At 36.3% G+C, this 57,671-nt stretch carries 48 protein-coding genes and 2 pseudogenes (1 of these 50 only partly in view); 36 read left to right on the plus strand and 14 right to left on the minus strand.

Annotation, left to right across the window (positions count from 1 at the left end; all coding sequences use genetic code 11):
* From HMPREF2846_RS05155 to HMPREF2846_RS05180, 6 genes are all read left to right on the plus strand, one after another.
* Positions 1-476, plus strand: the 3' end of a protein-coding gene (locus HMPREF2846_RS05155) for an ABC-F family ATP-binding cassette domain-containing protein (protein ID WP_070625995.1). 1,396 nt of this gene lie to the left of the window's left edge; only the last 476 of its 1,872 coding nucleotides appear in the window; its start codon lies beyond the left edge, outside the window; its stop codon occupies positions 474-476.
* A 12-nt stretch (positions 477-488) separates the two neighbouring features.
* Positions 489-2,267, plus strand: a complete 1,779-nt coding sequence (gene recQ, locus HMPREF2846_RS05160; protein WP_070625996.1) for a DNA helicase RecQ — start codon at positions 489-491, stop codon at positions 2,265-2,267.
* Between the two features lie 97 nt (positions 2,268-2,364).
* Entirely contained in the window at positions 2,365-3,321 is a 957-nt protein-coding gene (locus HMPREF2846_RS05165; protein WP_002481514.1) for an ABC transporter ATP-binding protein, read from the plus strand.
* Complete coding sequence (locus HMPREF2846_RS05170; RefSeq protein WP_070625997.1) at positions 3,318-4,832, plus strand: ABC transporter permease/substrate-binding protein; 1,515 nt, start codon at positions 3,318-3,320, stop codon at positions 4,830-4,832. The genes HMPREF2846_RS05165 and HMPREF2846_RS05170 overlap by 4 nt, the downstream gene beginning before the upstream one ends.
* A 163-nt stretch (positions 4,833-4,995) precedes the next feature.
* Positions 4,996-6,060 carry a histidinol-phosphate transaminase gene (gene hisC, locus HMPREF2846_RS05175; RefSeq protein WP_070625998.1) on the plus strand — a complete coding sequence of 355 codons (1,065 nt, stop codon included), beginning with the start codon at positions 4,996-4,998 and terminating at the stop codon, positions 6,058-6,060.
* A gap of 142 nt (positions 6,061-6,202) precedes the next feature.
* A complete protein-coding gene (locus HMPREF2846_RS05180; protein WP_002481517.1) occupies positions 6,203-6,739 on the plus strand; it encodes a 5' nucleotidase, NT5C type in 537 nt (178 codons plus the stop codon).
* 124 nt (positions 6,740-6,863) lie between these two features.
* Here the strand turns inward: HMPREF2846_RS05180 and HMPREF2846_RS05185 are convergent, their stop codons facing one another.
* The 4 genes from HMPREF2846_RS05185 to HMPREF2846_RS05200 form a co-directional block, all read right to left on the minus strand.
* On the minus strand, positions 6,864-8,366 hold the full coding sequence (locus HMPREF2846_RS05185; RefSeq protein ID WP_002481518.1) for a peptide MFS transporter: 1,503 nt from the start codon (positions 8,364-8,366) through the stop codon (positions 6,864-6,866).
* A 294-nt stretch (positions 8,367-8,660) separates the two neighbouring features.
* Positions 8,661-10,184, minus strand: coding sequence for a peptide MFS transporter (locus HMPREF2846_RS05190; protein WP_002481519.1), 1,524 nt, complete (start codon positions 10,182-10,184; stop codon positions 8,661-8,663).
* 182 nt (positions 10,185-10,366) lie between these two features.
* Positions 10,367-10,870: a preQ(1) synthase gene (queF, locus tag HMPREF2846_RS05195; RefSeq protein WP_070625999.1), complete on the minus strand. Its 504-nt coding sequence runs from the start codon at positions 10,868-10,870 to the stop codon at positions 10,367-10,369.
* 2 nt (positions 10,871-10,872) lie between these two features.
* A complete protein-coding gene (locus HMPREF2846_RS05200; protein WP_070626000.1) occupies positions 10,873-11,760 on the minus strand; it encodes a DMT family transporter in 888 nt (295 codons plus the stop codon).
* 884 nt (positions 11,761-12,644) lie between these two features.
* Here HMPREF2846_RS05200 and nrdI point away from each other — a divergent pair.
* The 7 genes from nrdI (at position 12,645) to HMPREF2846_RS05235 (ending at position 20,295) form a co-directional block, all read left to right on the plus strand.
* Positions 12,645-13,046: a class Ib ribonucleoside-diphosphate reductase assembly flavoprotein NrdI gene (gene nrdI, locus HMPREF2846_RS05205; RefSeq protein ID WP_023015387.1), complete on the plus strand. Its 402-nt coding sequence runs from the start codon at positions 12,645-12,647 to the stop codon at positions 13,044-13,046.
* Complete coding sequence (nrdE, locus tag HMPREF2846_RS05210; RefSeq protein ID WP_023015386.1) at positions 13,009-15,114, plus strand: class 1b ribonucleoside-diphosphate reductase subunit alpha; 2,106 nt, start codon at positions 13,009-13,011, stop codon at positions 15,112-15,114. The genes nrdI and nrdE overlap by 38 nt, the downstream gene beginning before the upstream one ends.
* 112 nt (positions 15,115-15,226) lie before the next feature.
* The gene (gene nrdF, locus HMPREF2846_RS05215) at positions 15,227-16,201 is read left to right on the plus strand and encodes a class 1b ribonucleoside-diphosphate reductase subunit beta (RefSeq protein WP_002481524.1); all 975 of its coding nucleotides are present in this window, start codon (positions 15,227-15,229) and stop codon (positions 16,199-16,201) included.
* A 316-nt stretch (positions 16,202-16,517) separates the two neighbouring features.
* Positions 16,518-17,474 carry an ABC transporter permease gene (locus HMPREF2846_RS05220; protein WP_176745471.1) on the plus strand — a complete coding sequence of 319 codons (957 nt, stop codon included), beginning with the start codon at positions 16,518-16,520 and terminating at the stop codon, positions 17,472-17,474.
* Positions 17,464-18,423 carry an iron chelate uptake ABC transporter family permease subunit gene (locus tag HMPREF2846_RS05225; protein WP_070626001.1) on the plus strand — a complete coding sequence of 320 codons (960 nt, stop codon included), beginning with the start codon at positions 17,464-17,466 and terminating at the stop codon, positions 18,421-18,423. The genes HMPREF2846_RS05220 and HMPREF2846_RS05225 overlap by 11 nt, the downstream gene beginning before the upstream one ends.
* Positions 18,423-19,181, plus strand: a complete 759-nt coding sequence (locus HMPREF2846_RS05230; protein ID WP_002481527.1) for an iron ABC transporter ATP-binding protein — start codon at positions 18,423-18,425, stop codon at positions 19,179-19,181. Before HMPREF2846_RS05225 ends, HMPREF2846_RS05230 begins: the two co-directional genes overlap by 1 nt.
* Before the next feature lie 85 nt (positions 19,182-19,266).
* Positions 19,267-20,295, plus strand: coding sequence for a ferrated catecholamine ABC transporter substrate-binding lipoprotein SstD (locus tag HMPREF2846_RS05235; RefSeq protein WP_002481528.1), 1,029 nt, complete (start codon positions 19,267-19,269; stop codon positions 20,293-20,295).
* A 116-nt stretch (positions 20,296-20,411) separates the two neighbouring features.
* Here the strand turns inward: HMPREF2846_RS05235 and HMPREF2846_RS05240 are convergent, their stop codons facing one another.
* The 3 genes from HMPREF2846_RS05240 to HMPREF2846_RS05250 form a co-directional block, all read right to left on the minus strand.
* Positions 20,412-20,738 (minus strand): CHY zinc finger protein, encoded by a 327-nt coding sequence (locus tag HMPREF2846_RS05240; protein ID WP_070626002.1) that lies wholly within the window; start codon positions 20,736-20,738, stop codon positions 20,412-20,414.
* The gene (gene murB / locus HMPREF2846_RS05245; RefSeq protein WP_023015383.1) at positions 20,731-21,654 is read right to left on the minus strand and encodes a UDP-N-acetylmuramate dehydrogenase; all 924 of its coding nucleotides are present in this window, start codon (positions 21,652-21,654) and stop codon (positions 20,731-20,733) included. The genes HMPREF2846_RS05240 and murB overlap by 8 nt, the downstream gene beginning before the upstream one ends.
* Positions 21,655-21,730: 76 nt before the next feature.
* Positions 21,731-22,258, minus strand: a complete 528-nt coding sequence (locus tag HMPREF2846_RS05250) for a GrpB family protein (RefSeq protein WP_060804125.1) — start codon at positions 22,256-22,258, stop codon at positions 21,731-21,733.
* Positions 22,259-22,365: 107 nt separating this feature from the next.
* Here HMPREF2846_RS05250 and HMPREF2846_RS05255 point away from each other — a divergent pair, with 107 nt between their 5' ends.
* The 3 genes from HMPREF2846_RS05255 to HMPREF2846_RS05265 all read left to right on the plus strand — a co-directional run bounded on the left by HMPREF2846_RS05255 (position 22,366) and on the right by HMPREF2846_RS05265 (position 25,094).
* Entirely contained in the window at positions 22,366-23,268 is a 903-nt protein-coding gene (locus tag HMPREF2846_RS05255) for an EMYY motif lipoprotein (protein WP_002481531.1), read from the plus strand.
* Between the two features lie 133 nt (positions 23,269-23,401).
* Positions 23,402-23,722 carry a bacillithiol system redox-active protein YtxJ gene (ytxJ, locus tag HMPREF2846_RS05260; protein WP_002481532.1) on the plus strand — a complete coding sequence of 107 codons (321 nt, stop codon included), beginning with the start codon at positions 23,402-23,404 and terminating at the stop codon, positions 23,720-23,722.
* 232 nt (positions 23,723-23,954) lie between these two features.
* A complete protein-coding gene (locus tag HMPREF2846_RS05265; protein ID WP_070626003.1) occupies positions 23,955-25,094 on the plus strand; it encodes a glycerate kinase in 1,140 nt (379 codons plus the stop codon).
* A 117-nt stretch (positions 25,095-25,211) separates the two neighbouring features.
* Here HMPREF2846_RS05265 and pepT read toward each other — a convergent pair whose 3' ends face one another.
* The 4 genes from pepT to HMPREF2846_RS05285 all read right to left on the minus strand — a co-directional run bounded on the left by pepT (position 25,212) and on the right by HMPREF2846_RS05285 (position 28,963).
* On the minus strand, positions 25,212-26,441 hold the full coding sequence (gene pepT / locus HMPREF2846_RS05270) for a peptidase T (RefSeq protein ID WP_070626004.1): 1,230 nt from the start codon (positions 26,439-26,441) through the stop codon (positions 25,212-25,214).
* 14 nt (positions 26,442-26,455) lie between these two features.
* Positions 26,456-26,950 (minus strand): threonine/serine exporter family protein, encoded by a 495-nt coding sequence (locus HMPREF2846_RS05275; protein WP_031262607.1) that lies wholly within the window; start codon positions 26,948-26,950, stop codon positions 26,456-26,458.
* 21 nt (positions 26,951-26,971) lie between these two features.
* Entirely contained in the window at positions 26,972-27,736 is a 765-nt protein-coding gene (locus tag HMPREF2846_RS05280) for a threonine/serine exporter family protein (RefSeq protein WP_002481536.1), read from the minus strand.
* 162 nt (positions 27,737-27,898) lie between these two features.
* Complete coding sequence (locus tag HMPREF2846_RS05285) at positions 27,899-28,963, minus strand: GGDEF domain-containing protein GdpS (RefSeq protein WP_023015380.1); 1,065 nt, start codon at positions 28,961-28,963, stop codon at positions 27,899-27,901.
* 243 nt (positions 28,964-29,206) lie between these two features.
* On the opposite strand from HMPREF2846_RS05285, the gene HMPREF2846_RS05290 reads away from it, so the two are divergent.
* Complete coding sequence (locus HMPREF2846_RS05290) at positions 29,207-30,268, plus strand: glycosyltransferase family 4 protein (RefSeq protein WP_002481538.1); 1,062 nt, start codon at positions 29,207-29,209, stop codon at positions 30,266-30,268.
* A 66-nt stretch (positions 30,269-30,334) separates the two neighbouring features.
* Here HMPREF2846_RS05290 and HMPREF2846_RS05295 read toward each other — a convergent pair whose 3' ends face one another.
* Positions 30,335-30,976, minus strand: a complete 642-nt coding sequence (locus HMPREF2846_RS05295) for a YigZ family protein (RefSeq protein ID WP_070626005.1) — start codon at positions 30,974-30,976, stop codon at positions 30,335-30,337.
* A 157-nt stretch (positions 30,977-31,133) separates the two neighbouring features.
* Between HMPREF2846_RS05295 and fakB1 the strand changes: the two genes are divergently transcribed.
* The 19 genes and pseudogenes from fakB1 (at position 31,134) to whiA (ending at position 54,522) form a co-directional block, all read left to right on the plus strand.
* The gene (fakB1, locus tag HMPREF2846_RS05300; protein ID WP_070626006.1) at positions 31,134-32,030 is read left to right on the plus strand and encodes a fatty acid kinase binding subunit FakB1; all 897 of its coding nucleotides are present in this window, start codon (positions 31,134-31,136) and stop codon (positions 32,028-32,030) included.
* Between the two features lie 88 nt (positions 32,031-32,118).
* Positions 32,119-33,416 (plus strand): annotated as a pseudogene (locus HMPREF2846_RS05305) (DEAD/DEAH box helicase family protein).
* A pseudogene (locus HMPREF2846_RS05310) lies at positions 33,403-34,084 on the plus strand (ComF family protein). Before HMPREF2846_RS05305 ends, HMPREF2846_RS05310 begins: the two co-directional pseudogenes overlap by 14 nt.
* 71 nt (positions 34,085-34,155) lie before the next feature.
* Positions 34,156-34,719 carry a ribosome hibernation-promoting factor, HPF/YfiA family gene (gene hpf, locus HMPREF2846_RS05315; RefSeq protein ID WP_002481543.1) on the plus strand — a complete coding sequence of 188 codons (564 nt, stop codon included), beginning with the start codon at positions 34,156-34,158 and terminating at the stop codon, positions 34,717-34,719.
* A 338-nt stretch (positions 34,720-35,057) separates the two neighbouring features.
* The gene (gene secA / locus HMPREF2846_RS05320; RefSeq protein ID WP_070626007.1) at positions 35,058-37,586 is read left to right on the plus strand and encodes a preprotein translocase subunit SecA; all 2,529 of its coding nucleotides are present in this window, start codon (positions 35,058-35,060) and stop codon (positions 37,584-37,586) included.
* Positions 37,587-37,743: 157 nt separating this feature from the next.
* Positions 37,744-38,860, plus strand: a protein-coding gene (prfB, locus tag HMPREF2846_RS05325; protein WP_141751865.1) for a peptide chain release factor 2 whose coding sequence is annotated in 2 segments (ribosomal slippage) — positions 37,744-37,815 and positions 37,817-38,860 — 1,116 coding nt in all. Because the reading frame shifts where the segments join, the coding sequence is not laid out codon by codon here.
* 328 nt (positions 38,861-39,188) lie between these two features.
* Positions 39,189-40,124, plus strand: coding sequence for a COG3942 and LysM peptidoglycan-binding domain-containing protein (locus HMPREF2846_RS05330; RefSeq protein ID WP_002481546.1), 936 nt, complete (start codon positions 39,189-39,191; stop codon positions 40,122-40,124).
* Positions 40,125-40,452: 328 nt separating this feature from the next.
* Positions 40,453-41,094, plus strand: a complete 642-nt coding sequence (locus tag HMPREF2846_RS05335) for a YfbR-like 5'-deoxynucleotidase (protein ID WP_002481547.1) — start codon at positions 40,453-40,455, stop codon at positions 41,092-41,094.
* Between the two features lie 6 nt (positions 41,095-41,100).
* Entirely contained in the window at positions 41,101-41,343 is a 243-nt protein-coding gene (locus tag HMPREF2846_RS05340) for a CsbA family protein (protein ID WP_023015372.1), read from the plus strand.
* 329 nt (positions 41,344-41,672) lie between these two features.
* A complete protein-coding gene (uvrB, locus tag HMPREF2846_RS05345; RefSeq protein WP_002481549.1) occupies positions 41,673-43,655 on the plus strand; it encodes an excinuclease ABC subunit UvrB in 1,983 nt (660 codons plus the stop codon).
* A 10-nt stretch (positions 43,656-43,665) separates the two neighbouring features.
* Positions 43,666-46,515 carry an excinuclease ABC subunit UvrA gene (uvrA, locus tag HMPREF2846_RS05350; RefSeq protein ID WP_070626028.1) on the plus strand — a complete coding sequence of 950 codons (2,850 nt, stop codon included), beginning with the start codon at positions 43,666-43,668 and terminating at the stop codon, positions 46,513-46,515.
* 187 nt (positions 46,516-46,702) lie between these two features.
* On the plus strand, positions 46,703-47,635 hold the full coding sequence (gene hprK, locus HMPREF2846_RS05355; RefSeq protein ID WP_002481551.1) for an HPr(Ser) kinase/phosphatase: 933 nt from the start codon (positions 46,703-46,705) through the stop codon (positions 47,633-47,635).
* Positions 47,636-47,640: 5 nt separating this feature from the next.
* The gene (gene lgt / locus HMPREF2846_RS05360; RefSeq protein ID WP_023015369.1) at positions 47,641-48,468 is read left to right on the plus strand and encodes a prolipoprotein diacylglyceryl transferase; all 828 of its coding nucleotides are present in this window, start codon (positions 47,641-47,643) and stop codon (positions 48,466-48,468) included.
* 11 nt (positions 48,469-48,479) lie between these two features.
* On the plus strand, positions 48,480-48,962 hold the full coding sequence (locus HMPREF2846_RS05365) for an acyltransferase (protein WP_060804134.1): 483 nt from the start codon (positions 48,480-48,482) through the stop codon (positions 48,960-48,962).
* A gap of 20 nt (positions 48,963-48,982) precedes the next feature.
* Positions 48,983-50,422 (plus strand): tetratricopeptide repeat protein, encoded by a 1,440-nt coding sequence (locus HMPREF2846_RS05370; RefSeq protein WP_070626010.1) that lies wholly within the window; start codon positions 48,983-48,985, stop codon positions 50,420-50,422.
* A 106-nt stretch (positions 50,423-50,528) separates the two neighbouring features.
* Entirely contained in the window at positions 50,529-51,485 is a 957-nt protein-coding gene (gene trxB, locus HMPREF2846_RS05375) for a thioredoxin-disulfide reductase (RefSeq protein ID WP_023015366.1), read from the plus strand.
* Positions 51,486-51,650: 165 nt separating this feature from the next.
* Positions 51,651-52,574, plus strand: coding sequence for an RNase adapter RapZ (gene rapZ / locus HMPREF2846_RS05380; protein ID WP_002481556.1), 924 nt, complete (start codon positions 51,651-51,653; stop codon positions 52,572-52,574).
* Entirely contained in the window at positions 52,561-53,559 is a 999-nt protein-coding gene (gene yvcK, locus HMPREF2846_RS05385) for a gluconeogenesis factor YvcK family protein (protein WP_002481557.1), read from the plus strand. Before rapZ ends, yvcK begins: the two co-directional genes overlap by 14 nt.
* 18 nt (positions 53,560-53,577) lie before the next feature.
* Positions 53,578-54,522 carry a DNA-binding protein WhiA gene (gene whiA, locus HMPREF2846_RS05390; protein ID WP_002481558.1) on the plus strand — a complete coding sequence of 315 codons (945 nt, stop codon included), beginning with the start codon at positions 53,578-53,580 and terminating at the stop codon, positions 54,520-54,522.
* A gap of 54 nt (positions 54,523-54,576) precedes the next feature.
* Here whiA and HMPREF2846_RS05395 read toward each other — a convergent pair whose 3' ends face one another.
* Positions 54,577-55,761 (minus strand): MFS transporter, encoded by a 1,185-nt coding sequence (locus tag HMPREF2846_RS05395; RefSeq protein ID WP_002481559.1) that lies wholly within the window; start codon positions 55,759-55,761, stop codon positions 54,577-54,579.
* A gap of 255 nt (positions 55,762-56,016) precedes the next feature.
* Positions 56,017-57,330 (minus strand): branched-chain amino acid transport system II carrier protein, encoded by a 1,314-nt coding sequence (gene brnQ / locus HMPREF2846_RS05400; protein WP_002481560.1) that lies wholly within the window; start codon positions 57,328-57,330, stop codon positions 56,017-56,019.
* Between the last annotated feature and the right edge of the window lie 341 nt (positions 57,331-57,671).

A 57,671-nucleotide genomic window follows, 5' to 3' on the forward strand; every position in this document is an offset into this window, starting at 1 on the left:
AGCCGACAAATGACTTAGATACTGAAACGCTAACTATTCTTGAGGACTATATCGCAACTTTCGGCGGCACAGTTATTACTGTCAGCCATGATCGCTATTTCTTAAATAAAGTTGCACAAGAATATTGGTATGTGCATGACGGTCAAATTGAGCGTGTTATTGGAAGCTTTGAAGACTATGAAGCTTATAAGCAAGAACAAGAGAAACAACAAGCAGTTGCTAAAGCTCAACCAAAAGTTCAAAAAGAAAGACAACGTAAGGGATTGTCTTATAAAGAAAAACGTGAATACGATACGATTATGGAACGTATTGAAGAGACTGAAGCGCGTCTAGAAGTGATTGAACAAGAGATGGTAGACGCAAGTGATGATTATGCGAAAATTCAAGAACTGAATACTGAAAAAGAAGCATTAGAATCACAATATGAAGAAGATATGACACGATGGAGCGAATTAGAAGAATTAAAAGAACAATAAGGGGTCAATTTTATGGAAACGACATTATCGCATTATTTTGGATATAAAGATTTCCGTCCAGGACAAAGGGAGATTATTTCCAAAATACTAGACAAAAAGAATGTGCTAGGGGTATTACCTACTGGCGGCGGTAAATCATTATGTTATCAAGTGCCTGGACTGATAATGGGCGGCGTGACAATTGTGATCAGCCCATTAATTTCATTAATGAAAGACCAAGTCGATCAATTAAAAGCGATGGGCATTAACGCTGCATTTTTAAACAGCAGCTTATCGCAAAAAGAACAACGAGCGATTGAAGAAGATTTACGTCAAGGTAAGATTCAATTCTTATACGCGGCGCCTGAACGTTTTGAGAATCGTCAATTTATGCAGTTGCTATTCGGATTAGATATTCACTTAGTTGCTTTTGATGAAGCACACTGTATTTCTAAGTGGGGACATGATTTCAGACCAAGTTACCAACAAGTCATTGATAAAGTCCTTTGCTTGCCACAAGAATTTGCGATTGCTGCTTTAACCGCAACAGCTACTGTTGAAGTACAAAAAGATATTATGGAACGCCTGCATATCCCAGGTGCGAACCGAGTAAAAACAAGTATCAAACGTCCTAATTTAGTCTTTAAAGTCAATCCGACATATCAGAGGCAAAAATTTGTGATGGATTATGTAAAGGCACACAAACAACAAGCAGGGATTATTTATTGTTCAACAAGAAAACAAGTTGAAGAGCTTCAACAAGTATTTGAAGATCAAAATATCAGCAGTGCCATTTATCATGCAGGTTTAACGAATAAAGAGCGTGATGAAGCACAAAATGATTTTGTCTTTGATCGCATTAAAGTTGTAATTGCGACAAATGCGTTTGGTATGGGGATTGATAAATCTAACGTGAGATATGTCATTCATTACAATATGCCAGGAGATTTAGAATCTTATTATCAAGAAGCTGGACGTGCAGGACGTGATGGCTTAACAAGTGAATGTATCTTACTGTTTAGTGAACGTGATATTAATCTGCATCAATTCTTTATTTCATCTTCTAAGGGTGATGATGACTATAAAGAAAAAATGGGTGAGAAACTCAATAAAATGATTCAATATACCAAAACGAAGAAGTGTTTAGAAGCTACATTGGTTCATTATTTCGAGCCGAATGAAAAATTAGAAGAATGTGGCCGCTGCAGTAATTGTCGTAATGAAAATAAAACGTATGATATGACGAATGAAGCGAAGAAAATCATCAGTTGTGTGGTGCGTATGGGTCAACAAGAGACTTATGGTGTGATTATTCAAGTGCTGAGAGGCGAGTTGTCTGATTACATCAAGTATAACCGATATGACAAATTATCAACTTTCGGTATTATGAAAGAGTATACGACATCAGAATGTAGTCATTTAATTGATGAATTGCGCTTCAAAGGCTTCTTAAACGAAAATGATGAGGTTTTAACTTGTGATAAAAAGGTTAAGCAAATACTAAGTGAGGATTTAAAAATTTATACTGTACCATTCAAGAAAAAATCTCGTGAAAAAGTCAATATCAATACTATTGAAGGTGTCGATAGAGCATTGTTTGACGCATTAGTACAAGTCAGACAAGAACTCAGCGAGAAATTAAATGTAGCACCGATTAGCATTTTTACTGATTTTACACTTGAAGAATTCGCCAAACGTAAACCTGAATCCAAACAGGAAATGATTGCGATTGACGGTGTCGGTAGTTATAAATTGAAACATTACTGTCCTCAATTTATTGAAACGATTCACAATTATAAAGCGCAAGTTTAATAGATTTAAATACAGAACAGCAAGTTTCACTGTGCTAACGATAGTGTGAGCTTGCTGTTCTTTTTTAAAATAGAAATAGAATGTGGGTGACCTATGCATGATTGAGTTAAAAAACGTTTCGAAGCAATACGGTAATAAAATGGCTGTCGAAGATGTCAGTTTTAACATTGAAGAAGGTGAGTTCTTCGTTTTAATTGGTCCTTCCGGCAGTGGTAAAACAACAACATTAAAGATGATTAACAGATTGATCCCCTTAACGAAAGGCTATATTTATTTCAAAGGTAAACCAATCAGTGATTTTCCTGTTTATGAAATGCGTTGGGATATGGGGTATGTCCTTCAACAAATCGCGTTATTTCCGCATATGACGGTTAAGGAAAACATTGCGCAAGTACCGCAAATGAAAGGTTGGGACAAAGCTAAGATAGACAAGCGTATTGATGAGTTGCTTGAGATGGTGAATCTAGATCCTGATACATATCGCGATCGCAAACCAGATGAATTATCAGGCGGACAACGTCAACGTGTCGGTGTTGTACGTGCATTAGCTGCAGATCCGCCAGTGATTTTAATGGACGAACCATTTAGTGCCTTAGATCCAATCAGTCGTACGAATTTACAAGAAGATTTGATTGAGCTGCAAGCTAAAATCAGAAAAACCATTGTCTTTGTGACACATGATATTAATGAAGCGATGAAATTAGCAGATCGCATTTGTTTATTTAATGATGGACGTGTAGAACAAATCGATACACCTGATGGCTTTATGCAACATCCTAAGAATGATTTTGTGAGACAGTTTATTAATCAATATGACCATGCGGATACGTCTCACTTAACGCTTGAAAAACTTCTGCAAGGCAAACAACTTAAAACAGTTGATACACCAAATGATTTACCGGTGTTGTTGCCAGATACACCTTTAAACAAGGTATATGAAGATTTAACACACTATCCTAGTGTCGTAATTAAACAACATGATCAACACCATCTCTTAACACGAGAAGATGTCTTTAAGTTTTTAGCTCAAAGTAAGAGAGGTGACGTATCATGAATGCATTCTTTCAAACATTCTCAGAGCGAAAAGGGGAATTGCTGAGCACGCTGTTAGAACATATGCAAATTTCCTTTATCGCATTGTTAATTGCTTGTTTAATCGGAGTACCGCTTGGTATCTTACTGACGAAAACAAAGCATTTTTCTGAAGCGGTCATCAACGTTGCCGCTGTGATGCAGACGATTCCTTCACTAGCTTTATTAGGACTAATGATTCCATTGTTTGGTATTGGAACAGTGCCAGCGATTATTGCATTAGTTGTATATGCGTTACTGCCAATTCTACGCAATACATATACTGGTATTAAGGAAGTTGATCCGTCTCTTGTTGAAGCAGCGAAAGGTATCGGAATGAAACCTGGACGTCGTTTGACGAAAGTTGAGTTGCCGATTGCGATGCCGATTATTATGGCAGGTATTCGTACAGCAATGGTGTTAATCATTGGTACTGCAACACTTGCAGCATTAATCGGTGCAGGCGGCCTGGGTGATTTAATCCTATTAGGTATCGACCGTAACAACAGTTCGTTAATTTTATTAGGTGCGATTCCAGCTGCTATTTTGGCGATTGTCTTTGACTTAGCCTTACGTTTCTTGCAGAAACTATCATATAAGAAATTGTTGATCACTTTAGGCACTATCGTGTTAGTTGTAGCACTTGTCATTGTTATCCCAATGTTAGGCGGCAAAGGCGATAAAATCACGATTGCCGGCAAGCTTGGTTCAGAACCATCAATCATTACGAATATGTATAAGATTTTAATCGAAGAAGAAACAGACAACACAGTGGATGTTAAAGATGGCATGGGTAAAACATCATTCTTATTCAATGCTTTAAAATCTGGCGATATTGATGGCTATTTAGAATTTACAGGAACAGTTTTAGGTGAATTAACTAAAGAACCACTGAAATCCAAAGAAGAAGCTAAAGTGTACGAACAGGCAAAACAAAGTCTAGAGAAAAAAGAAAACATGACGATGTTGAAACCGATGAAATACAACAACACTTACACATTAGCTGTGAAGCGTGACTTTGCGAAGAAACACGGATTGAAAACAATTGGTGATTTACAAAAAGTTGAAGATGATATCAAACCTGGTTTCACTTTAGAATTTAACGACCGTCCTGACGGTTATAAAGCCATTTCTAAAGCATATGATTTAAACTTTAATAAAGTTCGTACAATGGAACCGAAATTACGTTATCAAGCTGTTGAAAAAGGTGACATCAATTTAATTGATGCTTATTCAACAGATGCAGAGTTGAAACAATACGATATGGTCATTTTAGAAGATGACAAACACGTCTTCCCGCCATATCAAGGTGCACCGATGTTTAAAGAGAAATATCTCAAAGAACATCCTGAAATCATCAAACCGCTCAATAAATTAGCAGGTAAAATCACTGATGAAGAAATGCAAGACATGAACTACAAAGTCACAGTGAAAGATGAAGATCCGTATCATGTGGCGAAAGAGTATTTAGAGAAACACAATTTAGTTAAGTAATATGAATAAGAAAGTCTGGGTATTTTAACTCAGGCTTTCTTTTTAGTTTTAACATAATCGAGGTACAATAAATTTGTCGTTGCCAAAGGGTTGCTTAAAGGTATATAATTGTCAGTAAATTTAAAATTATTAGAAACAACATTTTGAGGAGGCAGATGTATCTATGAAAGAACAAATTAAACAGCTCTCAGCGTATCAACCAGGCTTATCACCAAGAGCGTTAAAAGAAGAATTCGGTTTAGACATTGAATTACATAAACTAGCATCAAATGAAAACTTATATGGTCCTTCACCTAAAGCGAAAGAAGCGATTAAAGCGCATGTAGATGAAGTGTTGTATTATCCTGAAACAGGTGCACCGACATTACGCAAGGAAATTGCGAAAGGGTTAGGCATTGATGAAAATCGTATTTTATTTGGAGCTGGCTTAGATGAGGTTATCTTAATGATTTCTCGTGCGGTATTAACGCCTGGAGACAAGATTGTGACAAGCCAAGCGACATTTGGTCAGTATTATCATAATGCGATTGTGGAAGCGGCAGAGGTCGTACAAGTACCTTTAAAACCTAATGGTCAATTCGATTTAGATGGTATTTTAGAAGCGATTGATGAAGACACTGCATTAGTATGGATTTGTAATCCAAATAACCCGACAGGCACATATGTGACACATGATGATTTAGAAGCGTTCTTAGAAAAAGTGCCAAGTCATATTCCAGTTTTAGTTGATGAAGCATACTTTGAATTTGTGACTGCGGAAGATTTCCCAGATACATTAAAGTTACAAGAACGTTTCCCAAATGCGTTCTTAATGCGTACGTTCTCTAAAGCATATGGTCTAGCAGGTCTAAGAGTCGGTTATATCATTGCGACTGAAGAAGCAATTCATAACTATAATATTATTCGTCCACCGTTTAACGTAGGGCGCTTATCAGAATATGCGGCAGTCGCAGCATATCAAGATCAAGATTACTTAAAAGACATTCAACAAAAAAATGCTGAGGAACGTGCAAAATTCTTTGAAATTCCAGAAAGCAAACATTTCTTTGACAGCCAAACGAACTTTGTCTTTGTGAATACGAAACGTCCGCATGACTTATACAAAGCGTTATTAAAAGTCGGATGTATTACGCGTGAGTTCCCGATTGGTGTACGTATTACCATTGGCTTCCCAGAACAAAATGATAAAATGATCGAAGTGCTTAAAGACTTTGATTTTGAAGCATAATCGATAACAAAAACAAGTATCAACATAATTTCGTGTTGATACTTGTTTTTACTTTACATATTTTCAAATCAGACTTCACAACTCTATAAAATAAATATGCTATACTCGAAGAGAAGAAAAGGAAAGGAAGTTGCTATCAGTAATGAAGAGAGAATCAATAGCGATTGATATGGATGAAGTTTTAGCAGATACAATCAAAGCATTGATTGAAGAAGTGAATAAACGCACAGATTTAGGTATTAAAGAGGCATTATTAGATGGGAATAAACTACGTCACTTTATGCCTGAACATGAAGGGGTACTTGATGAAGTATTAAAACAACCAGGATTCTTTAAGAATTTAGAAGTTATTAAAGATTCACAAGAAGTGGTAAAGAAGTTAGCTGAACACTATGATATTTATATTGCGACAGCCGCAATGGATGTGCCGACTTCATTCCATGAAAAATATGAATGGTTAAGAGTACACTTCCCATTCTTAGATCCGCAACAATTTGTCTTCTGCGGTAGAAAGAATATTGTCAAAGCAGATTATTTAATCGATGACAATCCAAGACAACTTGCACGCTTTACAGGGAAACCAGTGATGTATACAGCACAACATAACATCCACAATAAAGATTTCGATCGTGTCAATAACTGGAAAGAAGTTGAACAATATTTCTTAGGAAATAAATAAGCAAATTTTACAGACGGGGTCGCCCGTCTTTTTCTTATTCTACATTTATAGTTGAATTAAGTAATGACATAAAAAAAAGCATCAAACCACTATTTTGAATAGCGTTTGATGCTTCTTTTATGTGTTAACGTATGCCGCGCATACCTTTAATAATCTTTGGTACAAACATAAATGCGATTAAGCCGATAACTACTGCTAGAACTCCTAGGAATAAGAAGTAGTTTTGATAGCCTAACGGTTCGATTAATTTAACAAGTGTTCCGTTAATGGCTTGTGCAGTAGCGTTTGTTAATAACCATAAGCTCATCATTTGAGAGTTGAAAGCTTTTGGTGCTAATTTTACTGCAGCACTGCTACCTGTTGGTGATAAGCAAAGCTCACCGACTACGCAAATGATGTATGACAGAATAACCCAGTTTACGGATACTGTGCTGCCGCCAGAAGTCATCATGACTACCGCTACTAAGATGTATGAAATACCTGCTAACCAAGCACCCCAAATAAATTTAGTCGCAAGGCTTGGTTGGCGATCTCCCATTTTCTTCCAAACATAAGACAATACTGGCGCAAATAATACAATGAATAATGGGTTGATTGATTGGAAGTATGTTTTACCAAAATCAGTTGTCCAACCGAATAAATTCAATTTCATATCTGTGCCTGTAAATGCGTAGATGTTTAAAACGTTAGAACCTTGTTCCTGGATAGACCAGAAAATTACCCCAATAATGAATAACGGAATAAATGAAATAACACGTGAGCGTTCATCATCTGTAACCTCTTTACTTCTAATCATAGTTGTAAAGTAAGAGACTGGTAAGGCAATACCTAAGATTAAGACAGTTGTGCTGACTAAGTTGAATGATAATGTACCAGTTAAACCAGTGATGATTAATACAAGTGCGATGACTACGACTACAATACCTGTAATCATTGAATAACGTTTCTTTTCAACTGCGTTCAATGGGTTTGTCGGCGCTGAACCAACGTTACCTAAGTTACGTCTGTTGAATAAAAGATAAATAACCAATGCGAGTGTCATACCGATTGCTGCGATTAAGAAACCTTGGTGGAACATATGACCTTTAGAGAATTGGTCTAAAATTAATGGCGCAGCAAGGGCACCCATGTTTACGGACATGTAGAAAATAACAAACCCTGAATCGATACGTTTATCGTTTTCAGGATACAAGCGACCTACAATATTAGAGATATTCGGTTTCATAAGTCCTGAACCTACGATGATAAAGAACATTGAAATGAATAGTCCTGTTTGTGCTAACGGCAAGCTTAAGAAAACATGACCGATAATAATTAAAATAGCACCATACATTGTCGCTCTGCGTGTACCTGTGATTCTATCTGCGACCCAGCCGCCAAGTACACTGGTCATAAAGATCAGTGACCCATATACTGACATGACTGACTGTGCAGTCGTTTTATCCATGCCTAATCCGCCATCTTTAATAGCGAAGAACATGTAAAAGATTAAGAGTGCACGCATTCCGTAATAGCTGAATCTCTCCCAAAATTCTACGAAGAAGAGGACTCCTAATCCTTTTGGATGTCCAAAGAACCCTTTCTGTGGTATTTCTTGGACATGCTTTTGATGTAAATTGTTCTGCAAACTAACCCCGACCTTTCTATCCTATAACGGAGTGGATTATATTCGATTCTACTATGTAAAAAAGAGAGTTTCAATAATTTTCTAAAAATAAAAATATTAACAATTTTCTGAAAAGAATAAGATATAAAACATGATTAATCAAGCTTAATTAGAAGAAAAGGCGTAATTTGAGAAGATTTTAACTAAAGAAGGTATGCAGATTGAAATATGGCAAAAAAGTGAAAGTGAAAAATTGACCATAGAAAAAGCCTGAAACCTCTGAGAGATTTCAGACTAAATTTGTTCGATTTTGTATTAGTGAATACCTTTCATTGCACGACGTACAAATGGTGAAATAATCACAAGCAATACCCCGATAGCTAGTGTCAGTAAACCAGAGTATAAGAAGTATTGACCTGAATCCATTTTAGCGTATACAACAACTAGCTGCGCATTCAGACCTTGTGCAGTCGCATTACTTAACATCCATAAGCTCATCATTTGTGCTGTAAAGGCATATGGTGCAAGTTTTGTCGTAGTAGCTAGACCGACAGGTGAGATACATAACTCACCGATTGTGATTAATAAGAAGCTTAAGACTAACCAGATAGGGTGAATCAGTTCTCCAGGTGCTAATCCACCAGCTAAAGGAACGACCATGATTAAATATGAAACCCCACCGATGATGGCACCTAATGCGAATTTAATGACAGTAGGTGGGTTGTGTTTGCCGAGTTTGACCCATAACATCGCAAAGAGTGGTGCTAACGCTACGATAAAGATAGGGTTCAATGATTGGAACCAAGCAGCTGGAATATCGAAATGAATCGCGCCGCCTGTTAATTTAGCTAAGCTTAATTCTGTTTTCTTATCTGCAAAGTTTGCCAAGATTGTAGAACCTTGCTCTTGGATCATCCAGAAAGCTACAGAAGTGATGTATAACGGTACATAACTGCCGACACGAGATTTTTCTTCTGGTGTCACTTTCTTGCTGACAAGCATGTAAACTACAATGTAAATTGGTAAAGCAATTCCGATAAATGTAACTAATAAACTGAAGTTTTCAATTGTTAATGCATTGAATGACTTTAAAACGATTAAATAAATGGCAAACGCTGCGACGATTGCTAAAGCGATTAAAGAGAATTTCTTAGTATCTTCTTTTGTTAATGGATTATGTACAGATAACCCTGCTAAATTTAAATACTTTTTACGTTTAGACCAGTAAACAACTAAACCGATAAACATCCCGACAGCTGCTGTTGCAAAACCAGCATGGAAACCAACACGTGTTTGTAAGTAACCAGTTAAAATAGGTGAAATTAAAGCACCTAAGTTAATTCCCATGTAGAAAATAGTGAAAGCTGCATCAACACGGTTGTCGTTTTTATCGTATAATTCGCCGACTGTTGTAGAAATGTTTGGTTTTAACAAACCTGTCCCGATAATCAAGAGTAATAAAGCAATCATAACGGCGGTTAGGCTGCCCGGTAAACTTAAAATAATATGACCGAACATAATGAGAATACCGCCGAAGAACACAGCGTGTTGTGTTCCTGTGATACGGTCAGCAATCCAGCCCCCGATAACCCCAGACATATAGATTAACGTTCCGTATAAAGCAACAATCTGCATGGCTACAGACTCATCTAATCCGAATCCGCCTTTAGCCACAGAATAATACAGGTAGTAAACTAAAATAGCTTTCATACCATAGTAACTGAATCTCTCCCAAAACTCAGTGAAGAATAGTGTGCTTAATCCCTTCGGATGACCAAAGAAACCAGTTCGTGGTGTGCTTTGAATAACTTCTTCGCGTGTATATTGTTTCTTGTTCATAAATTTCCCCCTAAGAATGACTTAAAATAATTTTAAGCTATTAAAAGTGTATATACAAGAAAATTCTGAAAATTAATGAAGCTACCTTTTACATTTTTTGTAATAAAAAGTTATGTATCCGCTTCCCACAAAATAAAAAACAACCCGAATTTAATCAGGTTGTTCTTCAAATAAATCTGCAATTATCTATTATCTATCTTTTCTGGATATAAATCGTGATTCATCATGCGATATTCAGCCATTTTTTCATACTTAGAATCAGGACGGCCATAGTTTGTATAAGGGTCAATAGAAATACCGCCGCGTGGCGTGAATTTACCCCAAACTTCAATATAATGCGGATCCATTAATTCAATTAAGTCATTCATAATAATATTCATACAATCTTCGTGGAAATCACCATGATTTCTAAAACTGAATAAATAAAGTTTCAATGATTTAGATTCTACCATTTTGATATTCGGAATATATGAAATGTAGATAGTAGCGAAATCTGGTTGGCCTGTAATCGGACATAATGATGTAAATTCAGGACAATTGAATTTTACAAAGTAGTCGCGTCCTTGATGTTTATTATCGAAAGACTCTAACACATCTGGACGATAATTAAAGTCATATTGGTTATTTTGATTACCAAGCAATGTAAGATCTTCTAAATCTTCTTTGCTTCTGCCTTGTTGTGACATATTTATTTTCCTCCTCCATGAGACGATTGTACTGGTTTTCTGCTTTGTCTGCGTGCTTTTTCGAACATATAGTAGCTGGCACTGATAATAATGACATAACCTAGTGTAGCATATAAATCCGGTGATTCTCCGAAAATGACAATGCCCATTAACGCTGTAAAGATAATGGAAGCATACGTAAAGATTGAAATGTCTTTTGCAGGTGCAAAACTATATGCGAGTGTAATTCCGATTTGACCGACAGCAGCTGATAAGCCGGCACCTACTAAATAAATCATTTGTAGGCCTGACATCGGTACATACGTAAAGATAACGAATGGAATTAAAGCAATAATTGAGAAGAAAGAGAAGTAAAAGACAATCGTATAAGGTGCTTCTCTTGTACTTAATGCACGTACACAAGTATAAGCTGATGCGGCGAAGATACCTGAGAATAATCCGACGATAGCTGGAATCATTTCTGAAGAGAATTGCGGTTGTACAACAAATAACATACCGACAATTGCGACTAACATCGCTGTAATTTGATATTTACGGATTTTCTCATGCAAGAAAATCATACTGAGTAAAATCGTCCAGAAAGGATTAAGCTTCATCAATGTATCTGCGTCACTTAACAGCATATGGTCTATAGCGTAAATGTTGAATAAGACACCGATTAAACCAAGGGTTGAACGTGCAATTAATAAGGGCTGACTGCTTAATTTACCAAACATGGGTTGTTTGTATTTATATAAGAAATACAGTGGAATGAGCATTGCGACTAAGTTTCTAGCGAGTGACTTCTGGAAGACGGGTAAATCACCAGCAAGTCTGAAAAATAGGGACATAAAGCTGAATCCTATAGCTGAAACAAGTATCGCAATGATTCCTTTTATTTTTGGATCCATATACTTTCCTCAACTTTCCTCAAAACTTAACGTATATCATCTTAGCATATATAGAAATAAGTGCCTATATAGACTTGCTAAAGAAAATGAACATGGTATACTATAAACCGAACGTACGTTCTATCTATTGGATTAAATGACACGTCACTAACTGAAAGGAATGATTATTTTGTGTTTATGAATAAATTGTGTTAAGACTTTCATGACGCAAATCAGCGAAATCTTGTGATAACAAGCGGTACACAAATTCTCAAAAAATCAAGAGCAAAATTACAATTATTTATTTTAAAATGATTTTTGGAAAAATTTAAGAACGCCAAGCATAGAGATGACGCTACTTTCATCAATTTTGACAAATTTAAAGAAAATTTTAGCGGGTGAATCTCTTTGAAATTATAATAGGTGTTCGGTATAATGAATCACATAATATAGTATTGAAGAACGGAACCTAACACTATATATTGTGGTCGAGTCCAAAAATAAGAAAATTATATTTCACTATTTTAAGGCAATTTCACACAGAATTTGCAAGATGAACAGATTGGTTAGGGGTTTAACCAATATGTTCTGTATAGTTGAGAAATCGTGTTCAAAGTTGTGATGACAAGTCATGTCTAAGCAAATAGAAATATGAGTAATTGTACTTATTTGGACAAGAGTATTGTGAAGGAATACTCGGTTAACTGATTACCAACACAATATGTAGTGGCAGGGAGCAATGCATTTAACATATCGAAATAAACTAAAACATGCAGCAGTCACAACTTCTTTTTAGAAACAGCAATACCAGTACGGCAGCCTGGCATGTTTTTTAATTATGAATAATATGTGCATGACGCTATGTGACGATTAAGCGCGTTCTTTGTAAGAAAGCGGGTGATTCAATGAAGGTAGTATATTTTTCATTTACTGGTAACGTGAGACGATTTGTTGCAAGAACTGAATTTGAGGACACTTTAGAGATTACAAATGATAACTGCGCGGATGTGCGCTTGGATGAGCCTTATGTATTGGTCACTAGTACAATCGGCTTTGGAGAAGTGCCAGATGTTGTCAAAACATTTTTAAGTCATAACGGAAACATGATCAGAGCAGTGGTCGGCAGTGGTAACCGTAACTGGGGTCAAAACTTTGCGAAAGCCAGCGAGACCATTTCTCGAGAATATCTCGTTCCGCTATTAATGAAATTTGAAGTACAAGGTACAAAGAAAGACGTAGAAGAGTTTAAAGATAAGGTGGGGCATTTATATGAAGACTATGAACGAAAAGCAATACAATCATATTGAGTTAAATAATGAGGTTACAAAGCGTAAAGAAAATGGTTTCTTCAGCTTAGAAAAAGACCAAGAAGCGCTAGAAGTTTATTTAGAAGAAATCAAAGATCATACGATTTATTTCGATTCAGAAATCGAACGTTTGCACTATCTTGTAGATAATGATTTCTATGTAGATGTATTCCAAACATATAGTGAAGAAGACTTAAAAGAAATTACTGAATATGCACGCAGTATTCCATTTACATTTGCGAGCTATATGTCAGCAAGTAAATTCTTTAAAGATTATGCATTAAAAACAAACGATAAAAAACAATATTTAGAAGACTATACACAACACGTGACTATTGTCGCACTTTATTTAGCAGATGGTGACAAAGCGCAAGCAAAACAATTTATTTCATCTATGATTGAACAACGTTACCAACCTGCAACACCAACATTCTTAAACGCAGGCCGTGCCCGTAGAGGTGAGCTTGTATCATGTTTCTTATTAGAAGTAGATGACAGCTTAAACTCTATCAACTTTATTGATTCAACAGCGAAACAATTAAGTAAAATCGGCGGCGGTGTCGCAATCAACTTATCTAAACTTCGTGCACGTGGTGAAGCAATCAAAGGAATCAAAGGTGTCGCAAAAGGTGTCTTACCTGTAGCAAAATCACTTGAAGGCGGCTTCAGCTACGCAGACCAATTAGGTCAAAGACCAGGTGCTGGTGCTGTTTACCTAAACATCTTCCACTATGATGTTGAAGAATTCTTAGATACGAAAAAAGTAAACGCAGATGAAGACCTTCGTCTAGCAACAATTTCTACAGGTTTAATCGTACCTGCTAAATTCTTTGAACTTGCAAAAGAAGGTAAAGACTTCTACATGTTCGCACCACACACAGTTTACAATGAATACGGTGTAACATTAGATGATATCGATCTTGATAAATACTATGATGAAATGGTCGAAAATCCGAATGTCTTAAAACGTAAAAAAGATGCACGTGAAATGTTAAATACAATTGCTCAAACACAATTACAATCAGGTTATCCTTATTTAATGTTTAAAGATAACGCAAACAAAGTACATGCCAACTCAAACATTGGACAAATCAAAATGAGTAACTTATGTACTGAAATCTTCCAATTACAAGAAACATCTATTATCAATGACTATGGTGTGGAAGATGAAATCAAACGTGACATTTCATGTAACTTAGGTTCGTTGAACATTGTCAATGTGATGGAATCAGGTAAATTCAGAGATTCTGTACACACAGGTATGGATGCTTTAACAGTTGTAAGTGACGAAGCAAACATCCAAAACGCACCAGGTGTACGTAAAGCAAACAGTGAATTGCACTCTGTTGGTTTAGGTGTTATGAACTTGCATGGTTACCTTGCGAAGAACCAAATCGGTTATGAATCTGAAGAAGCAAAAGACTTCGCAAATGTGTTCTTTATGATGATGAACTATTACTCAATCGAGCGTTCAATGCAAATTGCGAAAGAACGCGGCGAAGCTTATAAAGAATTCGAGAAATCAGATTATGCGAGCGGTAAATACTTTGAAAAGTATACAGAAGCGGATATCGTGCCTGAATACGAAAAAGTTAAACCTTTATTTGAAGGTTTAGAAATCCCTACTGCAGAAGATTGGAAAGCTTTAGCAGAAGATGTTAAGCAATATGGTTTATATCATGCTTATCGTCTTGCGATTGCGCCAACACAAAGTATTTCTTACGTGCAAAACGCAACAAGTTCAGTAATGCCGATTGTTGACCAAATCGAACGTCGTACGTATGGCAACGCAGAAACATTCTATCCAATGCCATTCTTATCACCACAAACAATGTGGTACTACAAATCAGCATTCAATACAGATCAAATGCGTTTAATTGATTTAGTAGCAACAATCCAACAACACGTTGACCAAGGTATCTCAACAATCCTTTACGTTAACTCAGAAATCTCTACACGTGAATTAGCACGTTTATATGTCTATGCACATCATAAAGGTCTAAAATCACTTTATTATACACGTAACAAATTATTAAGCGTAGAAGAATGTACAAGCTGCGCAATCTAATGAAGCCTATCAAGGAACAATCTTAACGAGGTTGTTCCTCTAATCATATAAATTTTTTAAACGGAATTTGAACGAGTAAAATTAAAAATCAAGAATGGGGAAATGCACTTTGATGATTGCTGTCAATTGGAACACGCAAGAAGATATGACAAACATGTTTTGGCGACAAAACATCTCCCAAATGTGGGTAGAAACTGAATTTAAAGTTTCTAAAGATATTGCGAGTTGGAAAACATTAACACCAGAAGAACAAGATACATTTAAGAAGGCACTTGCAGGTTTAACAGGTTTAGATACACATCAAGCTGATGACGGCATGCCTTTAGTCATGATGCATACAAAAGATTTACGTAAAAAAGCTGTCTACTCATTTATGGGTATGATGGAACAAATCCATGCGAAAAGTTATTCTCACATTTTCACAACATTATTACCATCTAGTGAGACAAACTATCTTTTAGATACATGGGTACTTGAAGAACCACATTTAAAATTCAAATCAGATAAAATTGTGGGTAACTATCATAAATTATGGAGAAAAGATGCATCAGTATATGACCAATATATGGCACGTGTATCTAGTGTGTTCTTAGAAACATTCTTATTCTATTCTGGATTCTACTATCCACTTTATCTTGCTGGACAAGGTCGTATGACAACATCTGGTGAAATCATCCGTAAGATTTTATTAGATGAGTCTATCCACGGTGTGTTCACTGGTTTAGATGCGCAACACATGCGTAATGAACTTTCAGAAAATGAAAAACAACGTGCAGATCAAGAAATGTATAAACTATTAGATGAGTTATACAAAAACGAAGTTTCTTATACACATTCACTATATGACCAAATTGGTTTAACTGATGATGTATTGAACTATGTACGTTATAACGGAAACAAAGCATTATCGAACTTAGGTTTTGAACCTTATTTCGAAGAACGCGAATTCAACCCAATTATCGAAAACGCATTAGATACGTCAACGAAAAACCATGACTTCTTCTCAGTTAAAGGTGACGGTTATACGTTAGCGTTAAACGTAGAAGCATTACGTGATGAAGACTTTATTTTTGATGATGAAAAATAAATAATATCATTTTGAAGAGCATTGATTCTGACTGTGAAAACAGTTTGAAGTCATTGCTCTTTTTTGATTTAAAAAAATATAATTGAAAATAAAATATGTTGAAGTAAAAGAGTTAATCGAAATAAAGAGAGAAAAAATACATTCTATCTCAGGGAATAGCCTATATTTGTAAAAGAATTTTCCTGAAAATGTTTGAAAAGCATTGATAAAACGGGAGAAACTGATATGATAGAAAGTAAGTGAAAATGATTATCAGTTACAGTTAATCATTAATTGTTTTTAGAGGGGATAGGAGTTTCAAATGATTAAACAACTCATGCGCTTTCCAGTTTTATTAATTCTTTTTATATTTTTGACTATCCTTTCATTGTTTGTGGGCGTTAGTCAGCTTTCTATTACACAAATTTTTCATTTAACCGCAGATCAGCAAAATATACTTGTTTCGAGCCGTATTCCAAGAACAGTCAGTATTATCATTTCAGGCAGTTCTTTAGCACTGGCTGGACTGATTATGCAACAGATGATGCAAAACAAGTTCGTCAGTCCGACAACTGCAGGGACGATGGAGTGGGCGAAACTAGGGATCCTCATCTCATTAATCTTCTTTCCGCAAGCGCATATTTTAATTAAGCTGTTATTCGCTATGGTACTTAGTATCGGCGGAACATTCTTCTTTATGAAATTGATTCAAATTATACGCTTTAAAGATGTTATATTCGTGCCGTTACTCGGTATTATGATTGGCGGTATTATATCTAGTTTAACAACGTTTGTGGCATTAAGGACGAATGCACTGCAAAGTATTGGGAACTGGTTGAACGGTAACTTTGCGATTATCACAAGCGGTCGATATGAAGTCTTATATTTAAGCATCCCATTGCTTATTGTTACGTATATTTTTGCCAACTATTTCACTATTGCTGGTATGGGTAAAGACTTCAGCCATAACTTAGGAGTCAACTACGATCGAATTATGATGTTCGGCTTAACGATTACCGCAACAATGACCGCATTAGTCGTTGTGACAGTTGGTACTTTACCGTTCTTAGGCTTAATTGTGCCGAATATTGTGTCTATCTATAGAGGAGACCATTTAAAAAATGCCTTGCCGCACACTGCTGTCTTAGGTGCGATTTTTGTGTTGGTGTCCGACATCTTAGGACGTGTGATTGTTTATCCATATGAAATCAATATCGGATTGACTATCGGTGTCTTCGGGACATTAATTTTCTTAGTAATGTTATTTAAAGGGAATCGCAACTATGAGTCATAAACAAAGTAATATCAGATTATTTATATTATTGGGTGTAGTTGTGGTAACGGGTATTTTATATCTCTTGTTAGGCATTGACTTTGATATCTTTGCGTATCAGATACAAAGTCGAATCAGGAAACTGATTTTAATGATTTTAGTCGGTGCAGCGATTGGTACCTCTGTCATTATATTCCAAGCGATTACAGTCAACCGATTATTAACACCGTCTATGATGGGATTAGATGCGGTCTATATGTTTGTCAAAGTTGTCTTAGTCTTTATCTTTGGTATTCAATCAATGGCAGTGACAAATATTTATCTCAACTTTGCGTTAACATTAGTCGCAATGATTATATTCGCACTTATTCTATTCCAGGGTGTTTTTAAATACGGTAACTTCTCAGTGTACTTTATCTTATTAATCGGTGTGATTTTAGGTACATTCTTTAGAAGTATCACTGGCTTTATCGAACTCGTAATCAACCCTGAAGATTTCTTAGCTGTACAAAGTTCAATGTTTGCGAACTTTAATGCATCGAACTCAAAATTAGTTGCCATCAGCAGCATTGTCTTAGTTATTCTAATTTTAATTACAATTAAAATCTTGCCTTATTTAGACGTATTACTATTAGGGAAAGCACAGGCATTGAACTTAGGTGTCAACTATACACGAATGACACGTTTATTAATGATTATGGTCGCGTTATTAACTTCAATCGCTACAGCGCTTGTTGGTCCGACTACATTCTTAGGGTTATTAACTGTGAACATTGCGCATGAAGTCATGAAAACATATGAACATAAATACTTATTACCTGCGACAATATTTTTAAGCTGGATCAGCTTATTTACTGCAGAATGGATTGTAGAACATTTATTTGAAGCCACGACAGAAGTAAGTATCCTCATCAACTTAATCGGAGGAAGTTACTTCGTATACTTATTGATTAAAAGGAGAAATTCATGATGATACAAGTTCAAGATTTAAATAAAACGATTCATGATAAACCGATTCTTAAAGATATTAACGTAGAAATTCGTAAAGGACGTTTGACGTCATTAATAGGTCCAAACGGCGCAGGTAAAAGTACCTTATTATCTGCGGTCAGCCGTTTAATGGATATAGATACAGGTTCTATAGAACTTGAACACGAAGGTATTGGCGCATTTACAAGTAATGAAATTGCGAAGAAGCTTTCAGTTTTAAAACAAACGAATCATACGGAACTAAATATTACAGTCGAACAATTAGTCGCATTCGGTCGCTTCCCATACTCTAAAGGCCGATTAGACGATACAGATAAAGAAAAAATCAATGAAGCTTTAGATTTACTCCAACTACAAGAAATCAGAGATCGTAATCTTAAAACACTTTCAGGTGGTCAACGTCAACGTGCTTATATTGCGATGACAATCGCACAAGATACAGAATGTATCTTATTAGACGAACCGCTGAATAATCTAGACATGAAATATTCAGTAGAAATTATGAAAACATTGAGAAAGCTAACACGAGAACATGGCAAAACAATTGTAATTGTATTACACGATATCAACTTTGCGTCTAGTTATTCAGATGATGTAATTGCGATGAAAGATGGCGAAATCGTCAAAGCGAGTGAACGAGACGAAGTTATTCAACCAAGCATCTTAAGACATCTTTATGACATGGATGTCGATATCGAATGCATCAGAGGCCAAAGAATTTGCCTATATTATAGTTAAGCACTGACCATTTGAAAGGGGTGATGCCGATTTTTTACGGCATATCAAGACGGGGGTCTAACACATTTCAGGAGGATAAAGAAAAATGAAGAAATTAGGCTTATTTATTTTAGTTAGTATTATGTTTTTACTTGCTGCGTGTGGTAATGGCAGTGATTCAAAAGAAAGTTCAGAAAAAGGTTCATCAGATAAAAAGACAGTTAAAATTGAAAATAATTACCAATTAAGAAGTGAAGATCCTAAAGGCGGCGACGAAAAAGGGGTTAAAAATGAAGTTGAAGTACCAGTGAACCCTAAAAATGCTGTCGTTTTAGACTATGGTGCATTAGATACACTTAAAGCTATGGGTGTCGCAGATAAAGTTAAAGCAGTACCTAAAGGTGAAGGCAACAGCACATTACCAGACTTCTTAAAAGAATTTAAAGATGACAAATACATCAACACAGGTTCATTAAAAGAAGTGAACTTCGATAAAATTGCGCAAGCTAAACCAGAAGTTATCTTCATTTCATCACGTACAGCTAACCAAAAGAATTTAGATGAATTCAAAAAAGCAGCACCAGACGCTAAAGTTGTTTATGTAGGTGCTGATGATAAAGACTATGTCAATTCAGTGAAGAAAAATGCTGAAAACTTAGGTAAAATTTACGACAAAGAAGATAAAGCGAAGTCATTAAATAAAGAATTAGACAAAAAAATCGCTGACATGAAAGATAAAACAAAAGATTTTGATAAAAAAGTAATGTACTTATTAGTAAACGAAGGTGAATTATCTACTTTCGGTCCTAAAGAACGTTTCGGCAGCTTAGTTTATAACACATTAGGCTTTAAACCAGCTGACAGCAAAATCAAAGGCAGCTCACATGGTCAAAACGTAACAAACGAATACATCAATGAGAAAAATCCAGATGTGATTTTAGCAATGGACCGTGGTCAAGCTATCGGTAGTAAATCAACTGCGAAACAAGTCTTAGGAAACGATGTAATTAAGAATGTTAAAGCAGTTAAAGACGATGAAATTTATGAACTTGATCCGAAATTATGGTACTTTGCTTCAGGTTCAACAACTACAACAATGAAACAAATTGACGAATTAAAAGAGGTTGTTAAATAATAATTACCGTTTTTAATAGGGGGAAGATGGTAATTAAAAAAACCGAGTCGGAATGCAATATATTTCCGGCTCGGTTTTATTTAGTTTAAATTGTCATTAATTTGTATACTGTTACTTTAAACGTCAAAGTATAAAGGATAATGTGCAGCGCATCTTGGATTGAATTGCGCACCACAGTGCGGACAATGGTCTATTTCCATATATTCCTTGATTGACAATGTGGTGTCACATACACCACATAAAATCGCATGTTCATCGAATTCTGATTTTGACCATGGCACAGGTACATGATCTTCTGATTCATTATGGCAATGAATACATGCATAGAATTTATTACAGCATTTGAATTTAATGGCGATAACATCAACAGGTGTATGGTAATGCGTACAACGCGTCTCATTGTCTAGACCGATACCATGAACGGTATGATGTTTATTATTCATCTTCTGGATGATCACCAATAACACGTACTTCTGGATGCAATTCGACATCAAATTTTTCTTTAACGACTTGTTGTACATGGTGAATCAAGTCTTCATAATCTGTCGCAGTACCGTTATCAACATTGACCATAAATCCAGCATGTTTCGTTGAAACTTCAACACCGCCGATACGGTGGCCTTGTAAGTCAGAGTCTTGAATTAATTTACCCGCAAAGTGGCCTGGTGGTCTTTGGAAAACACTGCCGCATGAAGGATATTCAAGAGGTTGTTTAGACTCACGACGTTCTGTTAGGTCGTCCATAACGGCTTGGATTTCATCTTGTTTGCCAGGTGTTAAGTTAAATGCAGCTTCTAGCACAACCAAGTGTTGTTTTTGAACAATACTGCTTCGGTAGCCAAGTTCTAATTCATCACGTGTAAGTTGTACAAGTTCACCGCGTTCATTGACACATACCGCGTAATCAATACAATCACGGACTTCGCCGCCATAAGCACCGGCATTCATAAAGACAGCACCGCCAATTGATCCTGGGATACCGCAAGCAAACTCTAAGCCAGTTAAAGATTCATCACGTGCAGTACGGGAGACATCAATAATCGCTGCACCGCTTCCTGCAATTATGACATTATCTTCAACTTTAATATAATCCATAGACAATAGGCTCAATACAATCCCGCGAATACCGCCTTCACGAATAATAATATTAGAGCCGTTGCCTAAATAAGTGACAGGAATGTTGTTGATTCTAGCAATGTGATTGATGGCTTGAACTTCTTCAAAAGTTGTCGGACTGAGATAGAAGTCAGCATTTCCTCCTGTTTGCGTATAAGTATAGCGTTTTAATGGTTCATCAACTTTAATAATTTCTTCTGGCAGAACTTTTTTCAGTTCTGTAAGAATGTCATCTTTGTGCAACGATAGAACTCCCTTTCAATTATTTTCACTTTCTTATTATAGCAATGAAACAGGCTTTTTGTGAAATACAATCCGCTTAATTCAACCCGTATCTTCGTGACAACTTTTCAAACAAAGCTGTTTTACCTGTTTCATAGTCACGAATAGTCTCTGATTTAGCATGTAAAGCTTGTTTTGCTTCTGCAAATTCTGCTTGTAACTCAGAATTATGGGTTAAAGCCTCTTGCATCGTTAAATAGTGGTCATATTGATCAGATTCAATTTGTAATATGTGCAGACGAACGATTTGTTTAAGTTCTTTCATATTATTGAATTGCGCCATTACTACTTTTTTCTTATAACGGTGGTGCAAGCGATAGAAACCGGCATAATTTAATCGTTTTTCATCTAAAGCTGTAATATCATGTAAATTAGTAACGCCGACTAATAAATCTAAAATCGGTTCTGTTGGATAATTAAAATGTGCAGTACCGCCGATGTGATGGACTGTCTTAACAGGTGTATTAAGTAGACCGAGTAATAAGTCGCTTAACTCTTGAAATTGATTTTGATAATTTTGAAGCGCTTGCCTATCTTTGATTAAGGGCTGCGTTTTAGAATACATATTCAACCGTCCTTTGTAAAAGTTCTAAAAGTATTATATTATGAATTCTGACATACTCAAACATTAATCATGCAAACTATACAGATAAAAAGACAGGAGTGGACAATGTGAAAAAATGGCTTCTCGCAATAACGATTGTTTGTCTAACGCTGTCTCTTGCGGCATGCAATAGTAAAACACAGTCAGATTTAAATCACTTTGAAAAAGCGAAGCATGAAGTGGATAAAGAAGAGAAACATGTTAAACAAGTCATGGATGATATTCATTTAAATCGTTTAAGTGAATTAAGCAAATCAGATTTAACAGATAGAAACAAAACAGACTTTCAACAAATGGAGAAAGATATCGATAAGAAATTAATGCCGGCCTTTAAATCTTATAAAAAAGCCGCAAAACAGCTTCCTGCAGAAACTAAAAAGGTGAAACAATTACGTCACACGTATTTGCATGAGGTAGACCAACAAGAAAAAGCATTAAAAGATATTCGCAGCTTCGTACATTTATGTAATCAATCCATCAAAGCGAATGAAGATATTTTAAATTACACGAGATTATTTGAGAAGAATCGTGCACTTTTAGAGAAGCAAGTAACAGAAGCACGTCAAAATGGTGAAACTGAGAGTATAGATAAATTTACAAGTAAATTAAAACATCATAATAAGGAGTTGCAGAAGATTGCGAAGAAATATTTAGATGCTGACAATCCTCAAAACACTAAAACAGTCATCAAAGAAAAAATTCAACCTTTAATCAGCAAACAAATTGAAGAGTTGAATCAAGCAAGTGTATCAGAAGAAAAGACTGCAAAAGCGCATCAGACCGCAATCGAAATGTATTATAGTCTGCAAAATTATTACGAGACACGACAAAGAACCATTGACATCAGCCGTAAATTGGAGCAATATGATATGAATAAAACTCCTTTAACAGGGAATGAATTAGATAAGTACCACCATCAATTCCGTAATGATTTCAAGGGCTTAAAGAACGATGTACATCAGAATGATTGAAAAAAGCAAGAAAAATATTAGTATTTTGGTTAACATTGAAATATAAAGTGTGTATAATTAGACACATTGAAATAGGAAATGGAATGAATGGGACTATCACTTTAGGTGATAAATATTTTTAGAGGTGAATAGAATGGCTACAAAGCTGACTTCAATTGACCAGTTTAAACAAGTAATTAACGACAACAAATATGTATTTATTATGAAACACAGTAACACTTGCCCAATTTCAGCAAATGCTTACGATCAGTTCAATAAATTCTTATATGAACGTGATATCGATGGGTATTATTTAATTGTGCAAGAACAAAGAGATGTATCTGATTATATTGCAGAACAAACTGGCGTGAAGCATGAATCGCCACAAGCTTTTTATTTTGTTGATGGTGAAGTTAAATGGCATGCAAGTCATGATGACATTAATGTGACTTCACTTGCACAAGCTGAAGAGTAAACTTGCTTGTCAGGGGACACAAGCACTAATAACGTAAAGTAAAAAGCGGACTCCATGCTTTTAGACGTTGGACATGAAGGGTATATGTTTCCAACACAATCTGAAAGCTTGGAGTTTTTTTAATTTAAAGCAAAACAAGCATTAGGCGTTACAGTAGGTTTTTTGAAATAAGCCCTGTATAATATTTAAGTGAATTGAACAAACATTGGGAAACTTTATTTGAGGTGACAAAATGAGAGTATTAGTCGCAATGGATGAATTTAATGGAATCGTTTCAAGTTATGAGGCGAATCGATATGTAGAAGAAGCGGTCGCTAGTCAAATTGAAGAAGCGGATATTGTCCAAGTGCCGCTGTTCAATGGGCGTCATGAATTGATGGACTCTGTCTTCTTATGGCAGTCTGGCACGAAATATCGTGTGAATGTCCATGATGCAGATATGAAACAAGTTGAAGGTGTTTATGGTAAGACTGAGAGCGGCATGACGATTATTGAAGCGGATTTATTCTTACAAGGGGATCGACCGCTGACAGAGCGTACCAGCTATGGTTTAGGTGAATTGATTGCGGCAGCATTAGATAATGATGCCAAGCATTTAGTGATTTCACTCGGTAATATCGCAAGTTTTGACGGCGGTGCTGGTATGCTGCAAGCGTTAGGTGCCAAATATTACAACGATGAAGGTGAACCTGTCGATGCGAAAGAAGGCGTAGGCGTATTAAAATACATTCGTCGTGTAGATTTCTCAGGCCTTGACCAACGATTAAAAGAAACGCGTATCCAACTCGTCTCTGACTTTGCCAGCAAGATGTATGGTAAAGAAAGTGAAATCATGCAAGTTTATAAATTGTTAGAGATTTCTAGAGAAGAAGCTGCGACAATTGATAATTTAGTTTGGTATTTCAGCGAAATCTTAAAAAATGAAACACGTACGGTGACAAGTACAGTAGAACGCGGTGGTGCAGGTGGCGGTATTGCGGCTGTCTTAGCTGCACTTTATAACGCAGAAGTTCTAACAAGTCATAGCTTAGTGGATCAAATTACGCACTTAGAAAACTTGATTGAACAAGCAGATTTAATTATGTTCGGTGAAGGTATCAATGAACAAGATCATTTATTAGAAACAACATCATTAAGAATTGCAGAGCTTGCGACAAAATATCATAAGCCTTGCATTGCGATTAATGCGACAGCAGATAAATTCGATCGTTATGAAGCGTTAGGTGTTACTGGTATGTTCAACTTATTTATGACAATGCCGAAGCGCTATACAAGTTTTGAAGCCGGTTTACAAATCCGCTTCTACGCTGTCCAAGCTTTAAAGCTCCTAACAACAACATTCAATACGCAAAAATCACAAACAAAAGCATAATCAACTAATAATCTTAAATGAATAATCAAAAATGGCTGAACCCTTTGTAATTTAGGTTCAGCCATTTTTATATTTATACGTACATAGTGACGTCTCTTTAGAAACGTTAAAGTTGTATTATGCTTCGGTATTGCCTACTTCTTCTGCGATACCTACAATCACTTGTACTGCTTTTTCCATGACATCGATAGAAGCGTATTCGAATGGACCATGGAAGTTATCGCAACCTGTGAAGATGTTTGGTGTCGGTAAGCCCATAAATGATAGTTGTGAGCCGTCTGTACCACCGCGAATCGGTTCAGTATTAGGTTCAATACCTAATTGTTTGAAGACACGTTTTGGAATCTCGATGACTTCAGGTACTTCATTGATTTTTTCAGCCATATTGAAGTATTGGTCATGGACTTCTACTTCAACTGGATTATTTGAATAATCTGCGTTAATTTCATTTTTAATATCTTCAAGCAATGCTTTACGTGCTTCAAAGCGATTGCGGTCGTGATCACGTACGATATATTTCAGTTGAGCTTTTTCAGTTGTACCATTGAAGTTCATCAAGTGGAAGAAACCTTCATAGCCTTCTGTTTCTTCTGGCACTTCATCTTGTGGTAATTGACTATCGAAGCGTTCGCCTAATTTAATCGCATTAACCATGACATCTTTCGCAGAACCTGGATGTACATTGACACCATGACAAGTAATCGTTGCTTCAGCTGCGTTAAAGCTTTCAAATTGTAATTCGCCATATTGACTGCCGTCCATTGTATAGGCAAAGTCAGCCCCGAAACGAGCTACATCGAATTTATGAGGCCCGCGTCCGATTTCTTCATCTGGCGTAAATGCGACACGGATACGTCCGTGTTTCACTTCTGGATGTTCAACTAAATAGTTTAAAGCAGTCATAATTTCAGCAACACCCGCTTTATCGTCTGCGCCAAGTAATGATGTACCGTCTGTAATCATTAAAGTGTGGCCTTCTACTGATTTTAAAGCAGGGAAGACAGTTTGGTTTAATTCGCGGTCCGTATCGCCGAGTTGAATTGGCTTGCCGTCGTAGTTTTCAATAATTTGCGGCTTAACATTTGTCGCATTAAAGTCTGGTGAAGTATCAACGTGTGCTAAAAAGCTTACAGTCGGTACTTCTTTTGCGATATTGCTTTCTAATGTCGCAAATAAATAGCCATTATCATCTAAGTCTGTTTCTAAACCAAGATTTTCTAATTCTTGCTTTAACACATTTAACAAATCCCATTGTTTCTCAGTTGATGGTGTTGCTTCTGAGTCTGGATTAGATTGTGTATCAATCTCCGCATAACGTTTCAGTCTGTCGATTAATTGTTCTTTCACTTGATATGCACCCCTTAACCTCTATTATTCATGTTAAATTGTTTCCTATAGGATTTACCTTTCATTTTACCATAGTTGATTCTAATACGATTATAAATATGGTAACTGATTTCTGCACATAATATACCAAAAGCAATGGCACCTGAAATCAAGGTAACCTCTAAAAAAGTGTTGACTGCATGGGTATATTGATTTGTGACTAGGAAACGTGTGGCTTCATACGCAGCGCCCCCAGGTACAAGGGGAATGATACCTGGCACAATAAAGATAATGACAGGTTGGAAATAACGTTTTGCCATCGCATGACTCATAATTGCTAAGATAAAGCTGCCTAGGAAAGAAGCAGCTACTTTACCTGAGTTCAAATCCATCGAAATGATGTAGATGGTCCATCCCATTGCGCCTACATAACCGCATGCCGGCAATTGTTTACGTGGCGCGTTGAATAGGATTGAAAATAGCAATGTAGAACAAAAGCTGATAACAAAGTGAAATAAATAATGTAAGATCAATTCTGTAACACGCCTTTCTTAAAAGAAGAGTAAAATAATCGCAACACCGGCACCAATCGCAAAGGCAGTCAATGCAGCTTCCATACCGCGTGACATCCCAGCAAGCAATTCACCGGCCATTAAATCTCTGATTGCATTAGTGATTAAAATACCTGGTACTAAGACCATGACCCCTGAAATGGTAATAATATCTTGGTTGATGGATAGTCCGAGTTTATGACTGATGGCGGCGACACTAATGACAACAATGGCACTGATAAACTCAGAAAAGAATTTGATTTGAATAAAACGTTGAACGAAATCGAATGTTAAGAAAGCACCTGCACCCGCCAAAATGGCAAAAATGGAATCTTGTGCAACGCCTCCAAACATAAATAAGAAAAATCCACAGGCAATAGAAGCGGCTAAAAATTTAGTTAAATATGAATATTGCAGTGAAGCGTGTTCTAAATGAATCAATTCTGATTTTGCTTCATCAATCGTTAGTTCATTTTTAGCGATTTTACGTGAAATATTATTGGCTAGGGCAATTTTTTCTAAGTCCGTTGTTCTATCACGCACACGAATCAATCGTGTGTTCGTTCGGTCGTTTAATGAGAATATAATCGCAGTATTCGACACGAAACTGTTGGTATTATCTAAACCAAAACTATAAGCGATGCGAGACATCGTATCTTCAACACGATATGTTTCTGCGCCGCTTTCAAGTAATATCTTTCCTGCAGTGAGTACAACGTCTATCACTTTGTTCTCATCTATTATGGTAATTGCTTCTTCAGGCACCTTTTTGCGCTCCTTCTCGTTTGATTTTGTTGACACTTGAAAGTTTACAGGGAACAGTAAAAAGTTGCAATAGAACATCGATGATTGCAATAGAAATGAAAAAAAGAGACAAGAACCGTAATAGATTCTTGTCTCAATATGTCATTTTTTGAAACAAATGGTTTATTTAACAATTGGGTTAAACATCACTTGGTTACGCCCTTCATTTTTAGCCATATGCAACATATCATCTGCATCTTTAAAGACTTTACGTTGTGATTTGTAATCGTCTGCGGTTAAATAACCGATACCGATAGATACAGAGAGTTTGATGACTTCTTTATTCGGCAAGTGGAATGTTGATTGTTCCACGCCTGCACGAATACTTTCAGCCAGTTTTACACTTTGGTCAAGTGAATAACCAAGCAGTACTACTGAGAATTCTTCGCCGCCGTTTCTGAATATTTTCATGTTCGGTGGCACATAGTTGATTAATAGTTGTGAGATTTGTTTTAAGACTGCATCTCCTGAACGGTGCGTAAAGGCATCGTTTACATCTTTGAAGCCGTCGATATCAATTAAAAGTAAACCTAAACTTGTATTTTTATCATCTGCTTTGTCTGTCATTTTATTTAAATGACGATCAAATTCTTTTACATTGCCAAGTCCAGTTAAATAATCATAACGTTCTTCGTTTTCATATCGTTGGACAAGTGTAAAGAAACGCCAAATATCTACAAAGATAATGGAAGATGCGATAGTAACGATAAATGATATCGGAATTAAGTATATAATTTCTTGTAATGTATAGAAGTGCGTAATCATTGAAACGACACTTAAGATAACTAAACTTACGACGTTCAAGATTTGAAGAGACACAATATCATTTTGTTTGATAAAGGGTCCGATGATGCTTACAGCTAAGGCGATAATTAATAAAGCAATATTATATGCCAAAGGATCGCCGTAAACGAAAACATCTACGACAAAAATAATAGCTGCAGCCACCATAGTAAAGAAGACGTTTGTATAACGTCCTAAGAATAAGAGCGGCACAAATGTTAAATAAAGTAAATAATTATGAACTGGTATCGGATAGGCCGCAAGTAAAAGTGCGACGACAGTCATAAGAATCGTGACATAAGTTTGTGAAAACTTCATTTGTTTCGTTTCTGAATATTGCAGTCTATGAAAGAGATAGATACCTGCAACAGTCACCGAAGTATTGTAAATGATAGCTTCAATCATAATTGATCTGCTCCTTTGTATAACCACTTAGTTATTGTAAGTGAAAATATACATTTTGTCATCTGAAACATTGATAACTGTTATTATAATCTACTACAATAATCAATAATTCGTGTTAAAATAGATTATTGATATTGTATACATATGAGTATTGAAGGGAGGTTCCCTTGTCAAAAGGCAGATAACAGCGTGTTCTCTTTAAGTATGACATAGATTGAACAGTATTTTGGCAATGGATATAAAATGATAACACTTTTACTGATATTAGTTACCATGGCGGTAAGTGTGATTTTGACGCCGATTGTGATTAAAATATCCAAAAAGCTGGATATTATGGATAAGCCGAATTATCGAAAAGTGCACACGAAACCTGTTTCTGTACTAGGGGGAACGGTGATACTCTTTGCGTTTATTTTAGGAATTTGGATTGGTCATCCTATTGAACGTGAGATTATTCCTTTAATTCTTGGAACGATGATTATGTATTTTGTCGGTTTGATTGATGATGTGCATGACTTAAAACCGTTGTACAAACTTGCAGGCCAGATTTTAGCTGCACTAGTGGTAGTGTATCACGGTGTCACAATTGACTTCATTCAATTGCCGTTCGTTCCAGGCACGATTCAGTTCGGTATTTTAAGTATTCCGATTACTGTTTTTTGGATTATTGCGATTACCAATGCGATTAACTTAATCGATGGGCTAGATGGTTTAGCCGCAGGGGTTTCAACTATCGCATTTATGACGATTGGCTTTATTGCGATATTACAAGCGGATATTTTTATCATGATGATTTGTTCAGTCATGATTGGTTCGTTGCTCGGCTTTTTATTTTATAATTCACATCCCGCAAAGATTTTCTTAGGAGACAGCGGCTCACTACAACTCGGCTTTATTATCAGCTTTGTTTCTTTACTCGGGTTCAAGAATATTACTTTCTTCTCGTTACTGTTCCCGATGGTGATTTTAGCCGTACCGTTTATCGATACATTATTTGCGATGATCAGAAGAGCGAAAAAGGGACAACGTATTATGCAGCCGGATAAATCGCATTTACATCACAAGTTATTAAAACTTGGTTATACACACCGTCAAACCGTGTTTTTAATTTATTCGATTGCGATTATGTTCAGTATCTCAAGTGTTATTTTATACTTATCACAACCATGGGGCGTTGTGATGATGTTGATCCTAATTCTAGTCACGATTGAATTGATTGTAGAATTTACAGGATTAATTGATGACAATTATCGTCCGTTACTGAGTATGCTTGAGAAACGTGGCAGCAGACACGACAAAGAATAATATGTAAAATCACATAAAAATAACCGCTTGAGTTTCGTCTTGTGAAATTCAAGCGGTTTTTTATATCTAATTTGTTTCAATATCGAAAGGCAGGCGCGTTACTTGTTCTTCATCTAATTCGAATGTACCTGCAGTAATTCGATTTAAAAAGTTGATAAAGTCTTCGTAATCATCTTCTAATACATCGATACGGTAACTCACTTTATCTGTATACATCGTATCTCTTAAAATGAAGTTTGTTGATTGCAGTTCGTATTCGAATTTACCTGTCTGTTCATAACTGATTGTAACTGTAGTGGGTATCGCATTACGTAATTCAACACGTCCGCCTTCTTTGATCGCATCACGAACGGCGCCACTGTACGCTCTGATTAAGCCGCCTGTACCAAGTTTGATGCCGCCGAAGTAACGTGTCACTACAGCTGCAGTATTATGTGTCTCAAGTTTTTTTAGAATTTCTAACATTGGTACGCCAGCTGTACCACTTGGTTCTCCATCGTCATTTGCTTTTTGAATCAACATACTATCGCCGATGGTATACGCTGAACAGTTATGTGTGGCATCGCGATGTTCTTTTTTAACTTCATCAATAAAAGTTTTTGCCTCATCTTCACTTTCTACTGGCTTAATATGAGCGATAAAACGTGACTTGTTAATCACATTTTCAATCACGTATTCTTGTTTAATCGTAATAATATGATTCTCCATTTTATGACATCCTTTAACTAGTTCCTATGACAATAGAATTGCTTGTCTTTGCTTCTATTATACATGCTCCGGATATTTTTTCTAAATGGAAGAATCAATTTTCTTTTTTAATAAAATAGGGTATGATTGACAATGAGTATATTTGAGGAGGAAAATCATGAAGATTGCTGTAATGACGGATTCTACAACATCATTAACACAAGCTTTATTAGATGAATATGATATTTCGGTTGTGCCATTAAGTGTGATATTTGAAAATGGAGATTCCTTTATTGAAAGAGAGGATATTCAACCAAGTGAATTATATCAGCGTATGCGTTCAGAAACGCAAATTCCGACAACAAGTCAGCCTGCTATTGGTAAAGTCGTAGAAGAATATGAGAAACTCAAAGATGAAGGATATACAGATGTTATCGGTTTATTCTTATCAGCAGGTATCAGTGGTACATACCAATCAGCAACACAAGCTGGCGAAATGGTCGAAGACATTAACGTGCACACATTCGATTCAAAATTATCAGGTATGATTTTAGGCGGATATGTGGTTTATGCTGCTGAACGCGTAAGAGAAGGTGCATCTCCAGAAACAATCATCGATGAATTATTAGAGATGCGTGAACATACAGGGGCAGAAGTTGTTGTAGATGACTTAAAGAACTTACAAAAGAGCGGCCGTATTACAGGTGCACAAGCGTTTATCGGTACATTGTTAAAAATGAAACCTGTCTTAAAATTCGAAGATGGCGTGATTGTACCATTAGATAAAGTGCGTACGAAAAAACGTGCTGTCAAACGCATTGAAGACGGTGTGTTAGAAAAAGTGAAAGATTATGATGAGGTTACACTCTATGTCGTTAATGGTGATTCAAGAGAAGATGGCTTGAAACTTTATGAGAATTTGAAAAAACGTTGCCCTGATCATTATGTGATCAACTATTCGGATTTCAGTCCGGTTATCGCATCGCATTTAGGTGTCGGCAGTGTCGCATTAGGTTTCACTAATAAACGTATTCCATCTTTAGAAAATCGTCCAGAGGACTATGTAGAACAATAATAAAATTAAATACAATTTTTCGGGCAAATGAAGTCCACTGTCTCAGACAGTGACTTGATTTGTCTTTTTTTATTTAGGAGGGATTATCCTGACAACAATTAAGCATTATGGAAAGTTAGTCAGAAGTACGAAACATCTGACTGATGAAACGATTATCTATCAAGGACCAGGTGTGATACAAAATGACAAAGGAAAATGGTATTGTCAGCAATGTGGAACACCTCATCAAGACGAGTATTATACGTATCATTCAAAAATTCACGATCAACCAATAACTTATTGTCGAAGTTGTTTATCACTCGGTCGTATGGATAGCTTTAAGCCAATATATATTACCAAAACTGCACATCAAATAAGCTTAGGGGAATATCATTTGGACTTTGAACTGTCTGAACAACAAGCCTATGCTTCCTCACATATTATTCGAGCGATTCAACAGCAGGAAAATTTATTACTATATGTGGTAACAGGTGCAGGAAAAACAGAAATGATGTTTGCGGGAATTCAACATGCCAGACAACAAGGTATGAATGTGGCGATTGTATCACCGCGTGTCGATGTGGTCATTGAAATCAGCAAGCGTATTATCGAATCGTTTAAAGGTGAACATATAGACGTCTTGTACCAAGGACAAAGCCAGACGTATCAAGGCCATTTTGTCATTGCGACGGTGCATCAATTATATCGCTTTAAACAACACTTTGATGTGATATATATTGATGAGGTTGATGCATTTCCGCTTGCGATGGATCCTTTATTGATGCAGACACTCATTCAAGCTTCAGCTTCTGCTTATAGTCATATTTATATGACAGCTACGCCTTCCTCACGTTTATTAAAACAATTCAAAAAAGAGAATATCATTACTTTACCAGCGCGTTATCATCGTAAACCGCTTCCCGTCCCCAAATTCCACTACTTCAAATTCAAACCGAAACGCATGCAACGCTATTTACTTGAACTTCTTCGAAAACAACTTGAAAACCAACGCGTCACTTTAGTCTTCTTTAATCAAATTGAAGCGATGGAACAAGCCTTGGCACACTATCAAAAATATTTCAAAGACTTGGTGGCAGTTCATAGTGAAGATGCCTTGCGTTTTGAGAAAGTAGAAGCTTTAAGAGCAGGTAAACATCCGATTATCTTCACGACCACGATTTTAGAACGGGGTTTCACGATGGCACATTTAGATGTCATTGTCATCGACAGCCAAAGTTTCCAAACTGCAGCTTTAGTTCAAATTGCAGGACGTAAAATACAAGATACCAGCGGCTTAGTGTTGTTTTGCATAATGGGGTCACCTTATCTATGGTGCAAGCCAAACGCCAAATTAAACAAATGAATCAATTAGGGTTACAAAAGGGGTGGTTGGATGCCGAAATGTAAACTATGCTTAACTCCATTTTCGGAACCTTTAACTGCCGCAAATTTTTATAAATCACCTCAAATTCTGTGTGAACATTGTCGACAGGCATTTGAAGCATGTCGTCTAGAAAAAAGTGAAACGCTGTCCGCGTTGTTTAAAACCGTTAGACGAAAGTGAAGAAGCTTGTTTAGATTGTCAGTTTTTAGCTCGCAAATTCAACTTAATGCATCAACTTTATTGTGATTACCGTTATACAGGGAAAGTACGCGAGACGATTCATCAATATAAAATTGCTGGAGATACGGCATTATGTGAAGTCATCGCAAACCTTATTCGATTGCCGAAGCAACAGTATGACTATATCATTCCAATTCCTTCACCAATCGTTAGGGATCAACAAAGAACATTTAATCCAGTAGAAATGGTTTTAGCTGAAAAAGGGGTTAAGTATCATCTGATACTGCAAACAGACGTTAGACCGAAACAATCCACTTTGAATAAAGCGATGCGTGCCAAAGCTCCCAATCCATTTTATATTAATCCTGCATTTCAAGATGTAGATTTACAAAATAAGCGCATTTTACTCGTAGATGATATTTATACAACAGGGCTAACGGCCCATCATGCGATTGAAACTTTATTTATCAGAAAAGTTGGAAAAATAGATGTATTTGCTTTTGCTAGATAGTTGAAACATGTTATTATAAAGGTGAGCATTACCAATCAAAACATATATAGAGGTTAAAGGAGTCGATCACTATGATTAGATTTGAAATTCATGGAGACAACCTCACTATTACAGACGCAATTCGTAATTACATTGAGGACAAAGTTGGTAAACTAGAACGTTACTTTACAAATGTGCCGAACGTTGATGCACATGTTAAAGTAAAAACTTACGCCAATTCAAGCACTAAAATTGAAGTGACAATTCCGCTTAAAGACGTGACACTTCGTGCAGAAGAAAGAAACGACGATTTATATGCGGGCATTGATTTAATCACTAACAAATTAGAACGTCAAGTGCGTAAGTACAAAACACGCGTTAATCGTAAAAAACGTAAAGAGAATGAGAAAGAACCATTCCCATCAATCCCAGCAGCTACACCAGAAACTGCTGATCAAGATAACAATGATGAAATCGAAATCATTCGTTCTAAACAATTCAGCTTAAAACCGATGGATTCTGAAGAAGCCGTATTACAAATGGACTTATTAGGTCATGACTTCTTCATCTTTACAGACCGTGATACAGATGGTACAAGCATCGTTTATCGCAGAAAAGATGGAAAATACGGTTTAATTGAAACAGTTGAAAATTAATAATTAATGTCTCATGAGAGGCTCGCAGCTGTGAGGTTGCGAGTCTCTTTTTTTAATGACTACTAATTTCAAAGATTAAGTTTGTATTAATAAGATTGTATTTGATTGATTTCAGTAAGTTGAACGTGTCAAAATATAGAGGATATGTTTGAAACGTGTAATGCACCAACAACACAAATAGAAACTTTGGATTAAGTGAAGAAAATCATAAACACTGATACTTATAAATAAAGAGTTATCAACTATTAGATTGAGTATATAAGTGTAACTTTTACGATATAAATGGTAAGATGAATTGTTGTAAGCCAAACAGTTTTTATACCAAAGGAGCGAACAGAATGGGTTTTTTATCAAAAATTGTTGACGGCAATAAGAGAGAAATTAAACGCCTAGGTAAGCAAGCAGACAAAGTACTCGCATTAGAAGAGGAAATGTCGATTCTTACTGATGAAGAAATTAGAAATAAAACACAAGAACTTAAAGAACGAGTTCAAGCTGAAGAAGATGTAGTTAAACAAGATAAAATATTAGACGAAATCCTTCCTGAAGCCTTTGCTTTAGTAAGAGAAGGGGCTAAACGTGTGTTCAATATGTCACCTTACCGTGTCCAAGTCATGGGCGGTATTGCGATTCATAACGGTGACATTTCAGAAATGAGAACCGGTGAAGGTAAAACGTTGACAGCGACAATGCCGACGTATTTGAACGCTTTAGCAGGTCGCGGTGTACACGTTATTACAGTCAACGAATATTTAGCAAGTGTACAAAGTGAAGAAATGGCTGAGTTATATAACTTCTTAGGTTTATCTGTAGGATTAAACTTAAACAGTTTATCAACAGAGGAGAAACGCCAAGCCTATAATGAAGATATCACGTACAGTACTAACAACGAACTTGGTTTCGATTACTTACGTGACAACATGGTGAATTATGCAGAAGAACGTGTTATGCGTCCGCTTCACTTCGCCATCATTGATGAGGTCGACTCTATCTTAATCGACGAAGCACGTACACCTTTAATTATTTCTGGTGAAGCAGAAAAATCAACATCACTTTACACACAAGCGAACGTATTCGCGAAAATGTTGAAAGCTGAAGATGATTATAACTATGATGAGAAAACAAAATCTGTTCAATTAACAGATCAAGGTGCAGATAAAGCTGAACGTATGTTTAAACTGGATAACTTATATGATTTAAACAACGTAGATATTATTACACATATCAATACAGCATTACGTGCCAACTATACACTACAACGTGATGTCGACTACATGGTGACAGATGGTGAAGTATTAATCGTTGACCAATTTACAGGTCGTACAATGCCAGGTCGTCGTTTCTCAGAAGGGTTGCACCAAGCGATTGAAGCAAAAGAAGGCGTGCAAATCCAAAATGAATCTAAGACAATGGCATCGATTACGTTCCAAAACTTCTTCCGTATGTACAACAAATTATCTGGTATGACAGGTACAGCGAAAACTGAGGAAGAAGAGTTCCGTAATATCTATAACATGACAGTTACGCAAATTCCGACGAACCGTCCTGTACAACGTATCGATAAACCTGATTTAATTTATATTAGTCAAAAAGGTAAATTCGACGCGGTGGTTGAAGATGTTGTAGAAAAACATAAAAAAGGTCAACCGATTCTTTTAGGTACAGTAGCGGTTGAAACCAGTGAATATATTTCTAAGTTATTGAAAAAACGCGGCGTACGTCATGACGTCTTAAACGCGAAAAACCATGAGCGTGAAGCAGAAATCGTTTCTACTGCAGGTCAAAAAGGTGCTGTAACGATTGCGACAAACATGGCCGGTCGTGGTACAGATATCAAACTTGGCGAAGGTGTCGAAGAACTGGGCGGTTTAGCAGTTATCGGTACAGAACGTCATGAATCACGTCGTATCGATGACCAATTACGTGGTCGTTCTGGTCGTCAAGGTGACAGAGGTGAAAGTCGTTTCTACTTATCACTTCAAGACGAATTAATGGTACGTTTCGGTTCAGAACGTCTTCAAAATATGATGGGCCGTTTAGGTATGGATGATTCTACACCGATTGAATCTAAAATGGTTTCTCGTGCTGTAGAGTCTGCACAAAAACGTGTAGAAGGTAATAACTTCGATGCGCGTAAACGTATCCTTGAATATGACGAAGTATTACGTAAGCAACGTGAAATTATTTACGGTGAACGTAACAGCATTATCGATAATGAAGAAAGTTCTGATCTTGTAAAAACAATGATGCGTTCAACACTAGATCGCGCCATCGGTTATTATGTAAATGATGACTTAGATGAAGTAGATTACGAACCGTTCATTAATTATGTAGAAGATGTCTTCTTACATGAAGGTGAATTAGATATCTCTGAAATCAAAGGTAAAGATAGAGAAGATATCTTTGATACAGTATGGGAAAAAGTTGAAGCTGCTTATGAAAAACAAAAAGCTAATATTCCTGAGCAATTTAATGAATTCGAACGTATGATTTTATTACGTTCTATCGATAGTCGTTGGACAGACCATATCGATACGATGGACCAATTACGTCAAGGTATTCATTTACGCTCATACGGACAACAAAACCCACTTCGTGATTATCAAAATGAAGGACATCAACTTTTCGATAATATGATGATGAATATCGAAGAAGATGTCAGCAAATATATCCTTAAGTCTGTCATCACAGTAGAAGATGATGTGGAACGTGATAAAGCAAAGGAGTATAAAGGGCAGCATGTCTCAGCTGAAGACGGTAAAGAGAAAGTCAAAGCGAAACCGATTGTGAAAGGCGACCAAGTCGGCCGTAACGATCCCTGCCCATGCGGAAGCGGCAAGAAATACAAAAACTGCTGCGGCAAATAGTATGCATTTCTAAGAACCATTGCGTATTGTAAGGAAGAAAATTTGTTCTTCCTTACAGGCAGTCGGTTCTTTTTTCATACAAGCATATCTCTAAGTTATGCTAAAATAGGAAAAGTATAGAACAAACTAATCAATCAATGTACAGGAGAGAAAAAAGATGGAACTATCTGAAATTAAGCGTAATATCGCGAACTATAGTGAAAAATTAGAACAATTTAGGGGGTCTCTTTGACTTAGAAGAAAAAGAGACAAACATCCAAGAATATGAAGAAATGATGACAGAACCGACATTCTGGGATGATCAAAATAAAGCGCAAGAAATTATCGATAAAAATAATGCGTTAAAGTCAGTAGTGCAAGGCTATCGTGATTTAGAAGCAGAAATCGAAGATATGAACGCGACGCACGAATTACTGCAAGAAGAATATGATGAAGATTTAAAAGCAGACTTAGAAGAAGAAACTGTAAACTTTAAAAGTAAATTAGACGAATTTGAATTACAGTTATTATTAAATGGACCTTATGATGATAACAATGCAATCTTAGAATTGCATCCAGGTGCCGGCGGTACAGAATCACAAGACTGGGCGAGCATGTTGCTTCGTATGTATCAACGCTATGCTGAAGATAAAAACTTTAAAGTAGAAGTAGCAGATTATTTACCTGGTGATGAAGCGGGCGTTAAAAGTGTGACATTGTTAATCAAAGGTCATAATGCGTATGGCTATTTAAAAGCTGAAAAAGGTGTGCATCGTTTAGTACGTATTTCACCGTTCGACTCATCAGGCAGACGTCATACATCATTCGTCTCTTGTGATGTCATCCCTGAATTCAATAATAATGAAATCGAAATCGATATTAACCCGGATGATATTACAGTCGATACGTTCAGAGCATCAGGTGCCGGTGGTCAGCACATCAACAAAACAGAGTCTGCCATCCGTATTACCCACCATCCAACAGGTATTGTGGTAAATAACCAAAATGAACGTTCACAAATTAAGAACCGTGAAGCGGCTATGAAAATGTTGAAATCTAAATTGTATCAATTGAAATTAGAAGAACAAGAAAAAGAAATGGCTGAAATTCGAGGCGAACAAAAAGACATCGGCTGGGGCAGTCAGATTCGTTCTTATGTTTTCCATCCATATTCAATGGTGAAAGATCACCGTACGAATGAAGAAACAGGTAACGTTAACGCAGTAATGGATGGAGAAATAGGACCATTCATTGAAGCGTACTTACGTACACAAATGGATAACCGTGACGCGTAATGTCACAAATCAAGACCAGAGTATAATATACTTTGGTCTTTTATTTTTTATCAAACAAAAAATATTATTGATAAAAGTAAATTTAGATGTTAAATGCATGAGTTAATATTACTGTCATGTTACAAAGAATCCTATTAAAAAGGTTAATAAGCGTACTAGTGCCAATGATTTAGTTTAATTGACAGAAAGTTTCTTTGATTTAGAGATTAAACGATAGTATAACGTTTATATTACAACTCTATAACATTCCACCTAGAGCGGAAGGGTTGTGCTATATTGGATTTATCAATTAATGATTAAAAAATGACAGCAAAGGATGAAATAATAAATGAAGAAAGCTTTATTACTATCAGCATCATCATTAACTCTATTAACAGCATTGAATGGTGTTGCATCTGCAGAACAAACGCATGTAGTTAAAGAAGATGCTAAGTTAAGCGAAGTTGCAGCTTTGTTTGCCACTACTACTGATGAAATTAAATCACTTAATAAATTAAGCCAAGACGAAGTTAAAAAAGACACTGCTTTAGTATTACCTGACACAGACGTTGTAGAAGTTAAAGCAGGAGACACTTTAAAATCAATCGCAGCAGCACATAAAATCTCTTTAGATCAATTATACAAATTAAACCCAGGCGTGACACACATCATTTTACCTGGCGATATTTTAGCAGTTTCTGACAAAGGTGCAGCGCATTTAGAAGCGTTACATACTGGTAAAGCTGTACCACAAACAGAACAAAAATCTGGTCAAGCAACAGCAAACTATGATGCACCAGCACACACAACATCAGCTCCTGTAAACTATACTGCTGATGCAGCTTATAACACAAGCTACACTAGTTATGAAGCACCATCTTATAACTATTCACAATCATATAGTGCACCAACAACTTCTTATAGTGCACCTTCATATCAAACAAGTGCACCATCTTATTATTCAGGTGCAAACCTTTACACTGCAGGTCAATGTACTTCATACGCATTCGATCGCGCAGGCGGTAAAGTAGGTTCAACTTGGGGTAACGCAAATAACTGGGCAAACGCAGCGGCAGCAGCGGGACACACAGTAAACAATATTCCAGCAGCAGGTTCAATCATGCAATCTTCTGCAGGTGCTTACGGTCACGTAGCATATGTTGAAGGTGTTAACAGCGACGGTTCAGTTCGTGTATCTGAAATGAACTACGGCTATGGTCCAGGTGTCGTAACTTCACGTACGATTTCAGCTGGTCAAGCAAGCGGTTATAACTTCATTCACTAATTAAAAAATGATTCGCACTGTTCTCTATTAAGAGGATGGTGCTTTTTTTATTGGTACAAGTTAAATGTAAAGGTTAAGTAAATCGGAAATAAATGCTTTAAATTACAGAAAGAAAAATGGTAAAGTTAAAGCAACTTCAGACATTGTGTGAAGGAAAACCACATACATTATTATAAAGTTCATAAATATAAACTCTTTATTCGTTATATTTCCGCTAGTAAAAGAAAAATGTTTTAATAAAATTGAAAGTAATCGTGATAAAGTGCTTGATATATATTCGTGTATGCGGGTATAATATTTGATTAAATAGATAAGGGGTGAGCTCAACGTGGGTGTACATCAATATTTTAAAAGATTATCTGATTTAGAAAAGCTGATACGCTTGCCTGGTAAATTCAAGTATTTTGAGCATAATGTAGCAGCACATTCATTTAAAGTAACGAAAATAGCGCAATACTTAGCCACAGTAGAAGAACATCATGGCAATGAAATTGATTGGAAAAGTTTATATGAAAAAGCTTTGAATCATGACTTTGCGGAAGTATTTACAGGGGATATTAAAACACCTGTGAAATATGCCAGCCGTGATTTGAAGAAATTGTTCTCGCAAGTGGAAGAAGAGATGGTAGATAATTTTATTAGAGAAGAATTTCCAGAAGAATATCAAGATGTTTACAGAGAACGTCTGCAAGAAGGCAAAGATGATTCTTTAGAAGGTCAAATTTTGGCAGTAGCTGATAAAATCGACTTGTTATATGAAACATTTGGTGAAATTCAAAAGCGTAATCCAGACTCACTTTTCTTTGAAATTTATGAAATGTCTTTAGAAACCATTATGCAGTTTGATCACTTAGTGTCCGTTCAAGATTTTATCGAGAACGTCATCCCTGAAATGTTAACGGAAAACTTCATTCCACGTTCAGAGTTACGAGAATTAACAATGTCGATTTTAAATAAAAGAGACGGGTGACCGCTTATGCTTCTCATTTGGTATCTTTGTGCCTCATTTTTCCCATGTATACTTGTTGTACTATTTAGTGTAGTAACGAAAAATAAATGGGTCGGCGCAATTGTGACATTAATGCTGATCGGCGGTTCTATATATAAAGGATTCTTTCATAGTGAATGGATTATTTTTATAGATGTTGTATCTCTGCTGGCTGGTTTTGTGATTGTAGATCAATTGCGTCTTCATAAACAGCATGAAGATGATCGTTGAATAGAAATGAAACAGGTGCTTGTCTAAAAAAGACAAGTGCTTTTTGTTTGGGGAAAAAGAGTAGTTTTACGAACAGATGTTTGTATCTTTTTGACAGAATCTGTTACAATATATAGTGATGTAAAAAGTTTGAAATAGAGTAATTGAGAGTATAGAAAGACTAAATAGAACGATGAAATGAGATTTTGAGAAGTTGCGAATTAACCAGCTTAATTGCAATCTCAACATGAAGTATATGGTTGGGACAGACGACAAGTGTCTCAACCTATTTATATTTTAAAACTCATATTTTTCTATAGAAGTGTCAATAAAGGAGGATACCGAATTTTATGGAACATCATCCATTTAAAATTGTTTCTGAGTTTACCCCGCAAGGTGACCAACCAGCCGCTATCGAAAAAATTTCAAAGGGTATTAAAGAAGGTAAACGTCACCAAACGTTACTCGGAGCAACAGGTACAGGTAAGACCTTTACGATGAGTAATGTCATTCAACAAGCGGGCAAACCGACATTAGTGTTAGCCCATAACAAGACCTTAGCTGGTCAATTATATAATGAGTTCAAAGAATTTTTCCCGGAAAATAGAGTAGAGTACTTTGTCAGCTTCTATGATTATTATCAACCAGAAGCTTATGTGCCATCTACTGACACATTTATCGAAAAAGATGCGACAATCAATGATGAAATTGACCAATTACGTCACTCAGCAACAAGCTCACTCTTTGAGCGTGACGATGTCATTGTCGTTGCCAGTGTCAGCAGTATCTTCGGTTTAGGGGATCCTTCTGAATATAGCAGTTTAGTAGTTAACGTCCGTCAAGGAATGGAAATGGATCGCAGTCAATTTCTACGTGCATTAGTAGATATTCAATATTCAAGAAACGACATCGACTTTAAACGCGGGACATTCAGAGTTCGCGGTGATGTAGTAGAAGTCTTCCCGGCGTCTCGAGATGAAATGTGTATCCGTGTAGAATTCTTCGGGGATGAAATTGATCGTATCAGCGAAGTAAACTATTTAACAGGTGAAGTATTACGTGAAAGAGAACACTTCTCTATCTTCCCGGCATCCCACTTCGTAACTAGAGATGAAAAATTGGAATTAGCGATTCAACGTATCGAAAAAGAATTAGCAGATCGCTTAAAGTATTTAAGAGAGAATAATAAATTATTAGAAGCGCAACGCTTAGAACAACGTACGAACTATGACCTTGAAATGATGAGAGAGATGGGCTTTTGTTCAGGAATTGAAAACTATTCAGTCCACTTGAGTTTAAGAGATTATGGTTCAACACCGTATACGTTATTAGATTATTTTGGTGATGACTGGTTAATTATGATTGATGAATCTCACGTTACATTACCACAAGTCAGAGGGATGTATAACGGAGATAAGGCACGTAAACAAGTTTTAGTTGACCATGGTTTCAGACTTCCGAGTGCTTTGGATAACCGTCCATTAACATTCGAAGAGTTTGAGAAAAAAGCACATCAATTAGTTTATGTGACTGCGACACCAGGGCCTTATGAGCTAGAACATTCAGATGAAGTTGTTGAGCAAATTATTCGACCAACGGGCTTATTAGACCCTAAAATAGATGTCCGTCCGACGAAGAATCAAATTGATGATTTATTAAGTGAAATTCAAGATAGAATTGATAAAAATGAACGTGTACTCATTACAACGTTAACGAAAAAGATGAGTGAAGATTTAACGACTTATATGAAAGAAGCGGGAATTAAAGTCAATTACCTGCATTCAGAAATAAAAACATTAGAACGAATTGAAATCATTCGTGACTTACGTATGGGTACGTATGATGCGGTTGTCGGTATTAACTTACTAAGAGAAGGTATTGATATCCCAGAAGTTTCTTTAGTTGTAATTTTAGATGCGGATAAAGAAGGTTTCTTACGTTCTAACCGTTCATTAATTCAAACCATCGGCCGTGCTGCGCGTAATGAGCATGGTGAAGTAATCATGTATGCGGATAAGATTACAGATTCTATGCAGTATGCGATTGATGAAACAGAGCGTCGTCGTAAAATTCAACAAGCATACAACGAAGAACATGGTATTACACCGAAAACAATTCGTAAGAAAATCCATGACGTTATTAGTGCGACAGTGGAAACAGATGAAGAAAATGAAAAAGAACAAAAAGTCGTACCTAAGAAATTAACGAAAAAAGAACGTGAAAAAACAATTGAAAATATAGAAAAAGAAATGAAACAAGCAGCGAAAGACTTAGACTTTGAGCGAGCAACAGAGCTAAGAGACATGTTGTTTGAACTGAAAGCAGAAGGGTGAGGTGACATGTGTGAGTAAGAAAGATACATCTATTGTGGTCAAAGGTGCACGTGAAAATAATTTAAAAAGTGTCAATGTGGAATTACCTAAAAATAAATTGATTGTGATGACTGGACTATCAGGTTCAGGTAAGTCATCTTTGGCTTTCGACACGATTTATGCAGAAGGTCAACGTCGTTATGTAGAATCATTAAGTGCTTACGCACGTCAATTCTTAGGACAAATGGATAAGCCGGATGTTGATACGATTGAAGGGTTATCTCCGGCAATTTCGATTGACCAAAAAACGACAAGTAAAAACCCGAGATCTACGGTTGCGACGGTAACAGAAATTTATGATTATATTCGTTTATTATATGCACGTGTCGGAAAAGCATTTTGTCCACATCATGGTATTGAAATTGAATCACAAACAGTACAACAAATGGCTGACCGTATTTTAGAGTTAGAAGAACGTACTAAAATTCAGTTGATGGCACCAATTGTGAATCACCGTAAAGGTTCACATGAAAAACTGCTTCAAGATATCAGTAAAAAAGGTTATGTACGTGTCAGAGTAGATGGTGACATTCATGATATCAATGATGTGCCAGAACTAGATAAGAATAAAAATCATACGATTGAAGTTGTTGTTGACCGTCTTGTGGTGAAAGAAGGTATTGAATCACGTCTGGCTGACTCTATTGAAACAGCGTTAGAACTGGCAGAAGGGAACTTAACAGTCGATGTGATTGGCGGAGAACCTTTAAAATTCTCTGAAAATCATGCTTGTCCGATTTGCGGATTCAGCATTGGTGAGTTAGAACCGCGTATGTTCAGTTTCAACAGCCCATTCGGTGCATGTCCAACTTGTGATGGTTTAGGACAAAAATTAAAAGTAGACGTAGATTTGGTTATTCCAGATCCGAATGTATCGTTACGTGAAGGTGCGATTGTACCTTGGGAACCAAAAAGTTCTGACTTCTATCCGACATTATTAAAACGTGTCGCAGAAGTGTATAAAATTGATATGGACAGACCGTTTAAAAAATTAACTGACCGTCAAAAAGACATTATTTTATACGGTTCAAAAGGTAAAGAGATTACTTTTACTTTCGAACAACGTAATGGTGCATCACGCACAAGAACGATGGAGTTTGAAGGCGTTGTGCCGAACATTGAACGTCGTTATCATGAATCTCCATCAGAATATGTTCGTGAAATGATGCAGAAATATATGACGGAATTACCTTGTGAAACATGTCATGGTAAACGTTTAAGCCAAGAAGCATTATCTGTGTATGTTTCAGGTTTGAATATCGGAGAAGTTGTAGAGTATTCCATTAAAGAAGCATTGCATTTCTTCGAAAATATCGATTTATCTGAACAAGACCGTAAGATTGCAGATTTAATATTGAAAGAAATTATCTCAAGATTGTATTTCTTAAATAACGTTGGTTTAGATTATTTAACGTTAAATCGTTCATCAGGTACATTATCTGGTGGTGAAGCGCAACGTATTCGTTTAGCCACACAAATCGGTTCACGTTTAACGGGTGTATTATATGTGTTAGATGAGCCTTCTATTGGTTTACACCAAAGAGATAATGACCGTTTAATCAACACATTGAAAGAAATGCGTGATCTAGGTAATACGCTGATTGTGGTTGAACATGATGATGATACGATGAGAGAAGCGGATTATCTTGTAGACGTAGGTCCTGGTGCAGGCGATTACGGTGGTGAAATTGTCGCAGCAGGTACACCTAAACAAGTCATGCGTAATTCTAAATCATTAACAGGTCAGTATCTGAGCGGTAAGAAACGTATTGAAGTCCCAGAACACCGCAGACCTGTGACAGACCGTAAACTAAAAGTACGCGGTGCCAGCAGTAACAATTTAAAAGACGTAGATGTAGACTTCCCGCTTTCTACAATGACTGTTGTTACAGGTGTTTCTGGGTCAGGTAAAAGTTCATTAGTGAACGAAGTACTGTATAAAACATTGGCACAAAAATTAAACCGTTCGAAAATCAGACCAGGTAAAGTGGATAAAATTGAAGGTATCGATCAACTTGATAAAGTGATTGATATTGACCAATCCCCAATTGGACGTACACCACGTTCAAACCCAGCAACTTACACAGGCGTTTTTGATGATATTCGTGATGTTTTCGCATCAACAAACGAAGCGAAAATCAGAGGGTATCAAAAAGGACGTTTCAGCTTTAACGTTAAAGGTGGACGTTGTGAAGCATGTAAAGGTGACGGGATTATCAAAATTGAAATGCATTTCTTACCAGATGTGTATGTACCTTGTGAAGTATGTGGCGGTAAACGCTATAACCGTGAAACGTTAGAAGTGACTTATAAAGGTAAAAATATCTCTGAAGTATTAGAAATGACCGCTGAAGATGTGACACATTTCTTTGAAAATATCCCTAAAATCAAACGTAAGCTACAAACATTAGTCGATGTTGGTTTAGGTTACGTGAAGCTCGGCCAACCTGCGACGACATTGTCAGGCGGGGAAGCTCAGCGTGTGAAACTCGCATCAGAACTGCATAAACGTTCAACAGGCCGTTCTATCTATATCTTAGATGAACCAACAACAGGTCTGCATGTGGATGACATTCGTCGTTTATTAAAAGTATTGAATCGTATTGTAGATAACGGAGATACTGTTGTGATAATTGAGCATAACTTGGATGTCATAAAAACAGCAGATTACTTGATTGATTTAGGTCCTGAAGGCGGCGATGGCGGAGGAACAATCGTTGCGACAGGTACACCTGAAGAAATCGCCGCATCTCCAGATTCTTATACAGGCAAATATTTGAAAACAGTATTAGAACGTGATGCAGCACAAACAAGTCAATAACCAGATTAAGACATTTCACTTAAAGCAGTGGAATGTCTTTTTTATGACTTCAAAGAAAAAAGTTTGATTTTTGAACACATATAAGAAATGATAAGATGAATAGAGATAAAACCAATAACGTTTCTGCATTCTTTTTTGATATAATAGAGATGAGCATATAACGAAGAATATTGATTGAGGTGAAAATATGTTAAGTGCTAGAGCTATAGTAAACAGATTCAAGTTAAATTTAGTAGCCGGAGAAGAAGGATTGGATCGTCCGATTCATAATACAGATATTTCACGCCCAGGTTTGGAAATGGCGGGGTACTTTTCGCATTATGCGTCTGACCGTATTCAATTATTAGGGACAACTGAATTATCATTTTATAATTTATTACCAGATAAAGAACGACAAGGCAGATTACGTAAGTTATGCCGTCCTGATACACCGGCAATTATCGTTACACGTGATATTGAGCCGCCAGAAGAATTAGTCAATGCGGCACAAGAGCTCAGTGTACCATTACTCACATCTAAAGATGCGACAACAAGTTTAATGAGCCGATTAACTACATATCTTGAACATGAACTTGCGAAAACAACATCTTTACATGGTGTATTAGTAGACGTATATGGTGTAGGTGTTTTAATTACTGGTGATTCTGGTATCGGTAAAAGTGAAACAGCGTTAGAGTTAGTAAAACGTGGACACCGTCTTGTTGCGGATGATAATGTGGAGATTCGTGAAATCACGAAAGATGAATTGATTGGTAAACCGCCGAAATTAATCGAACATTTATTAGAAATCAGAGGACTTGGGATTATTAACGTAATGACGTTATTTGGTGCAGGTTCGATTTTGACAGAGAAGAAAATCGGTTTGAATATCAATTTGGAAAACTGGGATAAAGATAAGCTATACGACCGTGTAGGTTTGAATGAAGAAACCTTACGTATTTTAGATACTGAAATCACAAAGAAAACAATTCCGGTAAGACCGGGCAGAAATGTGGCAGTTATTATTGAAGTTGCGGCGATGAATTATCGCTTGAACATTATGGGCATCAATACAGCTGAAGAATTTAACGAACGTTTAAATGCCGAAATACTTAGAAAAAATGAACACAAAGAGGAGTAAGCTAGATGTTGTTTAACTTAGGTTATATTGATCCGGTGGCCTTCAGCTTAGGCCCGATTGATGTGCGATGGTATGGGATTATTATTGCCTTCGGGATCTTATTAGGTTATTTTATTGCGCAGGCGACCGCAAAGAAAGTAGGCTATCATCAAGATGCATTGATTGATATTATCTTTTGGAGTGCTATTTTCGGCTTTGTGGCAGCACGGATTTATTTCGTGATTTTCCAATGGCCATACTACGCCGCAAATCCTTCAGAGATACCGATGATATGGCATGGCGGCATCGCCATTCATGGTGGTTTGATTGGTGGATTTATCACAGGCATTATTGTGTGTAAAATGAACAATCATAACCCTTGGCAAATTGGAGATATTGTCGCACCAAGTATTATCTTAGCGCAAGGTATTGGACGTTGGGGGAACTTTATGAACCATGAAGCACATGGGGGACCTGTGTCTCAAAGTTTCCTGGAGAACCTTCATATTCCAAGATTTATTATTGATAATATGTATATTGATGGCCAGTACTATCAACCGACTTTCTTATATGAATCAGTTTGGGATGTGCTTGGCTTTGCGTTATTACTATTTTTACGTAAGCACTTAAGAATTGGTGAAACATTCTTCTTATACTTGATTTGGTATTCAATCGGCAGATTCTTTGTCGAAGGTATGCGTACAGATAGTTTAATGTTGACAAGCAATATCAGAGTGGCACAGGTGATGTCTGTTATCTTGATTATTATTAGTGTCGTTATGATTATCTATCGTCGAATGAAGAAACAACCACCTAAATTTAAAGATGCCAGAAACTTGGCATGGCCGAAATAAGAGGAGATTAAATGAGACGTTATAAAAAAGTAGCGGGCAGTCAATCGAAGATTAATCCGCTTTGGAGAATGTATCATTTTATCACAGTGAAAAAAGCGTTTAGACAAACGATTATGATTGAAATTGCACGGTATATTCCATCGTTGAAATTAAAACGATGGATTTACCGTGCTTGTTTAGGTATGCAGGTTGGAAAGCACACAGCTTTTGCCTATAAAGTGATGCCGGATATCTTATATCCGCATCTAATTCAAGTTGGAGATAATTGTGTGATAGGGTATAATACAACAATATTGACCCATGAATTTTTAGTTTCAGAGTTGAGAGTGGGAAAAGTTGAAATCGGTCATCATACATTAATCGGTGCCAATGTGACAATTTTACCTGGGGTTAAAATTGGTAGTCATGTCAAAATCGGTGCAGGTACGGTAGTTAATAAAGATGTACCAGATGGCGCTTTAGCTTTCGGCAATCCCATGCAGATCAGATTATAAGTGAGAGGAGGGGCAATACAATGACATCAGAACCATCTAAAAAAGTGATTCCAATGACGCAAGATGCATCACTTTTTAAACGACTGGCAGCGTCAAAACTAAAACATAGAGATTATCAAAATGCCGCAGAGTACTATCATAAAGTCCTTGAATTGTCGCCTTCTGACTTTGAAGCGCTTCAAGATTATACAACCGCACTGACTGAAGTGGGGCAAGCTAAGCAAGTTGTTGGACGTTATTATGATTTCATTGCGAAAGGTGAACATGTAGAATCATCCTATTATCAACTCAGTCAAATATATACGAATTTACAAGATCCGAATAAAGCATTTTGTTTCGGGATGAATTATGTGTTGCTGTCAGAGGATGAAGACTATAGAAAAGAACTAGAAGAAACCTTTGAAGTTGTCTATAAGGATGTAGATGTACTTGAAAAAGAGAGCCAAGTATTCGCAGTTCAGATTATTTTTCAATATCTTTTCTCTCAAGGCAAGCTAGAAGAAGCGAAAAAGTTTATTCAACGCCAAGAAATGACAGTACGTACGCATGAAAGTGTACGCAATTTATTAGCAATGATACATCTGTATTTAGGAAACTATGATATCGCACGTAATATGTTGAAACAGCTTTTAAAAGAAAATCAGACGGATGTTTATGCATTATGTCATTATACGTTATTACTTTATAACACAAATGACAAAGCTTATCCGAACTATCTACAATCATTGTCTAAAGTTGTACCAATGAATGATGAAGAAAGTTTCAAACTTGGTATTGTCCTCAGCTATCTACAAAAGTTCAGTGCTTCGCAAAAATTATTGTATCCTTTGTTTAAAAAAGGTAAATTCATTTCCATGCAAATGTTTCATGCGTTAAGCGTCAACTTTTATCACCTGGGAAATAAAGAGCAAAGTAAGGTGTTTTGGGAAAAGCTTGAAGCAATGACAGATACACCTCCAGGACCGCCACCTTGGTTGATTTCTGAGAAAAATCTCTATTTCCATTCGCATATTGCGCCGCTATTGATAAGTGAAGACAGCCATGAACGTATTTATGGGATTTTCTTATTAGAACAGATGAATGGCAGAGAACTATTAATTACAGAAGAAATTTGGAATGTATTAGAAACGATGAATGAATACGAAAAACTATATCTGACATATTTGATAAAAGGATTGAAATTAGTCAAATTAGATTTCATTCATCGAGGCATGTTAACCTTGTATGAGAAAGAGGCTTTAAGAGAATATCAATCTTTATTTGTACATTGGATTGATCGAGCTGAAGGAATCATTGCACAAGAATATGATTTGGAAGAAGTAGAAGGGTATGTGGCAGCGTGTGTATATCTCTTCTTTAAAACACGACCCGATGCTTATACGAAAAAAGCTATTACAGAATGGTTCGGTATATCTATGTACCGTTTGAATAAATCAATTGAAATTCTACTAGAAGTTTAAAAGTTGTGTATGTAAAATAGTACAATTCACAATTTGAGCATAAAAGTATATTTCAAGAAAGCTCTATCTTATAATGAGTGTGATTAAATACTAGGAGGCAAGAAGAATGACTAAACAACAACCTGATTATGATGTTGTAATTATCGGCGCAGGCCCAGCAGGTATGACTGCAGCCGTATATGCTTCTCGCGCGGACTTAAAAACTGTAATGATCGAACGTGGTGTGCCAGGCGGACAAATGGCAAACACTGAAGATGTTGAAAACTTCCCAGGATTCGAATCAATTTCTGGTCCTGACTTATCAACAAAAATGTTTGATCATGCGCAAAAATTCGGCGCTGTTTATCAGTACGGCGATATTAAAGCGATTGAAGATAAAGGCGATATTAAAGAAGTCTTTTATGGAGATAAATCTGTTACTGCATATGCGGTGATTATCGCAACAGGTGCAGAATACAAAAAAATCGGTGTGCCAGGTGAAGAAGAACTTGGCGGCCGCGGTGTAAGTTACTGTGCAGTATGTGACGGTGCATTCTTCAAAGGCAAAAACTTATACGTTATCGGCGGTGGAGACTCTGCAGTAGAAGAAGGTAACTTCTTAACTAAATTTGCGGACAGTGTTACTGTCGTTCACCGTAGAGATAAATTACGTGCACAAAAAATCTTACAAGATCGTGCATTCAAAAACGAAAAAATGCACTTTATCTGGAATCACACATTAGCATCTATTAATGAAAAAGATGGTAAAGTCGGCTCAGTTACTTTACAATCTACAGTAGATGGTAAAGAAGAAACATTAGACGCTGATGGTGTATTCGTTTATATCGGTATGAAACCTTTAACTGCACCGATTGTTGATTTAGGTATCACAAACGAAGCAGGTTACATCGTAACAAACGAAGAAATGGAAACAAAAGTTCCTGGTATCTTCGCAGCAGGCGATGTGCGTGAAAAAGGTTTACGACAAATCGTTACAGCTACTGGAGACGGTAGTATCGCAGCTCAAAATGCGCAAGGCTATATCGAAGAATTGAAAGATAAACTAGAAGCAGAAGAAGCATAATAAAAAACGAAGAAGGTTTGAGTAGTGCATGAAGCGGTTTAAACCATGCATCTATTCAAACCTTTTTACATATTCCATAGTAATCATGTTCAAGTTAGAATGTAATATGATACTATGATAAAGATAAGGATATTATGAGCGAATTAATTACAGGATGGTGTCGTTATGCAACATGAAGAAAATGAAGTCGTAAATAAGAGTGAATTATTAGTGGTTACTGGTATGTCGGGGGCTGGGAAGTCTGTAGTTTTACAGAGTTTAGAAGATTTAGGGTACTTTTGTGTAGACAATTTACCACCGATTTTACTGCCGAAATTTGTGGAGTTGATGGAGCAAGGCACACCATCTTTACAAAAAGTAGCAATTGCGATTGATTTACGCGGTCGCGAATTTTTCAAATCCTTAGTAAAAGAAGTAGATTTTTTACGCAGCAAGAATCGCATTATAGTAGACGTGATGTTTGTCGAGGCAAGTGAAGCAAAATTAATTTCAAGATATAAAGAAACACGCCGTGCACACCCATTAAGTGATAACGGTCAAAATTCATTGATTAATTCTATTAGAGAAGAACGTCAATCATTATCTGAAATCCGTAGTTTTGCGAACTTTGTCATAGATACAACAGACTTAAATCCAAAAGAATTACGTGCAAAAATAAACAAATTGTTTAATAGAGATGATATCGAAACATTTAGTATTAGTGTAACGAGCTTTGGCTTCAAACATGGCATCCAACAAGATGCAGATTTAGTCTTTGATGTGAGATTCTTACCGAATCCATTTTATGTAAAAGAGTTACGTCCTTTAACCGGTAATGATGACGCTGTATATCAATATGTCATGAAATGGCAAGAAACAGCCATCTTTTATGATAAGTTATTAGACTTATTGAAATTTATGATTCCGGGCTATAAAAAAGAAGGCAAGACACAATTAGTGATTGCGATCGGATGTACAGGCGGACAGCATCGTTCTGTTGCCTTAGCGAAACGATTAGCCGAAGACTTGAATGATAGTTACGACTATAATGTTTACGTTCATCATAGAGATGCACATATCGAAAGTGGCGAGAGAAATGAAAAAGCTTAAAATCGTATTAATCGGGGGCGGTACAGGTTTATCTGTATTGGCTCGTGGTTTAAAAGATTATCCTATCGATATTACCGCAATTGTGACGGTAGCAGACGATGGGGGAAGTACAGGTAAAATCAGAAGTGAAATGGACATTCCCGCTCCTGGGGACATCCGTAACGTTATTGCGGCCTTAAGTGATACAGAACCGACTTTAAAGGAGCTGTTTCAGTACCGCTTCAAAGAGAATCAAGTGGAAGGTCATTCAGTAGGGAACCTATTGATTGCGGCACTGACAAATATTATGGATGACTTTGGTCATGCGGTTAAAGAATTAAGTAAAATTTTAAATATCAAAGGACGCGTGATTCCTTCAACGAATTCTAGTATTCGTTTAAATGCGGAGATGGAAGATGGAGAAATCGTGTATGGTGAGTCTAATATACCGAAGCGTCAAAAAACAATTAAGCGTGTCTTTATAGAGCCTGCAGATGTGCAGCCGATGGAAGAAGCGGTAGAGGCATTAGAAGATGCAGACTTAATCGTATTAGGCCCTGGTTCATTGTATACGAGCGTAATTTCCAATTTATGTGTGCCAGGTATCGGTGAAGCGATTGTGGATAGTGCGGCACCTAAAGTTTATGTTTCAAACGTGATGACGCAACATGGCGAAACAGATCATTTTGATGTGATGGATCATATTCAAGCAATGCATAATCACATGAAAACAAATTTTATTGATTATGTGATTTGTTGTGAGAATCATCAGTACAGTAAAGACATTTTAGAAAATTACCATAAAGAACAGGCAGAACCTGTGACTTATCATAAAGAATCGATTGAAGCGGCAGGTATTGAACCCATTACTGCACAAGATTTAGTCCATGTTTCTTCGAAAAATCGTGTGCGCCATAATACAACACGCTTAGCACGCATGATTTATGAATTGGCACTTGATTTAACAAGCACAATCCAATTTAATCCGAAAAATAGAAAATTTTAAAGAAGGGAATGGCGCGGCATGAGCTTTGCATCAGACATGAAAAATGAATTGACAAGAATCGATGTCGATGATAAAAACGCGCGAGCGGAACTTAGCGCATTGATACGGATGAATGGTGCACTCAGTTTGTCGAATCAGCAATTTGTCATCAATGTACAAACTGAAAATGCGACAACAGCCAGACGTATATACTCTCTGATTAAGAAAGTATTCAATATTGAAGTTGAAATTCTTGTTCGAAAGAAAATGAAGCTGAAGAAGAACAACATTTATATCTGCAGAACGAAAATGAAGTCTCGTGAAATCTTACATGAACTTGGTATCTTAAAAGACGGTGTGTTTACACACGCTATTGATTTAGATTTGATTCGTGACGATGAAATGAGACGAAGTTATTTACGCGGTGCATTCTTAGCTGGCGGTTCTGTGAATAATCCAGAAACATCTTCTTATCATTTAGAGATATTTTCTTTATACGAAAGTCATTCAGAAGGCTTAACTGCTTTAATGAATGAATATGAATTGAATGCGAAACATTTAGAACGTAAAAAAGGAAATATCGTTTATTTGAAAGAAGCGGAGAAAATCTCTGATTTCTTGAGTTTAATCGGAGGTTATCAAGCGATGTTGAAATTTGAAGATGTGCGTATTGTCAGAGATATGCGTAATTCAGTAAATCGCTTAGTAAACTGTGAAACAGCTAATTTAAACAAAACAGTTAGTGCAGCGATGAAACAAGTTGAAAGTATTCAGTTGATTGATCAAGAAATCGGCATTGAAAACTTACCAGACCGTTTAAGAGAAATTGCGAAATTGCGTGTGGAAAATCAAGATGTCTCTCTAAAAGAATTAGGAGAAATGGTTTCTACAGGCACAATTTCGAAATCAGGTGTTAATCATCGTTTACGTAAGTTGAATGAGTTAGCAGATAAGATTAGAAGCGGTGAACATATTGAAATGTGATAAAGAAAAGCAGTCACTCATTTGAAAATTGAAATGAGTGACTGCTTTTTATCGTTATTGATCTACGACTGATTTTTTCGGAATTCCTAAAGCTATAATAAAGCCGATGAAATTCACGATTGATAATACAATGAACATCATTTTAAATGACTGCATATTGTTTAACAACTGCATAGACAATACAGGTGCAATCGCTGTACCGATAAATAACATAAAGGTATTGATAGATAAGAAGAAGCCTTTATCTTTAGTAGTCAGTAGACCGATTTGTGATATCACAGAAGGAATCACAAAAGAGATACCTGCGATAAAGATAACACTGAACAATGTGATGATAATGAGATTGTGTGTCACGCCCATCAGTATCAATGAGATACCTGCAGTGATTAATGAGATTAGAATAATACGTTTTACACCGATGAAATCACTTATGCGACCTGCAGATAACGCTAATAACATACCAATTAAACCAAATAGCTTCACTGATGATATTGTCGTTAAATCAGCGTTGATTGGGTCAGATGTCAAATATTCATTTAGCAGAGCATACATAGAAACAAATGACGTTAAGATAGTTAATGAAACAAAGAAACATAATACAATGCCTTTATTATCAAAAATATGTCTCATGTTTTTAAAGAACACTGAGAATTTTGTATCAGGCATATGATAAGGACTTTTCGGAATAGCTCGGTAAATCCAAACAATCAGCAATAAGTAAACAACAGTCAATACGAAGTAAACGATACGCCAACTCATATGTGCGGCGATAATATCACTTAAGTTTTGACCGATAACACCAGATAACATGAAGCTGGTACTAATAAAACTGATTGCGGTAACACGTTTATGAATAGGGAACACTTCTGTCACATATGTTAATGACACAGGTGAGAAGCTTGCGGTAGCTATTCCTTGTAAAACACGTACAATCAGTAATAGCGCAAAGTTATGAATAAAGCCGATCGCAAAAGTTGTAAGTGTGAGCATAGCCAAGCCGATTAATATGACCTTCTTCTTACCAAACTTGTCGGCAATGATTCCATAAAACATACAGCTGACTGAATAAGAAACTGAGAATACCACACCGATTAATGTTGTGGCACCTTCGCTTAAATGTAATTCTTTCCCCATAATCGGCATTAAAGGAATGGCAGAGTAAAGACTGCACATAACCGCAATACCTGAAATAAAGAATACAGTCGTAATTAAATTATAATTGAGCGACGGTTGTTTCAAATATATCCTCCCTTTCTATGATGAATTGTTTAATAAAGATTATATTGATGAACCTTAATATAAGTGTATCGCATATATGTTGTGGAAGTGTGAAGATTGAAACAATGCTTGTTTCAAATTAAAAATGCATGATTCATTTTAACACAAACAAATTATAATGAAATAGATAGAAATATTATTGAAATATTGTGACAATAAGCTTTGGTCAAATAAAAATACCTTTCTCGTAAAATGAGAAAGGCATTTCAATCAATATTAAGATGTTGCGGGTTGTTGTGTATGTTTCTTATTGCGCATAAAATCTATCGCAATACCAATTGCAGTTAAGATAATAAATGGTAGTAACCAAGCCAATCCTAAATCAGATAATGGCAAGAATTGATAGACTGCATTTAGTGGTTTGATCAGTTTAAATGTGTTGAAGATTTCAAGTACTGAAATAATTAATGTTGAAATCGTCGGTAAAATATAAGCGATTTTTAATTTTGTCGGAATCGCAATTGCGACAAATGAAATCAGTACCAACACAATAGAAATCGGATAAATAAATGTCAGTAATGGAACTGCGATTTGTAAAATCATGTTGAGCCCTAAGATTGAAATTAAGAATCCGACTACTGAGAATGACAGTACATAAGTCTTGTATGAAATTTGTGGGAACTTCTTCAATCCGAATGCAGAACTTGCGTTCACCAAGCCGATACAAGTTGTTAAACAAGCTAAAATTACAATCATACCGAATAAAATATTTCCGAATGATCCGAATAATCGTACTGAATTATATGTTAGAATGCTTGCGCCATTATCAAAGCCTGGTTTGCTTGTCGTGATACCTAAGTATGCTAATGAGAAGTAAATCACTGTTAATAATAACGCTGAAATCAGACCTGATAAGATAACGTTTCTCACTATCTTTTTGCTGTCTGAAATACCTGCGAGTTTAAAGCTTTGTACGATAACGACTGAGAAGGCTAAAGCAGCTACTAAGTCCATTGTGTAGTAACCTTCTAAGATTCCTGAAATGAAAGGTGTTTCCGCATATTTATCATGTGGTTGTCCGACTTTTCCTTCAGGATTAATAATCGCTGCGATACATAAAGCACCAATAATCAATAATAGGGCAGGTGTTAAGATTTTCCCTAAGTTATCGACAATTTTTGTCGGGTATAAAGCGATTAACCCTACAACAATAAAGAATACAAGGGAGAAACCTACCAATGTCCATGTGTTGTGAATAGGCAGAATTGATTTTGCGCCGATTTCATAAGCCACGTTCGCAGCACGTGGAATCCCGTATAGTGCCCCGATAGATAAATAAATACAAACTGCAAAAATAAACCCGAATTTAGGATGGACGCGGTCCCCGATAAACTCCACGCCACCATCATAATAGGCAATGACAATGACTGTGATGTAAGGTAATAAAATACCTGTAATCGCAAAACCTGTCATACCTGTCCACATATTGCTTTGCGCGGTATATCCGAGCATAGGTGGAAAAATCAAGTTGCCTGCTCCGAAGAATAACGAGAAGAGCATTAAACCTGATATTAGAATTACTTTTTTCATAATAACCTCCTGGTGTTGAAAACTTCTCTCTATTTACAAAAATTTCTGACAATTTATGTAGATGAATTTCTTTCAAACAAATAAACTTTAACACATTTCTAAATATTAAAAAAGCATATATTCAGATATTTTAGATGAAATGAAAGAAATTAATTGGAAATATCGTGTTAAGGGGAAAAGAGTAACTAAAAAATTGTAGAATTGATAATTTATTGCATGATTAATAAACTGGAGTTGGAGTGTAAAACCTATATATTGAAGAAGAAGTGAGCCTAGTTTATTATTAGTGTAATGGATTACTACTTTGCTTTTAAGAGACTTCATTTCTTTTGAGGTTCATA

The sequence above is a fragment of the Staphylococcus sp. HMSC056G08 genome (genome assembly GCF_001812305.1).
Lineage (GTDB): Bacteria > Bacillota > Bacilli > Staphylococcales > Staphylococcaceae > Staphylococcus > Staphylococcus simulans.

Bases quoted from the DNA above. Each gene is read 5' to 3' on its own strand.
- recQ (WP_070625996.1), top strand. From the start codon at position 489: ATGGAAACGACATTATCGCATTATTTTGGATATAAAGATTTCCGTCCA.
- HMPREF2846_RS05165 (WP_002481514.1), top strand. From the start codon at position 2,365: ATGATTGAGTTAAAAAACGTTTCGAAGCAATACGGTAATAAAATGGCT.
- HMPREF2846_RS05170 (WP_070625997.1), top strand. From the start codon at position 3,318: ATGAATGCATTCTTTCAAACATTCTCAGAGCGAAAAGGGGAATTGCTG.
- hisC (WP_070625998.1), top strand. From the start codon at position 4,996: ATGAAAGAACAAATTAAACAGCTCTCAGCGTATCAACCAGGCTTATCA.
- HMPREF2846_RS05180 (WP_002481517.1), top strand. From the start codon at position 6,203: ATGAAGAGAGAATCAATAGCGATTGATATGGATGAAGTTTTAGCAGAT.
- HMPREF2846_RS05190 (WP_002481519.1), bottom strand. From the start codon at position 10,184: ATGAACAAGAAACAATATACACGCGAAGAAGTTATTCAAAGCACACCA.
- queF (WP_070625999.1), bottom strand. From the start codon at position 10,870: ATGTCACAACAAGGCAGAAGCAAAGAAGATTTAGAAGATCTTACATTG.
- HMPREF2846_RS05200 (WP_070626000.1), bottom strand. From the start codon at position 11,760: ATGGATCCAAAAATAAAAGGAATCATTGCGATACTTGTTTCAGCTATA.
- nrdI (WP_023015387.1), top strand. From the start codon at position 12,645: ATGAAGGTAGTATATTTTTCATTTACTGGTAACGTGAGACGATTTGTT.
- nrdE (WP_023015386.1), top strand. From the start codon at position 13,009: ATGAAGACTATGAACGAAAAGCAATACAATCATATTGAGTTAAATAAT.
- nrdF (WP_002481524.1), top strand. From the start codon at position 15,227: ATGATTGCTGTCAATTGGAACACGCAAGAAGATATGACAAACATGTTT.
- HMPREF2846_RS05220 (WP_176745471.1), top strand. From the start codon at position 16,518: ATGCGCTTTCCAGTTTTATTAATTCTTTTTATATTTTTGACTATCCTT.
- HMPREF2846_RS05225 (WP_070626001.1), top strand. From the start codon at position 17,464: ATGAGTCATAAACAAAGTAATATCAGATTATTTATATTATTGGGTGTA.
- HMPREF2846_RS05230 (WP_002481527.1), top strand. From the start codon at position 18,423: ATGATACAAGTTCAAGATTTAAATAAAACGATTCATGATAAACCGATT.
- HMPREF2846_RS05235 (WP_002481528.1), top strand. From the start codon at position 19,267: ATGAAGAAATTAGGCTTATTTATTTTAGTTAGTATTATGTTTTTACTT.
- HMPREF2846_RS05240 (WP_070626002.1), bottom strand. From the start codon at position 20,738: ATGAATAATAAACATCATACCGTTCATGGTATCGGTCTAGACAATGAG.
- HMPREF2846_RS05250 (WP_060804125.1), bottom strand. From the start codon at position 22,258: ATGTATTCTAAAACGCAGCCCTTAATCAAAGATAGGCAAGCGCTTCAA.
- ytxJ (WP_002481532.1), top strand. From the start codon at position 23,402: ATGGCTACAAAGCTGACTTCAATTGACCAGTTTAAACAAGTAATTAAC.
- HMPREF2846_RS05265 (WP_070626003.1), top strand. From the start codon at position 23,955: ATGAGAGTATTAGTCGCAATGGATGAATTTAATGGAATCGTTTCAAGT.
- HMPREF2846_RS05285 (WP_023015380.1), bottom strand. From the start codon at position 28,963: ATGATTGAAGCTATCATTTACAATACTTCGGTGACTGTTGCAGGTATC.
- HMPREF2846_RS05290 (WP_002481538.1), top strand. From the start codon at position 29,207: ATGATAACACTTTTACTGATATTAGTTACCATGGCGGTAAGTGTGATT.
- HMPREF2846_RS05295 (WP_070626005.1), bottom strand. From the start codon at position 30,976: ATGGAGAATCATATTATTACGATTAAACAAGAATACGTGATTGAAAAT.
- fakB1 (WP_070626006.1), top strand. From the start codon at position 31,134: ATGAAGATTGCTGTAATGACGGATTCTACAACATCATTAACACAAGCT.
- hpf (WP_002481543.1), top strand. From the start codon at position 34,156: ATGATTAGATTTGAAATTCATGGAGACAACCTCACTATTACAGACGCA.
- secA (WP_070626007.1), top strand. From the start codon at position 35,058: ATGGGTTTTTTATCAAAAATTGTTGACGGCAATAAGAGAGAAATTAAA.
- HMPREF2846_RS05330 (WP_002481546.1), top strand. From the start codon at position 39,189: ATGAAGAAAGCTTTATTACTATCAGCATCATCATTAACTCTATTAACA.
- HMPREF2846_RS05340 (WP_023015372.1), top strand. From the start codon at position 41,101: ATGCTTCTCATTTGGTATCTTTGTGCCTCATTTTTCCCATGTATACTT.
- uvrB (WP_002481549.1), top strand. From the start codon at position 41,673: ATGGAACATCATCCATTTAAAATTGTTTCTGAGTTTACCCCGCAAGGT.
- hprK (WP_002481551.1), top strand. From the start codon at position 46,703: ATGTTAAGTGCTAGAGCTATAGTAAACAGATTCAAGTTAAATTTAGTA.
- lgt (WP_023015369.1), top strand. From the start codon at position 47,641: ATGTTGTTTAACTTAGGTTATATTGATCCGGTGGCCTTCAGCTTAGGC.
- HMPREF2846_RS05365 (WP_060804134.1), top strand. From the start codon at position 48,480: ATGAGACGTTATAAAAAAGTAGCGGGCAGTCAATCGAAGATTAATCCG.
- HMPREF2846_RS05370 (WP_070626010.1), top strand. From the start codon at position 48,983: ATGACATCAGAACCATCTAAAAAAGTGATTCCAATGACGCAAGATGCA.
- trxB (WP_023015366.1), top strand. From the start codon at position 50,529: ATGACTAAACAACAACCTGATTATGATGTTGTAATTATCGGCGCAGGC.
- rapZ (WP_002481556.1), top strand. From the start codon at position 51,651: ATGCAACATGAAGAAAATGAAGTCGTAAATAAGAGTGAATTATTAGTG.
- yvcK (WP_002481557.1), top strand. From the start codon at position 52,561: ATGAAAAAGCTTAAAATCGTATTAATCGGGGGCGGTACAGGTTTATCT.
- whiA (WP_002481558.1), top strand. From the start codon at position 53,578: ATGAGCTTTGCATCAGACATGAAAAATGAATTGACAAGAATCGATGTC.
- brnQ (WP_002481560.1), bottom strand. From the start codon at position 57,330: ATGAAAAAAGTAATTCTAATATCAGGTTTAATGCTCTTCTCGTTATTC.